General features: G+C 71.8%; 56 protein-coding genes and 1 riboswitch (1 of these 57 cut by a window edge). Of the genes, 37 read left to right on the plus strand and 19 right to left on the minus strand.

Annotated features, from left to right (window positions below; translation table 11 throughout):
• The first annotated feature begins 250 nt into the window (after positions 1-250).
• The 11 genes from ABH940_RS29760 (at position 251) to ABH940_RS29810 (ending at position 11,339) form a co-directional block, all read left to right on the plus strand.
• Entirely contained in the window at positions 251-859 is a 609-nt protein-coding gene (locus ABH940_RS29760) for a CDP-alcohol phosphatidyltransferase family protein (RefSeq protein WP_370071757.1), read from the plus strand.
• Positions 860-875: 16 nt separating this feature from the next.
• Complete coding sequence (locus tag ABH940_RS29765) at positions 876-3,374, plus strand: sugar phosphate nucleotidyltransferase (protein WP_370071758.1); 2,499 nt, start codon at positions 876-878, stop codon at positions 3,372-3,374.
• A gap of 117 nt (positions 3,375-3,491) precedes the next feature.
• Positions 3,492-4,433, plus strand: coding sequence for a DUF881 domain-containing protein (locus ABH940_RS29770; protein ID WP_370071759.1), 942 nt, complete (start codon positions 3,492-3,494; stop codon positions 4,431-4,433).
• Complete coding sequence (locus ABH940_RS29775) at positions 4,430-4,762, plus strand: small basic family protein (protein WP_370071760.1); 333 nt, start codon at positions 4,430-4,432, stop codon at positions 4,760-4,762. Before ABH940_RS29770 ends, ABH940_RS29775 begins: the two co-directional genes overlap by 4 nt.
• A 173-nt stretch (positions 4,763-4,935) precedes the next feature.
• Complete coding sequence (locus ABH940_RS29780) at positions 4,936-5,700, plus strand: DUF881 domain-containing protein (RefSeq protein ID WP_370071761.1); 765 nt, start codon at positions 4,936-4,938, stop codon at positions 5,698-5,700.
• Positions 5,701-6,154: 454 nt separating this feature from the next.
• Positions 6,155-6,682, plus strand: a complete 528-nt coding sequence (locus ABH940_RS29785) for an FHA domain-containing protein (RefSeq protein WP_370071762.1) — start codon at positions 6,155-6,157, stop codon at positions 6,680-6,682.
• Positions 6,683-6,803: 121 nt separating this feature from the next.
• Positions 6,804-7,580, plus strand: coding sequence for a MerR family transcriptional regulator (locus ABH940_RS29790; protein WP_370071839.1), 777 nt, complete (start codon positions 6,804-6,806; stop codon positions 7,578-7,580).
• Positions 7,581-7,676: 96 nt separating this feature from the next.
• Entirely contained in the window at positions 7,677-8,153 is a 477-nt protein-coding gene (locus ABH940_RS29795; protein WP_370071763.1) for a bifunctional nuclease family protein, read from the plus strand.
• 268 nt (positions 8,154-8,421) lie between these two features.
• Entirely contained in the window at positions 8,422-9,066 is a 645-nt protein-coding gene (locus ABH940_RS29800; protein ID WP_370071764.1) for a MerR family transcriptional regulator, read from the plus strand.
• Positions 9,067-9,087: 21 nt separating this feature from the next.
• Entirely contained in the window at positions 9,088-9,795 is a 708-nt protein-coding gene (locus ABH940_RS29805) for a vancomycin high temperature exclusion protein (RefSeq protein WP_370071765.1), read from the plus strand.
• A gap of 68 nt (positions 9,796-9,863) precedes the next feature.
• A complete protein-coding gene (locus ABH940_RS29810; RefSeq protein WP_370071766.1) occupies positions 9,864-11,339 on the plus strand; it encodes a DNA polymerase IV in 1,476 nt (491 codons plus the stop codon).
• An 84-nt stretch (positions 11,340-11,423) separates the two neighbouring features.
• On the opposite strand, the gene ABH940_RS29815 is transcribed toward ABH940_RS29810, so the two are convergent.
• A complete protein-coding gene (locus ABH940_RS29815; protein ID WP_370106679.1) occupies positions 11,424-12,863 on the minus strand; it encodes a PRC and DUF2382 domain-containing protein in 1,440 nt (479 codons plus the stop codon).
• A gap of 197 nt (positions 12,864-13,060) precedes the next feature.
• Positions 13,061-13,176: riboswitch (glycine riboswitch) on the plus strand.
• A 197-nt stretch (positions 13,177-13,373) separates the two neighbouring features.
• On the opposite strand from ABH940_RS29815, the gene gcvP reads away from it, so the two are divergent.
• Complete coding sequence (gene gcvP, locus ABH940_RS29820) at positions 13,374-16,259, plus strand: aminomethyl-transferring glycine dehydrogenase (protein ID WP_370106680.1); 2,886 nt, start codon at positions 13,374-13,376, stop codon at positions 16,257-16,259.
• 69 nt (positions 16,260-16,328) lie between these two features.
• On the opposite strand, the gene ABH940_RS29825 is transcribed toward gcvP, so the two are convergent.
• Both ABH940_RS29825 and ABH940_RS29830 read right to left on the minus strand, forming a co-directional pair.
• Entirely contained in the window at positions 16,329-16,520 is a 192-nt protein-coding gene (locus ABH940_RS29825) for a DUF5999 family protein (RefSeq protein ID WP_370071769.1), read from the minus strand.
• A gap of 270 nt (positions 16,521-16,790) precedes the next feature.
• Positions 16,791-17,420 carry a hypothetical protein gene (locus tag ABH940_RS29830; RefSeq protein WP_370106681.1) on the minus strand — a complete coding sequence of 210 codons (630 nt, stop codon included), beginning with the start codon at positions 17,418-17,420 and terminating at the stop codon, positions 16,791-16,793.
• A 400-nt stretch (positions 17,421-17,820) separates the two neighbouring features.
• Here ABH940_RS29830 and ABH940_RS29835 point away from each other — a divergent pair, with 400 nt between their 5' ends.
• Both ABH940_RS29835 and ABH940_RS29840 read left to right on the plus strand, forming a co-directional pair.
• Positions 17,821-19,320, plus strand: coding sequence for a glutamate--cysteine ligase (locus tag ABH940_RS29835; protein WP_370071771.1), 1,500 nt, complete (start codon positions 17,821-17,823; stop codon positions 19,318-19,320).
• A 163-nt stretch (positions 19,321-19,483) separates the two neighbouring features.
• Positions 19,484-20,284 carry a CPBP family intramembrane glutamic endopeptidase gene (locus ABH940_RS29840; RefSeq protein ID WP_370071772.1) on the plus strand — a complete coding sequence of 267 codons (801 nt, stop codon included), beginning with the start codon at positions 19,484-19,486 and terminating at the stop codon, positions 20,282-20,284.
• Here ABH940_RS29840 and ABH940_RS29845 read toward each other — a convergent pair.
• Positions 20,265-21,143 (minus strand): PhzF family phenazine biosynthesis protein, encoded by an 879-nt coding sequence (locus ABH940_RS29845; protein WP_370106682.1) that lies wholly within the window; start codon positions 21,141-21,143, stop codon positions 20,265-20,267. The two genes, ABH940_RS29840 and ABH940_RS29845, sit on opposite strands and share 20 nt — an antisense overlap.
• Positions 21,144-21,292: 149 nt before the next feature.
• Between ABH940_RS29845 and ABH940_RS29850 the strand changes: the two genes are divergently transcribed.
• On the plus strand, positions 21,293-21,937 hold the full coding sequence (locus ABH940_RS29850) for a PadR family transcriptional regulator (RefSeq protein WP_370071774.1): 645 nt from the start codon (positions 21,293-21,295) through the stop codon (positions 21,935-21,937).
• A gap of 25 nt (positions 21,938-21,962) precedes the next feature.
• Here the strand turns inward: ABH940_RS29850 and ABH940_RS29855 are convergent, their stop codons facing one another.
• Positions 21,963-22,478, minus strand: coding sequence for an HAD domain-containing protein (locus tag ABH940_RS29855; protein ID WP_370071840.1), 516 nt, complete (start codon positions 22,476-22,478; stop codon positions 21,963-21,965).
• A gap of 426 nt (positions 22,479-22,904) precedes the next feature.
• Here ABH940_RS29855 and ABH940_RS29860 point away from each other — a divergent pair, with 426 nt between their 5' ends.
• Positions 22,905-23,417, plus strand: coding sequence for a Clp protease N-terminal domain-containing protein (locus ABH940_RS29860; protein WP_370071775.1), 513 nt, complete (start codon positions 22,905-22,907; stop codon positions 23,415-23,417).
• 90 nt (positions 23,418-23,507) lie between these two features.
• On the opposite strand, the gene ABH940_RS29865 is transcribed toward ABH940_RS29860, so the two are convergent.
• On the minus strand, positions 23,508-23,717 hold the full coding sequence (locus tag ABH940_RS29865) for an antitoxin (RefSeq protein ID WP_370071776.1): 210 nt from the start codon (positions 23,715-23,717) through the stop codon (positions 23,508-23,510).
• A gap of 104 nt (positions 23,718-23,821) precedes the next feature.
• Between ABH940_RS29865 and ABH940_RS29870 the strand changes: the two genes are divergently transcribed.
• Positions 23,822-24,028: a hypothetical protein gene (locus tag ABH940_RS29870; protein WP_370071777.1), complete on the plus strand. Its 207-nt coding sequence runs from the start codon at positions 23,822-23,824 to the stop codon at positions 24,026-24,028.
• Positions 24,029-24,083: 55 nt separating this feature from the next.
• On the opposite strand, the gene ABH940_RS29875 is transcribed toward ABH940_RS29870, so the two are convergent.
• The gene (locus ABH940_RS29875; protein WP_370071778.1) at positions 24,084-25,937 is read right to left on the minus strand and encodes a ricin-type beta-trefoil lectin domain protein; all 1,854 of its coding nucleotides are present in this window, start codon (positions 25,935-25,937) and stop codon (positions 24,084-24,086) included.
• 368 nt (positions 25,938-26,305) lie between these two features.
• On the opposite strand from ABH940_RS29875, the gene ABH940_RS29880 reads away from it, so the two are divergent.
• Positions 26,306-27,718: a ricin-type beta-trefoil lectin domain protein gene (locus ABH940_RS29880; RefSeq protein ID WP_370071779.1), complete on the plus strand. Its 1,413-nt coding sequence runs from the start codon at positions 26,306-26,308 to the stop codon at positions 27,716-27,718.
• A 48-nt stretch (positions 27,719-27,766) separates the two neighbouring features.
• Here ABH940_RS29880 and ABH940_RS29885 read toward each other — a convergent pair whose 3' ends face one another.
• Complete coding sequence (locus ABH940_RS29885; RefSeq protein ID WP_370071780.1) at positions 27,767-28,990, minus strand: saccharopine dehydrogenase family protein; 1,224 nt, start codon at positions 28,988-28,990, stop codon at positions 27,767-27,769.
• A 143-nt stretch (positions 28,991-29,133) separates the two neighbouring features.
• Here ABH940_RS29885 and ABH940_RS29890 point away from each other — a divergent pair, with 143 nt between their 5' ends.
• The 3 genes from ABH940_RS29890 to ABH940_RS29900 all read left to right on the plus strand — a co-directional run bounded on the left by ABH940_RS29890 (position 29,134) and on the right by ABH940_RS29900 (position 30,715).
• Positions 29,134-29,838, plus strand: coding sequence for a TetR/AcrR family transcriptional regulator (locus ABH940_RS29890; protein WP_370106683.1), 705 nt, complete (start codon positions 29,134-29,136; stop codon positions 29,836-29,838).
• A gap of 97 nt (positions 29,839-29,935) precedes the next feature.
• Complete coding sequence (locus tag ABH940_RS29895; protein WP_370071782.1) at positions 29,936-30,364, plus strand: hypothetical protein; 429 nt, start codon at positions 29,936-29,938, stop codon at positions 30,362-30,364.
• Positions 30,365-30,487: 123 nt separating this feature from the next.
• On the plus strand, positions 30,488-30,715 hold the full coding sequence (locus tag ABH940_RS29900) for a hypothetical protein (protein WP_370071783.1): 228 nt from the start codon (positions 30,488-30,490) through the stop codon (positions 30,713-30,715).
• A 22-nt stretch (positions 30,716-30,737) separates the two neighbouring features.
• Here the strand turns inward: ABH940_RS29900 and ABH940_RS29905 are convergent, their stop codons facing one another.
• From ABH940_RS29905 to ABH940_RS29920, 4 genes are all read right to left on the minus strand, one after another.
• Positions 30,738-30,944 carry a hypothetical protein gene (locus tag ABH940_RS29905; protein ID WP_370071784.1) on the minus strand — a complete coding sequence of 69 codons (207 nt, stop codon included), beginning with the start codon at positions 30,942-30,944 and terminating at the stop codon, positions 30,738-30,740.
• Between the two features lie 90 nt (positions 30,945-31,034).
• Positions 31,035-31,772: a hypothetical protein gene (locus ABH940_RS29910; RefSeq protein ID WP_370071785.1), complete on the minus strand. Its 738-nt coding sequence runs from the start codon at positions 31,770-31,772 to the stop codon at positions 31,035-31,037.
• Between the two features lie 55 nt (positions 31,773-31,827).
• Positions 31,828-33,240: a sugar porter family MFS transporter gene (locus ABH940_RS29915; protein WP_370071841.1), complete on the minus strand. Its 1,413-nt coding sequence runs from the start codon at positions 33,238-33,240 to the stop codon at positions 31,828-31,830.
• 154 nt (positions 33,241-33,394) lie between these two features.
• Positions 33,395-34,030: an FMN-binding negative transcriptional regulator gene (locus ABH940_RS29920; protein WP_370071786.1), complete on the minus strand. Its 636-nt coding sequence runs from the start codon at positions 34,028-34,030 to the stop codon at positions 33,395-33,397.
• A 77-nt stretch (positions 34,031-34,107) separates the two neighbouring features.
• On the opposite strand from ABH940_RS29920, the gene ABH940_RS29925 reads away from it, so the two are divergent.
• Positions 34,108-35,517: an aminotransferase class I/II-fold pyridoxal phosphate-dependent enzyme gene (locus ABH940_RS29925; RefSeq protein WP_370106684.1), complete on the plus strand. Its 1,410-nt coding sequence runs from the start codon at positions 34,108-34,110 to the stop codon at positions 35,515-35,517.
• 13 nt (positions 35,518-35,530) lie between these two features.
• Here the strand turns inward: ABH940_RS29925 and ABH940_RS29930 are convergent, their stop codons facing one another.
• Complete coding sequence (locus ABH940_RS29930) at positions 35,531-37,711, minus strand: VWA domain-containing protein (RefSeq protein WP_370106685.1); 2,181 nt, start codon at positions 37,709-37,711, stop codon at positions 35,531-35,533.
• Between the two features lie 135 nt (positions 37,712-37,846).
• On the opposite strand from ABH940_RS29930, the gene paaA reads away from it, so the two are divergent.
• From paaA to paaE, 5 genes are all read left to right on the plus strand, one after another.
• Entirely contained in the window at positions 37,847-38,899 is a 1,053-nt protein-coding gene (gene paaA / locus ABH940_RS29935) for a 1,2-phenylacetyl-CoA epoxidase subunit PaaA (RefSeq protein ID WP_370071789.1), read from the plus strand.
• Positions 38,896-39,225: a 1,2-phenylacetyl-CoA epoxidase subunit PaaB gene (paaB, locus tag ABH940_RS29940; RefSeq protein WP_370071790.1), complete on the plus strand. Its 330-nt coding sequence runs from the start codon at positions 38,896-38,898 to the stop codon at positions 39,223-39,225. Before paaA ends, paaB begins: the two co-directional genes overlap by 4 nt.
• A 57-nt stretch (positions 39,226-39,282) precedes the next feature.
• Positions 39,283-40,119, plus strand: coding sequence for a 1,2-phenylacetyl-CoA epoxidase subunit PaaC (gene paaC, locus ABH940_RS29945; RefSeq protein ID WP_370106686.1), 837 nt, complete (start codon positions 39,283-39,285; stop codon positions 40,117-40,119).
• Between the two features lie 116 nt (positions 40,120-40,235).
• Positions 40,236-40,682: a 1,2-phenylacetyl-CoA epoxidase subunit PaaD gene (gene paaD / locus ABH940_RS29950; protein ID WP_370071842.1), complete on the plus strand. Its 447-nt coding sequence runs from the start codon at positions 40,236-40,238 to the stop codon at positions 40,680-40,682.
• On the plus strand, positions 40,646-41,743 hold the full coding sequence (gene paaE, locus ABH940_RS29955) for a 1,2-phenylacetyl-CoA epoxidase subunit PaaE (protein ID WP_370071843.1): 1,098 nt from the start codon (positions 40,646-40,648) through the stop codon (positions 41,741-41,743). Before paaD ends, paaE begins: the two co-directional genes overlap by 37 nt.
• Positions 41,744-41,843: 100 nt before the next feature.
• Here paaE and ABH940_RS29960 read toward each other — a convergent pair whose 3' ends face one another.
• Positions 41,844-42,035 carry a DUF5302 domain-containing protein gene (locus ABH940_RS29960; RefSeq protein WP_370071792.1) on the minus strand — a complete coding sequence of 64 codons (192 nt, stop codon included), beginning with the start codon at positions 42,033-42,035 and terminating at the stop codon, positions 41,844-41,846.
• Positions 42,036-42,277: 242 nt separating this feature from the next.
• Here ABH940_RS29960 and lgt point away from each other — a divergent pair, with 242 nt between their 5' ends.
• From lgt to ABH940_RS29995, 7 genes are all read left to right on the plus strand, one after another.
• Entirely contained in the window at positions 42,278-43,243 is a 966-nt protein-coding gene (lgt, locus tag ABH940_RS29965; protein ID WP_370071793.1) for a prolipoprotein diacylglyceryl transferase, read from the plus strand.
• Positions 43,244-43,401: 158 nt separating this feature from the next.
• Positions 43,402-44,427 (plus strand): DMT family transporter, encoded by a 1,026-nt coding sequence (locus ABH940_RS29970; protein WP_370071794.1) that lies wholly within the window; start codon positions 43,402-43,404, stop codon positions 44,425-44,427.
• A gap of 68 nt (positions 44,428-44,495) precedes the next feature.
• Positions 44,496-45,404 carry an ABC transporter ATP-binding protein gene (locus tag ABH940_RS29975; RefSeq protein ID WP_370071795.1) on the plus strand — a complete coding sequence of 303 codons (909 nt, stop codon included), beginning with the start codon at positions 44,496-44,498 and terminating at the stop codon, positions 45,402-45,404.
• A complete protein-coding gene (locus ABH940_RS29980; RefSeq protein ID WP_370071796.1) occupies positions 45,404-46,183 on the plus strand; it encodes an ABC transporter permease in 780 nt (259 codons plus the stop codon). The genes ABH940_RS29975 and ABH940_RS29980 overlap by 1 nt, the downstream gene beginning before the upstream one ends.
• Positions 46,184-46,200: 17 nt before the next feature.
• On the plus strand, positions 46,201-47,397 hold the full coding sequence (locus ABH940_RS29985) for a sensor histidine kinase (RefSeq protein ID WP_370071797.1): 1,197 nt from the start codon (positions 46,201-46,203) through the stop codon (positions 47,395-47,397).
• 3 nt (positions 47,398-47,400) lie between these two features.
• The gene (locus tag ABH940_RS29990) at positions 47,401-48,096 is read left to right on the plus strand and encodes a response regulator (RefSeq protein ID WP_370071798.1); all 696 of its coding nucleotides are present in this window, start codon (positions 47,401-47,403) and stop codon (positions 48,094-48,096) included.
• A 93-nt stretch (positions 48,097-48,189) separates the two neighbouring features.
• Positions 48,190-48,951: a class I SAM-dependent methyltransferase gene (locus ABH940_RS29995; protein ID WP_370106687.1), complete on the plus strand. Its 762-nt coding sequence runs from the start codon at positions 48,190-48,192 to the stop codon at positions 48,949-48,951.
• On the opposite strand, the gene ABH940_RS30000 is transcribed toward ABH940_RS29995, so the two are convergent.
• Positions 48,927-50,108: an FAD-dependent oxidoreductase gene (locus ABH940_RS30000; protein ID WP_370106688.1), complete on the minus strand. Its 1,182-nt coding sequence runs from the start codon at positions 50,106-50,108 to the stop codon at positions 48,927-48,929. The genes ABH940_RS29995 and ABH940_RS30000 overlap by 25 nt on opposite strands.
• Before the next feature lie 120 nt (positions 50,109-50,228).
• Here ABH940_RS30000 and ABH940_RS30005 point away from each other — a divergent pair, with 120 nt between their 5' ends.
• Positions 50,229-50,693, plus strand: a complete 465-nt coding sequence (locus tag ABH940_RS30005) for a universal stress protein (RefSeq protein ID WP_370071801.1) — start codon at positions 50,229-50,231, stop codon at positions 50,691-50,693.
• Between the two features lie 7 nt (positions 50,694-50,700).
• Here ABH940_RS30005 and ABH940_RS30010 read toward each other — a convergent pair whose 3' ends face one another.
• The 4 genes from ABH940_RS30010 to ABH940_RS30025 form a co-directional block, all read right to left on the minus strand.
• Positions 50,701-51,024, minus strand: a complete 324-nt coding sequence (locus ABH940_RS30010) for a nuclear transport factor 2 family protein (RefSeq protein WP_370071802.1) — start codon at positions 51,022-51,024, stop codon at positions 50,701-50,703.
• Between the two features lie 88 nt (positions 51,025-51,112).
• Entirely contained in the window at positions 51,113-51,238 is a 126-nt protein-coding gene (locus ABH940_RS30015) for a hypothetical protein (RefSeq protein ID WP_370106689.1), read from the minus strand.
• 119 nt (positions 51,239-51,357) lie between these two features.
• A complete protein-coding gene (locus tag ABH940_RS30020) occupies positions 51,358-52,161 on the minus strand; it encodes a Mut7-C RNAse domain-containing protein (protein WP_370071804.1) in 804 nt (267 codons plus the stop codon).
• A 45-nt stretch (positions 52,162-52,206) separates the two neighbouring features.
• Positions 52,207-54,489, minus strand: a complete 2,283-nt coding sequence (locus ABH940_RS30025; protein ID WP_370071805.1) for a SpoIIE family protein phosphatase — start codon at positions 54,487-54,489, stop codon at positions 52,207-52,209.
• A 173-nt stretch (positions 54,490-54,662) separates the two neighbouring features.
• On the opposite strand from ABH940_RS30025, the gene ABH940_RS30030 reads away from it, so the two are divergent.
• Together ABH940_RS30030 and ABH940_RS30035 are read left to right on the plus strand one after the other, a co-directional pair.
• Positions 54,663-55,289, plus strand: a complete 627-nt coding sequence (locus tag ABH940_RS30030) for a helix-turn-helix domain-containing protein (protein ID WP_370071806.1) — start codon at positions 54,663-54,665, stop codon at positions 55,287-55,289.
• On the plus strand, positions 55,282-55,312 hold the beginning of the coding sequence (locus ABH940_RS30035) for a DUF6126 family protein (RefSeq protein WP_370106690.1). 164 nt of this gene lie beyond the right edge of the window; 31 of the gene's 195 nt are visible here — the first part of the coding sequence; it begins with the start codon at positions 55,282-55,284; its stop codon lies off the right edge, out of view. The genes ABH940_RS30030 and ABH940_RS30035 overlap by 8 nt, the downstream gene beginning before the upstream one ends.

The raw sequence follows: 55,312 nt of genomic DNA on the forward strand, positions 1-55,312 counted from the left end.
TACTGCAGGGGGGACCCTGTGGGAGAGTAGGACGCCGCCGAACAATCTTTCCAGTGAAGCCCCCTGACCATGTGTCAGGGGGCTTCACTGCGTTGTCCGCACGCACGCTCTGACCTGCGGTGGATCGCTCACCTGCACGTCACCCGCACAGAGCTCGTACCCGCGTCGCACGAGCCCCACCCGGAAGGCGGCCTGGCGGCAGGTAAAGTCGGGGGCTGCAGCGTTCGAAGTGTTCTACAGGAGGCCCCGGGTGGAGGTTCAGGACACGCGCGTCCAGACCGACCGCGTGCTCACCATCCCCAATCTGCTGAGCATGGCCCGCCTGGTCGGCGTGCCGTTGTTCCTCTGGTTGGTCCTCTGGCCTGCCTTCGGTGGGCCCAAGAACGACGGCTGGGCGATCGCGATCCTCGGACTCAGCGGGATCAGCGACTACCTCGACGGCAAGTTGGCGCGTCGGTGGGGCCAGGTCAGCCGACTCGGACAGCTGCTTGATCCGCTTGCGGATCGTCTGTTCGTCCTGTCCACGATCGTCGGCCTCACGTGGCGCGAGATCATGCCGTGGTGGCTCACCGCGACCCTGCTGGCGCGTGAGCTCTTCATCGCCTCTCTTCTCCCTGTTCTCAGGCGTCACGGATATGGCCCTCCCGAGGTGAACTTCGTCGGGAAGGCGGCTACGTTCAATCTGATGTATGCGTTCCCTTTGCTTCTCCTCACCACCTATGACAACTGGCTGGGGACTGTGGCGAGCATCATCGGTTGGGCGTTCGTCTGGTGGGGTACGACGCTCTATTGGTGGGCAGGGATCCTGTACGCGGTGCAGACTCGCCGTCTCGTGAAGGCGAGCACCGTGGCCGATTAAGGAGGAACCAGCCGACATGAAGGCCGTTGTGATGGCCGGCGGCGAAGGTACCCGCCTTCGTCCGATGACTGCGAGCATGCCGAAGCCCCTGTTGCCGGTGGTGAACCGGCCGATCATGGAGCACGTGCTTCGGCTCCTCAAGAGACACGGTCTGACCGACACCGTCGTCACGGTCCAGTTCCTCGCCTCCCTGGTGCGCAATTACTTCGGTGACGGCGAAGAGCTCGGAATGAAGCTCACCTATGCGAACGAGGAGACTCCGCTAGGAACAGCCGGTTCCGTCAAGAATGCAGAGGACGCACTCAAGGACGATTCCTTCCTGGTGATCTCGGGTGACGCCCTGACCGACTTCGACCTGACCGACCTGATGGCATTCCACCGGTCCAAGGGCGCGATGGTCACTGTCTGTCTGACCCGGGTGCCGAATCCGTTGGAATTCGGGATCACCATCCTCGACGACGAGGGAAAGGTGGAGCGGTTCCTGGAGAAGCCGACCTGGGGTCAGGTCTTCTCCGACACCGTGAACACGGGTATCTACGTGATGGAGCCCGAGATCTTCGACTACGTCGCCGCGGACACGTCGGTCGACTGGTCGGGTGACGTCTTCCCGCAGTTGCTCAAGGAGGGCAAGCCGATCTACGGCTATGTCGCCGAGGGCTACTGGGAGGACGTCGGTACGCACGAGAGCTACGTCAAGGCCCAGGCCGACGTGCTGGAGGGCAAGGTCGACGTCGAGATCGACGGCTTCGAGCTGTCGCCCGGCGTCTGGGTCGCCGAGGGCGCGGAGGTCGACCGGGAGGCGGTGCTGCGCGGTCCCCTCTACATCGGCGACTACGCCAAGGTCGAGGGTGGCGTGGAGATCCGTGAGCACACGGTGCTCGGCAGCAACGTGGTCGTGAAGCGCGGCGCGTTCCTGCACAAGGCGGTCATCCACGACAACGTCTACATCGGGCCGCAGTCCAACCTGCGCGGTTGCGTCATCGGCAAGAACACCGACGTGATGCGAGCCGCGCGGATCGAGGACGGCGCGGTCATCGGAGACGAGTGCCTGGTCGAGGAGGAGTCGATCATCGCGGGCAACGTCCGCGTCTACCCCTTCAAGACCATCGAGGCCGGCGCCTTCGTCAACACCTCGGTGATCTGGGAGTCGCGCAGCCAGGAGCACCTCTTCGGTGCGCGCGGCGTCTCCGGGATCATCAACGTGGAGATCACGCCGGAGCTGGCCGTCCGCCTGGCGGGCGCGTACGCCACGACGTTGAAGAAGGGCGCCACGGTCACCATCGCGCGTGACCACTCGCGTGGTGCGCGTGCTCTCAAGCGCGCGATGATCTCGGCGTTGCAGGCCAGCGCGATCGAGGTGCGCGACCTGGAGAACGTGCCGATGCCGGTGGCCCGGCAGCAGACCGCGCGCGGCAGCGCGGGCGGGATCATGCTGCGGACGACGCCGGGGGTGCCGGACTCGCTCGACATCCTCTTCTTCGACGAGCGCGGCGCGGACCTCTCCCAGGCGGGCCAGCGCAAACTGGACCGCGTCTACGCCCGCCAGGAGTACCGGCGTGCGTTCCCCGGCGAGATCGGTGACCTGACCTTCCCGGCTACGGTCTTCGACTCCTACGCGGGCAGCCTGCTGCGGGCGATCGACACCCGTGGCGTCTCGGAGGCACGGCTCAAGGTGGTCGTGGACGTCGCGCACGGCAGTGCGTCGCTGTTGCTGCCCAGCATCATCGGGCGGCTCGGCATCGAGGCGCTGACGGTCAACCCCGGTATGGACGAGTCGCATCCGACCGAGACGATAGAGGAGCGCCGGGCCGGCCTGGTGCGGCTCGGTGAGCTGGTCGCGTCGTCGCGGGCCGCGTTCGGGGTGCGGTTCGACCCGGTGGGGGAGCGGGTCTCCTTCGTCGACGAGCGCGGGCGGATCATCGAGGACGACCGGTCGTTGCTGGTCATGCTCGACCTGGTCGCAGCGGAGGGCCGCAGCGGGAAGGTGGCCCTGCCGGTCACCACGACGCGGATCGCCGAGCAGGTGGCGGCCTACCACGGCACCCAGGTGCTGTGGACGACGACCTCGCCGGACGACCTGACCCGCGCCGCCTCGGCGGAGGGCACGATCTTTGCGGGCGACGGCATCGGCGGCTTCGTGGTGCCGGACTTCAGCGGCGTCTTCGACGGTACGGCTGCCTTCGTCCGGCTCCTCGGGCTGGTCGCGCGTACGCAGTTGACGCTGAGTCAGATCGATTCGCGGATCCCGCGCGCCCATGTCCACCGGCGTGATCTGCCCACACCGTGGGCGGCCAAGGGCATGGTGATGCGCAAGGTCGTGGAGGCGGCGGGCGACCGCCAGGTCGACACCACCGACGGCGTGCGGGTGGTCGAGCCCGACGGCCGCTGGACCATGGTGCTGCCTGACCCGGCCGAGGCGGTCACCCACCTCTGGGCCGAGGGCCCGGACGACACCTCGACGCAGGCCCTGCTCGACGAGTGGGGCGCGGTCGTGGAGTCCGCCGGACGCGACTGAGACAAGGCACCGGCGGGGTGCGGGCGGCGTTGTTCTGCGGCCCGCACCCCGCACAGTCGGACCCGCCACGCCGGTGCCCGTGCGGGCCGTCCGGCGCGACGTGGGACGATGTCCCCCATGTCGACGACCGATCCCCGTGCCGCCAAGCGCAGCGACCCGCGCTTCGCACGGCCCGACGCGTCGATGTCGCTGCTGCTCAACGTGGCCGAGCACAGTCTGGACGAGGGCTATGCCGAGGCGGCGGCCCGGCGCGGTGCGGTGGGCAGCAGCAGGCTGCCGACGACCACGCGCGGACGGTTGGTGTTCGGGGTCGGGCTGGCCCTGGTGGCCGCCCTGCTGGCGATGGGCGTCAGCCAGGTTCAGGCCAACGCGCCGGTCGCGGCCCAGGAGCGGCAGGCGCTGATCGACCGGATCAACACCGCGACCTCGGCGGCGGACGCCACGCAGCAGCAGATCGGGCAGCTGCAGACGCAGCTCTCCCAGGCGCAGGCCGCCGCGCTCGCCGGAAAGGGCGGGAGCGCACTGCTGGCGGAGCAGCAGCTGGTCACCGGGCAGACGCCCGTCACCGGCCCCGGGCTCCAGGTCACGGTCGACGACGCCGCGTCCGCCGGGACCGACCTCAACAACGCCAGTCCGCGGACCAACGCGGGTTTCGGCAACACCGGCCGGGTGCGCGACAGCGACCTGCAGCTGGTGGTCAACGCGCTGTGGCAGTCGGGGGCGGAGGCCGTCGCGATCAACGACCAGCGGCTGGGGAACCTCACCTCGATCCGGGCCGCGGGCGACGCGATACTGGTCAACAACAGTCCGTTGACCCTGCCGTACACGATCCAGGCGGTCGGCGGACCAGGCCTGCAACAGGCCTTCCGCAACAACGCCGACGGCGGTCTCTACCTTGCGTCGCTCAACCAGGGGTACCAGATCCGCTACAGCATCACGTCGGCAGGCGCACTCCAACTCCCGGCCGCGCCACCGGTCCGGCTGCTCGACGCCCGACCGGCCCCGGCCTCCACGGCCGCACCGACCTCGCACCCTTCGGAAGGAACGACGCACCCATGATCGCCGTGCTGGGCCTGGCCCTCGGAGTCGTGGTCGGGCTGTTCGTGCAGCCGGACGTCCCGACGTGGCTGGTGCCGTACCTGCCGATCGCCATCGTCGCCGCGCTCGACGCCGTGTTCGGCGGGATCCGCGCCATGCTGGACGGCATCTTCGACGACAAGGTGTTCGTGGTCTCCTTCTTGTCCAACGTGGTGGTCGCGGGCCTCATCGTCTTCCTGGGCGACCAGTTGGGCGTCGGTTCGCAGCTCTCCACCGGCGTGGTGGTCGTCCTCGGGATCCGCATCTTCTCCAACACCGCTGCGATCCGCCGTCACCTGTTCCGCGCGTGAGGTGTCCGCTGGTGAGGTGTTCCGTGCGTGACCGAACGGCATGGACAGATGACGTGACCGGCCCGTGCGAAGGGCGTGAACCGGTGCGGACGGCTCCGCCAGGGGTAGGACGGATGGCAGGATGAACGGCGCGGGCAGATTGAGCACGCAGTGAGCAGGCAGGGAGCGGAGCATTGACCGAGCAGCAACCCGGGGAGCAGTCCCGGGAGCCCGAGCGCACGGGCCGGCAGCGGCTCGCCGCCGCGCTCTGGCCGCCGCGGGTCAACCGCGCCCAGCTGATCGTCGCGGTGCTCCTCTTCGCCCTCGGCCTGGGCGTGGCCTTCCAGGTCCGCACCAACACTCCCGCCAACCAGCTGCGCGGGGCGCGCCAGGACGATCTGGTGCGCATTCTGGACGAGGTCGACGCGCGACAGCAGCGCCTGGACCAGGAACACCAGCAGCTGCAGTCGACGTTGAGCGAGCTGCAGACCAGTTCCAACCAGGCGAAGGCGGCGCAGGCGCAGACCCAGCAGAAGCAGCAGCAACTCGGCGTGCTCTCCGGCACGGTCGCCGCGACCGGCCCGGGCGTGACGCTGACCGTCAAGGACCCGGGCGGGAACGTCCAGGCGGCTATGCTGCTCAACACCTTGGAGGAGCTGCGCGCAGCAGGGGCGGAGGCGGTACAGATCAACAACGTCCGTGTCGTCGCGGGCACCTGGTTCAACGACGTGGCCAGGGGTTCGGTGAGCATCAGTGGAACCACGGTGTCCCAGCCGTACGTGTTCACAGCCGTCGGCAACCCGCAGGACCTGGACACCGCGCTCAACATTCCGGGCGGCGTCGTGCAGTCGGTCGACCGCGACCAGGGCACGGCGACGGTGGTCAAGCGACAGTCGTTGGTCGTTACCGCCTTGATCCCTTTGAGTACTCCTGACTACGCTCACACGACGCACCCATGATGTATCCACATCTCCTCCTTCGTTCCGCCGCTCCGCACGCTGATCCGACTGCCGTTCCGACACCTGTCCCGACCACTGTTCTGTCCACGATGGCTCCACCTCGCCCCACGGGCGGGTCCGTTTCTTGCAAGGGGAATCGCCCGTGAGTCTGTTCTCGAAGCTGTTCGGCCGTAAGTCCCAAAAGGGAGCGGTCGAGGCGCCCACCGCCCGGCACCGCCGTGGTGACGAGGAGTTCGGCCAGGGCGTCCCCGGTATGCGGGGGGCTCCGGAGTCCGACAGCTACGCCGCCGCCGATCGGCCGCTCTTCCGTGACGAGGCCGCCGGCCGACACGCGGGTGCGCAGGGTGGGGGGCGTATAGCCCCGCAGCCGGTACCTTCAAGTTCAGGTGGAGGGTTTGCGGCCGATCCGTTTGCCCAAGACCAGTCAGGCGATCCGCGACAGGAGGCCGCAGGCGTGACGGTGTGCACCCGATGCGGATTCAACAACCCGGACTCCGCCCGCTTCTGCTCGAACTGCGGTGCCCCGCTGCGGGCCCGCGTCGGTGGTGGCGAGCGTCCCAGTGAGACGACGTCCACGATCTCGATCTCGGGACTGGAGGCGTACGAGCCGGACGCCCCGGCCGCGATGAGCCCCGGGCTCTCCCAGGAGGCCCAGGCCGCGGTCGACGCGCTTCCGCCGGGCTCGGCGCTTCTGGTGGTGCGCCGCGGCCCCAACTCGGGCAGCCGGTTCCTGCTGGACACCGACCTCACCACGGCCGGTCGCGACGCGCAGAGCGACATCTTCCTGGACGACGTCACCGTCTCGCGGCGGCACGTGGAGTTCCGGCGGCGGCAGGGCGGCTTCACGGTCGCCGACGTCGGCAGCCTGAACGGCACCTACGTCAACCGCGAGCGGATCGACGAGGTGCCGCTGAACAGCGGTGACGAGGTGCAGATCGGGAAGTACCGGCTGGTCTTCTTCGCCGCCCGCCCGGGGTACTGAGACGCGGTGCCCCGCCCCTGGGAGGAGTGAGTCAACCGTCGTGCAAGCTGACAGCGGTACCCCGGGGGCGGTGGCGCCCTTCGTTCCCTCCGGTCGACCCTCGCCCGGAGGCGGGCGCGACCTGGCCCACAGCATCGTCTCGGGACGGCAGCAACTCCTCAGCATCGGCGCGGTGCTGACCGAGCTTCAGGCCGAGTTCCCCGAAGTCACCATCTCCAAGATCCGCTTCCTGGAGGCGGAACGCCTGGTCGAGCCGCAGCGCACGCCCTCGGGCTACCGCAAGTTCAGCGCGGTCGACGTGGAGCGGCTCGCCTACGTGCTGCGGATGCAGCGCGACCACTACCTCCCGCTGCGGGTGATCCGCGAGCACCTGGCCGCCCTGGACCGGGGCGAGAACCCGCCCGCGCTGCCCGGCAACGGCTCGGGCGGGTCGGCCGGCCAGGCGGACTCCGCGGGTGGGGCCGGCGCGGAAGAGGCCTTCGACCCTGTCCGTGACGGCGCGATCGCCCCCGGTCCGGTCGCGGGCGGAACCCGGCTCGGCCGGGCCGAACTGCTGGCCGCCGCGGGCATCACCGAGCAGCAGCTGTCCGAGTGGGAGTCCTACGGCCTGGTGGCCGCCGACCGGGACGGCGGCTTCGACGGCGAGATGCTCCAAGTGGCGCGTCTGGTCGCTGAGTTGGGCCGCTTCGGGCTGGAGCCCAGGCATCTGCGAGCGGTCAAGGCCGCCGCCGACCGCGAGGTCGGTCTGGTGGAGCAGATCGTCGCCCCGCTGCGCCGTCACCGCAATCCGCAGACCCGTGCCCACGCCGCCGCCCTGGCCCATGAGCTGGCAACCCTTTCGGTGCGGCTGCACGCCTCACTGGTCCAGGCGGGCCTGCGGGCCCGGCCGGGCACCTGAGCAAGCGGGCGCGGGGCAGGTGTTGGGCAGGTGGTGGCCGGTGGACGTGATCAGGACGACTGGAGTATCCGCCCCGCGCGCCCTAGGGTTGCAGGTGTGAACGAGCTAGATGTCGTGGGTGTCCGGGTGGAGATGCCGTCGAACCAGCCGATCGTGCTGCTGCGCGAGGTCGGTGGGGACCGCTATCTCCCGATCTGGATCGGCCCCGGTGAGGCCACCGCCATCGCGTTCGCGCAGCAGGGCATGACGCCGGTGCGTCCGCTGACGCACGACCTCTTCCGCAACGTGCTGGAGGCCGTCGGCCAGCAGCTCACCGCGGTGCGGATCACCGACCTGCGTGAGGGCGTCTTCTACGCCGAGCTGGTCTTCGCCAGCGGCGTCGAGGTGAGCGCCCGCCCGTCCGACGCCATAGCCCTGGCACTGCGCACCGGCACGCCGATCTACGGCGCCGATGGTGTGCTGGACGAGGCAGGCATCGCGATCCCCGACGAGCAGGAGGACGAGGTCGAGCGGTTCCGGGAGTTCCTGGACCAGATCTCACCCGAGGACTTCGGCAGCAGCGGTCAGCAGTAGCGGTCGGCAGGAGCAGTGGCCGTGCGCGTGCATACGACCGGTTGTCCGACCGGTGTACTGACGGGTTTGCCGAACCACATTCGCGCGGAAATACCCCCGCTCGGGACACGCAAAACCACTCGTGAGGCTGACGTCACCCGCCATGCCGAGCGTGGCGATCGTTGACGCGCTCCTGGCTACTGCCTACCTTCGACTGTGAACGTCCCCGGGTGTGCCTCCCCGCACCCCCGCTGAGGCGGTTCCCGAGTCGAGCGGATGGAGGGTCGTGTTGAGCAGCACGGGTGACAGAACAGCCACGGGCGGCTCCTGCCCCGTCCACTCCCAGGTCCGGACGCTGCCGCGGTCGGCGCGCTCCGGTTGGGAGGGGATGCCGATGGTGCCGCTCCCGGCTGGCCCGCAGGACGACGTGCTGCCCAGCTCGGAGTTGATCGGCTACCGCGGGCCCACGGCCTGCGCCGCGGCCGGGATCACCTACCGCCAGCTCGACTACTGGGCCCGCACGGGCCTGGTCGAGCCGAGTGTCCGCGCGGCCCAGGGGTCCGGCACGCAGCGCCTCTACGCGTTCCGCGACATCCTGGTGCTCAAGGTGGTCAAGCGCCTGCTCGACGCGGGCGTTTCGCTCCAGAGCATCCGCACCGCCGTCGACCACCTGAGCCAGCGGCCGCAGGAGGCACTGCCCGACATCACGCTGATGAGCGACGGGGCGACGGTCTACGAGTGCGTCTCCGGGCACCAGGTGGTCGAGCTGCTGCAGGGCGGTCAGGGCATCTTCGGCATCGCCGTCGGCGCGGTCTGGCGTGAGGTCGAGGCGACGCTCACCCGCCTCCACGGCGAGCGCACCGACACCGGCGAGAACCTGCCCGGCTTCGACCCGTCCGACGAACTGGCCCGCCGCCGCAACCGCGCGGTCTGATCCGCGCGTCCGCTCCTCAGGATGACCCTGGGGGAGGAGAGTGCGGTGCGGGTGTTGCGCGGGCTTCGCGTGCTGGTCCGGCTCGGCCGACAGCGGCGGGTTCAGAGGTGGGGCTTCCAGGCGCTCTGCGCGCTGACGGTGCTGGTGCTCGCACCGGTGGCGGTGATCAGGCTGCAGAGCGACCCGCGGGTGCGGACCGTCGCCGACGTGCCCGCCGAGCCCGTGGTGGTGGTCTTCGGCGCGGGCCTGGACGGCGGCAGGCCCTCGCCCTACCTCGCGCACCGGCTCGACGCCGCGCTCGCGCTCTACCGGGCCGGTCGGGTCCGCGCTGTCCTGGTCACCGGCGACAACAGCCGCCCCGACTACGACGAGCCGGACGCGATGCGCACCTACCTGGTCCAGCACGGCGTCCCGACGGCCCGGATCGCGGCCGACTACGCGGGGTTCGACACCTGGGACTCCTGCGCCCGCGCCCACCGGATCTTCGGCGTCACCCGGGCCGTCCTGGTCAACACCGAGTACGCGATCCGCCGGTCGGTGTCCCTCTGCGAGACCGCGGGGATCGACGCGTACGGGATCGGGGTTCCCGAGCCGCACGATCGGACCTGGGACTACGGCGCGGTGCGGGAGATCGCCTCGGCGGACAAGGCGGTCTTCCTCGACGAGCTCTTCGATCCGGACCCGCATCTGCTCGGGCCCAAGGTCACCACGCCGGCCGCGTTCGGTTAGGGCCTGGCCCCAGTTGCGCCCGTGGTGGTGTACCAGCCGTTGTCATACCCGTGCGCGATGATCGGTTCATGCGGTCCGTGCCGTCGATCCTGCATCTCGACATGGACGCCTTCTTCGCGTCGGTGGAGCAGGCGTCCAAGCCGAGCCTGCGCGGAAAGCCGGTGATCGTCGGCGGGCTGGGCGGGCGGGGTGTGGTCGCGACCGCTTCGTACGAGGCGCGCACGTTCGGCGTGCACTCCGCCATGGCGATGGCGCACGCGCGCCGCCTCGCGCCGAACGCCGCGTTCCTGATCCCACGGTTCGAGCTGTACCGGCAGATCAGCGAGGAGGTGATGGCGCTGCTGCGCAAGCTCTCGCCGCTGGTCGAGCCGCTCAGCCTGGACGAGGCCTTCGTCGACCTCGCCGCCGGCCCCTACGGCGAGCTGCTGGAGGCGGAGGGCGCGGAGCTGGCCCGCGCGCTGGGGGAGGACCTGCGGGCCGACATCCGGGACAAGGTCGGGCTCACCGCCTCCGTCGGGCTGTCGACGACCAAGTTCCTGGCCAAGATCGCCTCGGAGGAGGCCAAGCCCGACGGCCTGGTGCTGATCGAAGCGGGCCGCGAGCGCGAGGTGCTCGAACCGCTGCCGGTGCGGGCGCTGCCGGGAGTCGGGCCCGCCACGGCCGAGACGCTGCGTCGGGCGGGGCTGACCCGGGTCGCGGAGCTGGCGGCGTTGCCGCAGGAGGAGCTGATCCACCTGCTGGGCCGGGCGCACGGCGCGGGCGTGCACGCGCTGGCCCGCGGGCAGGACGAGCGGCCGGTGGTGCCCGACCGGGACGCCAAGTCGGTCTCGGTGGAGGACACCTTCGAGGTCGACCTCGGCGACCGCGACAGCATCATGCAGGAGCTCGACCGCCTCGCCGACCGCTGCGTCCGCAGGCTGCGCGCCGCAGGGCGGTCGGGGCGGACGGTGGTGGTCAAGATCCGCCGCTTCGACTTCACCACGCTCACCCGCTCCGAGACGCTGCCCTCGCCCACCGACGACCCGCTGGTCATCGCCCAGATGGCGCGGCGGTTGGCCGAATCCGTCGGACTGCTCGGCGGTATCCGGCTGCTGGGCGTCGGCGTCAGCGGCCTGGCCGACTGGACCCAGGAGGACCTCTTCGCCCAGGCCCAGCGCGAGGCCTTCGAGGAGTACGAGGTGCTGGAGGCCTTGGCCGAGGAGGCGGAGGAAGACTCAGGCGCGGCGGGGGCCGAGGACGCGGAGGCCGGGTCCGCGGCAGGCGGGTCCACAGCGGGCGGGTCTGCGGACGACTCCGCCTACGGCGGGCCGGACGCGCCGCGTGCGTTCCACCCCGGCGCGGCGCCGCGCGGACGTCGCTGGGTGCCGGGGCAGGACGTGGAGCATGCGGAGCTCGGCCACGGCTGGGTCCAGGGCAGCGGCGTCGGGCGGGTGACGGTGCGCTTCGAGACGCCCGGTTCGGGCGTCGGCCGGGTCCGCACCTTCCTGGTCGACGATCCGGCCCTCGCCCCGGCCCCGGCGCTCCCGCTTGTGCCCATACGCTGACGGGCCGCCCAGCGGGGTGCCGGGCGGCCCGTGGTCAGCGGGGACGAGCGGGAGTGAGCGCGGATGAGCGGGGGTGACGGTGGGTCAGGCGCCCATCGCGTGGCCCGGCAGGTCCGGGTTCTGGCCCATCGGACCGTTCGGGCTGGTCGGGCCGTTCGGACGGAGCGGGGTCGCGGCCGGGGTGCCCGCGATCGGCGCGCCTCCGATCGGTGCACCGGCCGCCGGGGGAGTGGTGGCTGGGGCGACCGGCGTGCCCTGGGGGCGGCTGCCGTCCTGGACCTGGATGTGCTCGCGGTGGAGCTGCTCGCGTACCACCTCCTCCTCGGTGATCCGCTCGGTCACCAGGCGGATCCGCTCCACCGGGACGACGGTCTTCTTGACGACGAGGCGCTCCTCATGGAGGGTCACCTCCTCGACGCTCTCCGCGATCTCGGCCTCGGTCAGCTGCTCGCGCTCCTCCGCGCTGACCGGGACCCGCTCGACGCGGATGCGCTCGCGGACCACCGGCACCCGTCGCTCGACCTGCTCCGCCGTCACGTACTTGCGCAGCCGGGCCCGGCCGAGGACGTGCCACTCGGTCGAGATGTCCAGGCGCTCCTCGCGGCAGACGAACTCGACCGGCTCGGGGACCGGCTCCTTGGCGACGGTGCCGGTCGCGGCGCCCGTCGTGCCGGGGGTCGCCGTGCCCGCTGTCGCGGTGCCACTGGTGGCCGGAGCGCCGAAACCGGGCAGCGGGTCGGTCAGCGGGTCCGGACGACGCTGCGGTTCGGTCGCCGTCCCGCCCATCGCGCCCGCACCTGCGCCCGCTCCTGCCATGCCGCTGCTGGGGAAGGGTGCAGCGGGCGGCGTCTGGACGGTCGGTTGCTGCATCGTCGAGTCCTGCGCCGCGTCCTGGCCGACCCGTGGCATTTGCGCGGTCTGCGCCGTCTGTCCGGCCTGCGCGCCAGCCGTCGTGCCGCCCGTCATGAACGCCGAGGTGCGCCCGCCGTTCGACTGGGACTCCACGACGGGCGTCGCCACCGTCTTCTCCACGGGCTGCTCCTCCTTGGTCAGGTTCTCTTTCCGCTCCCCGCGCGTTGCGGCACCCGCCGCAACGCCTGCGGCACCGGCCGCAGCCGCCGCCTCCCCGGCCTTCGGCGCGGAGGTGGGTCCGTGGCCGTTGCCCTCCGCCGCCTTGGCGCCCGAGTCGGCCGCATGCTGGCCGGTGCCGGTCGGGACCTCCAGGCCGTAGTAGCGGTAGAGCTGCAACTCCTGGGCGGGGGAGAGGTGCTGGCCGACGCCGAAGTCGGGCGAGTCCTTCACCTGCGACTTCTCATAGGGGACCCGCAGTTCCTCGGAGACGAACTCGCTCGTCGTCAGCGGCACGAAGGCGTCGCGGCCGAACAGTCCGGTGCGAACCGCGGCCCACTCGGGTTCACCGGTCGCATCGTCGAGGTAGACCTCGTCCACGGTGCCGATCTTCTCGCCGTTCTTGTCCACGGCCTTGTGGCCGATCAGATCCCTCGGGTCGATCTCGGTCTGCACGCTTCTCACTCCTCCATCGGCCCGCGCCGGTCTGTTCAGCTGACGAACGTGCTCAACTCATACGAAAAGGCACAATGATCGCTTTGTCGAACGCACGCAGCTCCGCCGGGTGTGTCGCTGCTCCGTCCGGTGGACGAGAACGGTGCTCGGGCCCCGTCCGGCGGCCGATCCGCGCTGGTACCCTCGGGGTTGACCGTCGAGCACGTGCGGGAGAGTCCGAGCGCCTGATCTGGGCAACCTGATCGGGGCGACCCGGCGCCGAAGGAGCAACTCCTCCCCGGAATCTCTCAGGCCGAAGTACCGCGCTGGCGAGGTCGACTCTGGAAAGCAGGGCCGCGCCCGAGCCTCATGGCTGCGGGACGGTCCTCACCGACGGTGAAAGCCGGTCCGGCCGCAGCGTTACAGCAGCGGCAACAGGGCCGGTGAAGCTCTCAGGTTCCATGACAGAGGGGGAGGTCGTCCGGGCGCCCCACCGCGTCCACCCGGTCCGACCAGGAGGCCAGTCTCCCCATGACGTCGTCGCTTTCCGAGCTGGAGCAGTCCAGCCCGTTCGAGAACCGCCACATCGGCCCGGACGCCGGGGCGCAGGCCAAGATGCTGGCGCAGGTGGGCTACGGCTCCCTGGACGAGCTCACCGCCGCCGCCGTCCCCGCCGCGATCCGCAGCCTGACCGCGCTGGACCTCCCGGCCGCCCGCTCCGAGGCCGAGGTCCTCGCCGAGCTGCGCGAGCTGGCCGGCCGCAACCAGGTGCTGCGCTCGATGATCGGCCTCGGGTACTACGGCACCTTCACCCCGCCGGTGATCCTCCGCAACGTGCTGGAGAACCCGTCCTGGTATACGGCCTACACGCCCTACCAGCCGGAGATCTCGCAGGGGCGCCTGGAGGCGCTGCTCAACTTCCAGACCGTGGTCACCGAGCTGACCGGTCTGCCCACCGCCGGCGCCTCGCTGCTCGACGAGGGCACCGCCGCCGCCGAGGCCGTCGCGCTGGCCCGCCGGATGGGCAAGGTCAAGGGCGGCGTCTTCGTCATCGACGCCGACACCATGCCGCAGACCGTCGCCGTCATCGAGACCCGTACCGTCCCGACCGGCGTCGAGACCGTCGTGGCCGACCTCAGCCAGGGCATCCCGGCCGAGATCGCCGAGCGCGGCGTCTTCGGCGTGCTGCTGCAGTACCCGGGCGCCTCCGGCGCGGTGCGCGACCTGGCCCCGGTCATCGCGCAGGCCAAGGAGCTCGGCGCGGTCGTCGCGGTCGCCGCCGACCTGCTGGCGCTGACGCTGCTGAAGTCCCCGGGTGAGCTCGGCGCGGACATCGCGGTCGGCACCACCCAGCGCTTCGGCGTCCCGATGGGCTTCGGCGGCCCGCACGCCGGGTACATGTCCGTCCGTGCCGACTACGCCCGCAGCCTGCCGGGCCGCCTGGTCGGCGTCTCCGTCGACGCCGACGGCAACCGCGCCTACCGCCTGGCGCTGCAGACCCGCGAGCAGCACATCCGCCGCGAGAAGGCCACCTCCAACATCTGCACCGCGCAGGTGCTGCTGGCTGTGATGGCCTCGATGTACGCGGTCTACCACGGCCCGGACGGCCTGGCGAAGATCGCCTCGCGCACCCACCGCTACGCCTCCGTGCTGGCCGAGGGCCTGCGTCGGGGCGGCGTCGAGGTCGCGAGCGACGCGTTCTTCGACACCGTCACCGCCCGCGTCCCCGGCCATGCCGCCGAGGTCGTCGCGACCGCTGCCGCCGCCGGGGTCAACCTGCGCCAGGACGGCGCCGACCTGGTCGGCATCGCCTGCGACGAGACCACCACCCGCGCCGACCTGGCCGCCGTCTGGGGCGCCTTCGGCGTGGACGCCGCGGGTCCGGACGTGGACGCGCTCGACGCCGCCGCCGGCTCCGCGCTGCCCGAGGGCCTGCTGCGCACCGACGAGTACCTGACCCACCCGACCTTCCACGCGCACCGCTCCGAGACGGCCATGCTGCGCTACCTGCGCTCGCTGGCCGACAAGGACTACGCGCTGGACCGCGGCATGATCCCGCTCGGCTCCTGCACCATGAAGCTGAACGCCACCGCCGAGATGGAGGCGATCACCTGGCCGGAGTTCGCCGACGTGCACCCGTTCGCCCCGGTCGAGCAGGCCGACGGCTACCTGCAGCTGATCGGCGAGCTGGAGGCGCGCCTGGCCGAGGTCACCGGATACGACAAGGTCTCCATCCAGCCCAACGCCGGTTCCCAGGGCGAGCTGGCCGGTCTGCTGGCGGTGCGTGCCTACCACCACGCCAATGGCGACACCCAGCGCGACGTCTGCCTGATCCCCTCCTCCGCGCACGGCACCAACGCCGCCTCCGCCGTCATGGCGGGCATGCGGGTCGTGGTCGTCAAGACGCTGCCGGACGGTGACGTGGACGTCGACGACCTGCGCGCCAAGATCGAACAGCACCGCGACCAGCTGGCGGTGCTGATGGTCACCTACCCGTCCACGCACGGCGTGTACGAGGAGAACATCGGCGACATCTGCGCCGCCGTGCACGAGGCGGGCGGCCAGGTCTACGTCGACGGCGCCAACCTCAACGCGCTGGTCGGTCTGGCCAAGCCGGGCAAGTTCGGCGCGGACGTCTCGCACCTGAACCTGCACAAGACCTTCTGCATCCCGCACGGCGGCGGTGGCCCGGGCGTCGGCCCGGTCGGCGTCCGCGCGCACCTGGCGCCGTACCTGCCGAACCACCCGCTGCAGCCGACGGCCGGTCCGGCCACCGGTGTGGGTCCGATCTCGGCCGCGCCGTGGGGCTCGGCGGCGATCCTGCCGATCTCCTGGTCGTACGTCCGGCTGATGGGCGGCGAGGGCCTCAAGCGCGCCACCCAGGTCGCGGTGCTGAACGCCAACTACATCGCCAAGCGCCTGGCGCCGTACTACCCGGTCCTGTTCACCGGCCCCGGCGGCCTGGTCGCGCACGAGTGCATCATCGACCTGCGGCCGCTGGCCAAGTCGGCGGGCGTCTCCGTGGACGACGTGGCCAAGCGCCTGATCGACTACGGCTTCCACGCCCCGACCATGTCGTTCCCGGTGGCCGGCACGCTGATGATCGAGCCGACCGAGAGCGAGGACTTGACCGAAATCGATCGCTTCTGCGCGGCGATGATCGCGATCCGTTCGGAGATTGACAAGGTCGGTTCCGGTGAATGGCCGGCGGAGGACAACCCGCTGCACAACGCCCCGCACACCGCGGCCGCGCTGGCGGGCGAGTGGGAGCACGCCTACACCCGGGCCGAGGCCGTGTTCCCGGCCGGTGTGAACCCCACCGAGAAGTACTGGCCGCCGGTCCGCCGCATCGACGGCGCCTTCGGCGACCGCAACCTGGTCTGCTCCTGCCCGCCGCTGGACGAGTACGAGGACTGATCGGCCGCGAGCGCTGAAAAGGGGCGCGGGAACTGCTCACGCAGTCCCCGCGCCCCTTCGTGCGTGTTGCTACGCAGCGCCTGCCAGCACGCGCCTCGGGGCGACCGCGCGGCCGTCCGGGAGGATCTCGCCGGTGTCCTCGAAGATCAGGACACCGTTGCACAGCAGGCTCCACCCCTGTTCCGGGTGGCTCGCGACGACGGCTGCGGCCTCGCGGTCCGGCGAGTCGGCGGACGGACACTCAGGACGGTGCTGGCACATAGCTCGTACCCTCGTTTCGGCGTGCTTCGAGAATATTCCAAAGCCGGTCTGCGGCGCGTGTGTGAAGTGCCTTTTCGCCGGGTAAGACGTTGGGCTTCTCGCACTGGTTCACAGTGTCCGCGTATCGCGACCCGCCCGCAGCCATTTGGTGACATGCGTCACGCCGAAACCTGTCCGACCAGCAGAAACCACCCGTTGTGACCAGGCGCGCCATGGTCACAACGGGTGGTACGGGTGGTTCTTCAGGGGGAGTGCGCTTCGGCGCGCGGGTCAGGCGGGGCTGGTGAGCAGCGCGCCGTTGGCGAGCGCGAGCAGGGCGAGCAGTTCCTCCGCGTGGTGCGGGACGTGGGCGGTGACGCCGAGCGGCGCCGGGACGAGCGGGATCAGCAGGTCCGGCGACGGGGCGGCGGAGAGCACGGGGTGCAGCCAGAGGGCCGTCATGTAGTGGCCGGGCACCGAGAGCAGCCGCGGCAGGTAGGTGGTCGGGGTGCCGGCCGCGTGCAGCCGTGCCTGCTGCAGCGCGCGCAGCGTGGACGCCGGATACGGGCCCTCGGCGAAGTGGGCGAAGGCGTGCACCTCCATGGTCTCGCCCGGGCTCGAGCCCGTCTCGTCCGGCGCCACCTCCAGGGTGTCGGCGGCGCCGACGACGGTCTCGCCCTCCTTGATCAGGAAGCGCCAGCCGGTTCGCAGCGCGGCGGCGAGCGGCGTCGCGCCCGCGCCGGTGACCGCCGGGTCCAGCAGGTGCACGGGAAGCGGATGCGCGGGGGTGAGCGGCCCGGTGCACCGTCGCATGGCCGAGGTCCGGACGGGGCCGACGTCGGCGGGGACGTCGCGGTCGTCCAGCGCGCGGAGAACGGCGCGCAGGGCGGCGGCGGGGGGCTGGGGCAGCTGCAGGGTCATGTCGGTTCGCCTCTCGTGGCAGCAGAGACAGGCGGGGCGGGAGTTACGGCGTTGCCGGGCGTTGCGGTGCTGCGCGGCTGTGCGGGGGACGAGCGACCGCGCAGGCGTCGACGGCTGCGCGGTGCAGGGCTGGCTCAGAGCGCGGGGCAGGGCACGTCCGAGGGGGCCGGGGCACTCCGGCGGCGTCGGACGGTGCGTACCTGTTCTCGCGAGTCTATACGAACGGATGCACGGCGTGACTCTTCTACTACTGTCCGTGCAGGGCCGCAAGGGAGAAATCGGGCACACCGTGTGCCGGGCACCGTATTGGCACATGCCGTTTTCGCGCGTTCTGTCGGGTAGTCGATCACCCCTTCGGGGCATGCTCCCTCTACGCCCGACCGAGGGAGGGATGGCGCCCATGGGGGAGAAGGTGGCCGCCAGTAACGCAGATCTGGCGGACCGTCAACTCTACCGTCGGAAGCTGCGCCAGTGCGTCGACGCGCTTCGACTGCTGCTGGAGGAGGACCGCTTCGACAGACCACGGGCCATGATGGGCCTGGAGATCGAGATCAACCTGGCGGACGAGGACGGCCTGCCGACCATGCGGAACGAGTCGGTGCTGGAGTCGATCGCCAGCGGGGACTTCCAGACCGAGCTGGGGCAGTTCAACATCGAACTCAACAGCGCCCCGCACCGCCTGGGTGGCCGGGTCCTCGAGGAACTGCGGGAGGAACTGGTCGTCGGCCTCGCCTACGCCGACCGGCGTGCGGCCCGGGAGGGGGCCCGGATCGTCACCGTGGGCATCCTGCCGACGTTGACCACCGACCACGCCGTGCTCGACAACATCTCCGCGGGCGACCGCTTCCGGCTGCTCAACGACCGCATCCTCGCAGCTCGCGGCGAGGACATCACGCTGGACATCCAGGGTGTGGAGCGGCTGCGGGTCGACGCGGTCTCCATTGTCGCCGAGGCCGCCGCCACCTCGATGCAGCTGCATCTGCAGGTGACACCGCGCCGCTTCGCGGGGGTGTGGAACGCCGCCCAGGCGATCACCGGCGCACAGCTGGCGATGGGGGCGAACGCGCCGTTCCTGTTCGGCAGGGAGCTGTGGCGGGAGACGCGGCCGATTTTGTTCGAGCAAGCGTGCGACACCCGTCCGGCGGAACTGAAGTCGCAGGGCGTCCGGCCGATCACCTGGTTCGGCGAGCGCTGGATCGACTCGGTGGTCGACCTGTTCGAGGAGAACCTGCGCTACTTCCCGTCGCTGCTGCCGATCTGCGACGAGGAGGAACCTCTGAAGACCCTCGCCTCGGGCGGCATCCCCCGCCTGCGCGAACTGAGGTTGCACAACGGCACCGTCTACCGGTGGAACCGTCCCGTGTACGACGTCGCCGACGGTGTGCCGCACCTGCGGGTCGAGAACCGGGCCCTGCCCGCCGGGCCGACCGTCGTCGACACCCTGGCCAATGCCGCGTTCTACTACGGCCTGGTCCGGGCGCTCGCCGACCAGTCGCGACCCGTCTGGCAACGGCTCCCGTTCGAGCTCGCGACGGAGAACTTCCATACCGGCGCCCGCCTTGGCATCGACGCGGAGCTGTGGTGGCCGCGCGGCGGCCGACGCGGCGGCGGGCTCGTCCGGACGCCCGCCAGGGAGCTGGTGCGCAGCGAACTGCTGCCGCTGGCCGCCAAGGGCCTGGACGCCTGGGGCGTCGATCCGGTGGACCGCGACCGCTACCTCGGCATCATCGAGGGCCGCTGCCGCACCGGGATCAACGGCGCGGCCTGGCAGAGCTCGGTCTTCCACGACGGTCTCGAGCGCCAGGGGCTGGAGCGGGGACCGGCGCTGGCGGCGATGACCCGCCGCTACATGGAGCTGTCCCGGGGAGGTGAGCCGGTCCACACCTGGCCGCTGCGCTGAAGGCGCGGTGCGAACCCGTGGTGCGAACCTGCGCGAACCCGCAGTGCGAACCCGTGGCGCGGAAGGCGGTGCGAACCTGCGGTGCGGAAGGCCCGGAACACAAATCGCGCTGTGGGATGATCGGGCCGACCGCACTGTCGGACGCACGCCCGGAGCCGCACACGTGAGCACGACCGACACCGACACGCTGGACGCCCTGCCCTCGCCGGCGCCGTTCACTCGCCGCCTGCTGGGGCAGGAGCTGATCCTGGTCCTCGCGCTCTCGCTGGGCGCGAGTGGTGTCAGCGCGGTGATCAGCTTCCTCGGTTCGGTCACCGCGCCGGTCTCGCTCAAGTCGCAGCAGGCGACCCTGAACGGCACCATCACGCCCGGACGGCCCTGGCTGGACCTGAGTTGGCACCTTTTCGACATCGTCACCGCACTCGTTCCGGTGGCACTGGTGGCCTACCTGCTGCTCCGCGAGCGGTCCTCGATCCGGGCGCTGGGCTTCGACCTCACCCGCAAGTGGAGCGACCTCGGCAAGGGCGCGGTCGTCGCCGCCTGCATCGGCGGCTCCGGCCTGCTCCTCTACCTGGGCGCGCGGGCCTCCGGGGCGAACCTGACGGTGGTGCCGAGCACGCTGCCGGACGTGTGGTGGCGGATCCCGGTGCTGATCCTCTCCGCCGCGCAGAACGCCGTCGTCGAGGAGGTCATCGTCGTCGGCTACCTGCTGCGCCGCCTCGGCCAGCTCGGCTGGAGCTGGCCGGCGGCGGTCGCGGCGAGCGCGCTGCTGCGCGGGTCGTACCACCTCTACCAGGGCGTCGGCGGGTTCTTCGGCAACGTGGTGATGGGCGTGATCTTCTGTTACCTGTACCGCCGTTGGCGCCGGGTCACGCCGCTGGCGATCGCCCACACGCTGATCGACTCGGTCGCCTTCGTCGGCTACGTGCTCCTGGCCGGGCACGTCAGCTGGCTGCCGACCTGACCTCTCCTGCCCTCGCAGCCAGGGTTCCGTCCAGGACGGTGACCGCGCGGCCGGTCAGGAGCACCCGGTCGCCGTCGACGCGCACCCGCACGGTGCCGCCGCGCGGCGAGACCTGCCGGGCGGCGAACTCCGCGCGCCCCAGCCGCTCCGCAGCCGCCCAGAACGGGCCGAGCGCGGTGTGCGCGCTGCCCGTCACCGGGTCCTCGCCCACGTCGACACTCACCCCGAACCAGCGCGAGACCACCGCGTAGCCCGACGCCTCCGGGGCCTCGGCGGGCGCGGTGACGATCACGCCGCGCGGCACGTCCAGCGTCTCCAGTCGGGTGTGGTGCGGGTGCAGGTCCCGTACCTCGGCCTCGGTCGCCAGCTCGACCAGGAGGTCGCCGAGGGCGCCCGTGGTGTGCACGCCGAGCCATGACGCTCCGCCGAGCGCCTCCGTCAGCCCCTCCGGGGCGGTGCCCGGGGTGGTCGGGTTGGCAGGGAAGTCGAGCGTGATCGCGCCGTCGGCCGCCGTCTCGGCACGCAGCACCCCGCTCCGCATCGAGGCGAACGCGACCCGGCCACCCTCCGACAGCCGCCCGTCCTGGGCCAGCGCGTGCACGGTGGCGAGCGTGGCGTGCCCGCACAGGCCCACCTCCACGGCGGGCGTGAACCAGCGCAGCGCCCAGTCCGCGGCGCTCGCGTCCCTTTCGGCGCCCTCCAGCGGGCGGGCGAAGGCCGTCTCGGAGAGGTTCAACTCGGTGGCCACGCGCCGCATCCAGCGCTCGTCCGGCCACGGTCCCGGCGGCAGCAGGCAGACGGCGGCGGGGTTCCCCGCGAAGGGTTCGTCGGTGAAGGCGTCGATGATCCGGATCCTCATGATCGCAGGCTATGCCCCGCTGACGAGCGAGCGCGTGCCCGCTCCGCTCTCGTTCGAAAGGGATTGCCGAACGACAGTTACCGATATATCGTTGATGCATCGAGACAGTCGTAAGACTGTCGATCCACATCCATGCAAGGAGAACGATCATGCGATCCCGACACCCCTTTGATCCCCGTGCCCGTTCCGGCCGCCCCGCCTTCGGTGAGTTCGGCCCGCCCGGCTTCGGCGGCGGTCCCGGCCCGTTCGGTCCCGGTGGCCCCGGCGGCGGCCGTGGGCGCGGACGGCACGGCGGGCGTGCGCGTCGTGGCGACGTGCGCGCGTCGATCCTGGCGCTGCTCAAGGAGCGCCCCATGTACGGCTACGAGATGATCCGCGAGATCGCCGAGCGCTCCGGCGGGTCGTGGCGGCCGAGTCCCGGCTCGGTCTACCCGACGCTGCAGTTGCTCGACGAGGAAGGCCTGATCGCCACCGACGAGGAGGGCGGCAAGAAGCTGTTCCGCCTCACCGAGACGGGTCGCGGTGAGGCCGACCAGGGCCCCGAGGCGCCCTGGGAGGAGGCCGGTCGCGGCGAACACTGGGAGATCGTCCGCGAGTTCGCCAGCGCCGGCGGTGCGCTCAAGGACGCGCTGCGGCAGGTCGCCCTCACTGGCACCCCCGCCCAGCGCGCCAAGGCGCTCGCCGTGCTGGCCGACGCCCGCAAGCGGCTCTACCTGATCCTCGCGGACGCCGACAACGAACCCACCCCCGCGCCGTCGGACGGCGGCGGCACCGGTCCGGAGCGGCAAGGCTGACCAGCCGTGCCGAACTGTCGTCCCGTCAGACCGCGGTCGGCGGGCGGGAGAGCAGCCGGTCCACGTGTCCGCGACGCAGCCCCTGACCGGGCTCGACCGGCAGCAACAGAACGTCCGAGCGGTGCGCGTAGCGCCGGAGCAGGCGCGGCGGGATCAGGTCGTCCACCCAGGCGAACGGCCGTCCCGCCGCGTGCCGGACGATGGGCGCGAAGTCCCCGTCCGGGCTCCCCGCGCTCGATCCGCAGGCCACCCACGGCAGTTCGGGCAGGCCGAGCAGCGGCGCGATGCAGTGGTTGGCCCACGCCTCCCAGGTGCTCGCCCAGGCCAGGTCGTAGACCTCGGCCAACTCCCGCAGCCACACCGCGTGTGCGGGACTGAGCAGCACCTCGACCTCGCTGCGGAGCAGCAGATGGCGGCGGTACCCGCTGTCCGGGTGCGGACAGACCGGGTTGAGCACGCCGTCGATGTCAAGGTACAGCAGCGGCTTGGGAGTTGACGTAGCGCTCGCGCGAGGGCGGCGCTCCGCGTGGTCGGCGATCAGGACTCCGGCTCCAGGGGACAGATGGACGCGGGACAGGACCCGCTCAGTGTTCGACGGTTGCGGACACCCGGTGGTTGCAGCCCGATGGGGGCGTCCGTCAGGCGCACGCGCCGGGGTCAGCATGCACGCGCCGGTGGCGCACTACCCTCGCCCCGGGCGCATCGCCGCAGCTCGTACGGCGAACACGGACCCGAACGCAGGCGCTGACCTGCGCGCGACCATGGGAAGATCGTATCTGTGGGTTGACGAATGGTCACCCTGCGCAGCAGACTGCCGGGGTACCGCAGGACCGACCGGCGTGCACCTCTGCCGCCGCGCGGCCCCACCGGTCCGCGCGCCCGCGACCGTGTCCCTGTCCGGCTCTGCCTCTGTCCGGCTTTCCCTGTTCGTGTCCGGCTCTCCCCGTTCGACCGTGGGTGGATCCCTGTGCCAGTAGACCCTCGGCGGAGTGCGCCTTCCGCCGCGCACCGTGAGCAGCCGCAGCCGGTCGGGCCGCTCGCGGCGGTCGCTGCGCGGGCGCGCCGACGGGCGCTGCGCGCCGGGGACCCGGAGGTGGACACCGGCCACCTGCTGCACGCGCTGCTGGAGTCGGACGACTCGGTGCTCGGCGTGGCCGCGCCGATGCCGGTCCAGGCCACCCGGCTGATGGGTTACCTGGTCCAGCGCAGCATCGGCTTCGGGCGCCTCTGGCGCCTGGGTGAGGGCGCGGCCGACCGCGAGTCCGAGCGCTCGGCCGGACTCGCCTGGAGCGTGCCCGCCGCGGAGGCGCTGGATCGCGCGGTACGTCGCGCCTCCGGCACGGTGCTCGACCTCCTCGCCGAGGTGGCGGCACTCCCGGACTCACGCGCCGCCGAGATCCTGCGGGGCGCCGCGATCGACCCCGCCGCGGTGGTCCAGCGCTGCCGCACCCAGGCGGCCGCGGAGCGTACCGCCTGGTGACGACGCCGGCGCCGGAACCCGTGCGCAACCGGGGCGCAAGCCGCGCACAGCCCGCGCGCCGGACTCCGGCGCGCGGGCTGTGCGCGGCAATCAGGCCGACTGGCCGCCGTCGACGGGAGGCTCCGGTGCCTGGCCGTCGGCGCCCATCTGCTTCTTGGCCTGGTTCTGTGCCGTGTCGACCTGGCTCTGGTACTTGCCGCCGGTCTTCTGGTCGATCATGTCGCCGGCCTTGTCCACGCCCTTGGAGGCCTGGCTCTCGTGACCGTGCAGCAGGCCCTTGACCTTGTCGATAACGCTCATGGCGGATTTCTCCTCCCGGTGTGCGGTACGCACCACGTTCCTCCCGTGCCTCCGATGCCGCCACTCGGGTAGCGGCGCGCCCGACCGCGTCGCACGCTGGGGCCATGAGCGAAACCGAGCCTCCGGTGCAGGTCGGCCTCTTCGGGGACGACCACCAGTTCCGGTTGGTCTCCTTCCGTGGCGCGCACCACGTCCCGATGACGCGCCGCGAGTTCGAGGAGCGCATGGGGGAGGACTACCCCGGCGAGGACCCGTACTCCGCGGACCTCGTCGTCTGGCTGGACCACCCCGGGGAGTGGCCTGGCGAGTGACCGGTCGGAACAGCCGAGGCCGGAGGGCCGGCAGAGGTCAGCCGAGGCCGAGAGGTTATGAGGGCAGCGTCCACTGCTGGTTGGCCGCGCCGGTGCAGTCCCAGATCTGCAGCCGGGTGCCGTTGGCGGAGCTCGGGCCGGTGGCGTCCAGGCAGCGGCCGGACTGCGGGTTGAGCAGCGAGCCGTTCGCCTGGGGCTGCCACTGCTGTGAGCCGCTTCCGTTGCAGTCGTAGAGCTGGATCTGGGTACCGTTGGCCGTACCGCCGGAGGTGACGTCCATGCACTTGCCGAGCGCCTGGAGCGAGCCGTCGGCTGCCACCGTCCACTGCTGTGAGCCGGTTCCGTTGCAGTCGTAGAGCTGGACCGCGGTGCCGTTGGCGGTGTTGGCGCCGGCGACGTCGACGCACTTGCCGCCGTAGCCCGTGATCTGTCCGGTCGGGGTTGCCGGGGCGGTGCCGGACCAGGTGAACGTCGCGCTGGTCTGCGCGGGCAGGGTGTAGGTGAAGTGCTGGCCGCCCCAGTTGACCGTGAACGGCTCGGAGCCGCCGGTGGCGTTGTACGCGACCACCGCCTTGGAACCGTCGGGGTTGAGCCAGGCCACGTTCGGCACGGCGGTGCTGGCGGTCGAGTCGATCCGGTAGGCGCCCGGCTTGACGAACTTGGTCAGCTGGCCGAGGTCGTAGTACTCGATGTTGTAGTCCACCTGCCCGCTGCGCGCGTCCCCGTTGTGCACGGTGATCAGTCCGGTGCAGGTGCCGCAGCCGCCGTTGTGCGGGCCCATGTTCTGGTCCACCGCGAGCGACCACTTCACCACCGACTTACCCCAGTTGCGGGTGTAGTCGACGATGTTCTCCATGTCCTCCTGCTGCTGGTTCGCGATCCAGGTGCCGCCGGAGTGCTCGGTGTCGAAGGCGTCCACGTTCGGGTACTCGTTGTGGACGGTGGTCTGCTCGGTGGGATCCCCGCTGTAGCCGTGCCAGGCGATCCCGCCGAAGAGCGGGTCGTTGCGCACGGCGGCGTCGTTGACGGTCTGTGCGGCGTAGTTGTCGTAGTCGTCCCAGTTCCAGTCCAGCGCCAGGACCTTGGTGGTCAGCCCGGCGGCGTGGAAGGCCGGGAGCAGGTCGGTGCCGGTGAAGTAGTCCAGCCCGCTGGCGTTCCACTGCATCGAGGGGTAGCCGCTGCAGCACGTGGGCTCGTTCTGCGGGGAGACGTAGTCGATGTGCACGCCCTGGGCCTTGTAGGCCTGGATGTACTTGACGAAGTACTGCGCGTAGGCGGCGTAGTACTGGGACTGGAGCCAGCCCTGGCTGTAGGCGCCGCTGTCCTTCATCCACGGCGGCGCGGTCCACGGGGTGGCCATCACCTTCAGGTCCGGATTGAGCTGCTGAGCCTGCTTGGTGAGGGGCAGCACGTCCACCAGGTCGTGCGCGACGGAGAAGTTCGCGAGCGTCGGGTCGGTCTGGCCGCTCGGCATGTCGTCGTAGGTGTAGTTGTAGCGGGCCAGGTCCGAGGCGCCCATGGGGTTGCGCAGGAAGTCCAGGCCGATGCCGTTGACGGGATCGAAGAGGTTGGTCATCACCGCGTTGCGGGTGGCGGTGCTGAGTGCGCCGCTGCTGTTCATCAGCCAGGCGGCGGTGTCGGTGAACGAGGCCCCGGCACCGGTGAACTGCTGGTAGCGGGTGTTCTCGTCGACGTCGACCGTCGCTGCGGAACTTCCGGTGCCGGACGAGAACGTGATCGGGCTCTGCTGCTGCAGGCCCTGGGTGACGGTCCGTCCGGCGGAGTCGGAGGTGGTGGTCAGCCAGATGTTCACCGTCGGCCCGGCCGCGTGGGCGCTGGGGGTGCCGAGCAGGAGTCCGGAGGCCACGAGCACTCCGGCAACGAGGGCAGGCAGCCTTTTCGACCGCATGGGCGTAGTCCTTCGCGTGGGGGCGGATGGGACTGGGGCGTGCCGTGATTGAACTCTTGAAGTCATGGCATCGTCAAGAGTGGTGACCGGTCGCTGTGGAACTGATGACGACCTGCGCCGCCAGCTTGGGATGACGCCCAAGGCGAGGCGATGATTCCGATTGTGCAGATCTCGGCGGATGCCCTCTTGGGGTCATTTGTTGAATGCTCAGGTCAGATATGACGGACCTGCATATTTCGAACCTGGCGTGATCCTCCGCCGGCGACGCTCGCTCTCCGACTCTCTTGACGCCCCAACGCCGCTCTAGTTGACTCCGACCGCTCGGCCGCGCTGCCCCCACATCCCGGCCACACCCCCACGGAGTCGTCATGCGCCTTCGCCATGCCTGCACACCGGCCGCCGCCCTACTGACCGCCGCCTCTGCCCTGCTGTTCGCCGCGCCGGCGGCCCACGCAGCAGCCAATCCGGGCCCCGGTTTCCCGGCCCAGTACGCCGCGCCCTACGTCGAGACCTGGAACTCGCCCGGCGCGATCGCGTCGGCGGAGTCCGCGACCGGCCTGAAGTACTACACCCTTGCGTTCGTCATCAGTGACGGCACCTGCAACGCCACCTTCAACGGGTCCACCGCGATCGACGACGCCGGGTGGACCGGCGCGATCAACACGCTGCGCGCCTCGGGCGGGGACGTCATCGTCTCCTTCGGCGGCGCCTCCGGCACCGAACTCGCCCAGGCCTGCGGCACGGTGGCGGATCTGCAGGCGCAGTACCAGCGGGTCATAGACACGCTCAACCTCACCCGGATCGACCTGGACGTCGAGGGGTCGGCTCTGGACGACACCGCCGCCAACGACCGCCGCAACCAGGCGTTGGCCAACCTGCAGACCTACTACGCCTCCCAGGGGCGCACGCTCTCGGTCGACTACACCCTGCCCGTCGACCCGACCGGCCTCGAGGCCAACTCCCTCAGCCTGCTCGACAACGCGGCAAGCCATGGACTGAACGTCAACCTGGTCAACATCATGACCATGGACTACGGGCCCAACGAGGAGATGGGACAGGCCGCCGTCAGCGCCGCACAGGGCCTGTACAGCCAGCTCGGCCAGATCTGGCCGAGCAAGACGTCGGCGCAACTGTGGGCCATGGAGGGCAACACGCCGATGATCGGCGTCAACGACTCCACCAACGAGGTCTTCACCACCGGCGACGCCGCAACGCTCGAGAGCTTCGCGCAGACCAACGGCGTCCAGGAGCTCTCCTACTGGGCCCTCGGTCGGGACCAGGCGTGCGCCAGCGACGGCACCCTCTCCGACACCTGCAGCGGCACAAGTCAGAACCCCTACCAGTTCGCCTCCACCTTCAACGCCCTCACCGGCAGCACCTCCGGCGGCGGTGGCGGGTCCACCGGACAGATCACGGGCTACGGCGGCCTGTGTCTGGACGACCGGTCGGCGTCGACGGCGAACTTCAACCCGGTCCAGGTCTACACGTGCAACGGCAGCGCCGCGCAGCAGTGGACGGTCGGCTCGGGCAACACCCTTCAGGTGCTGGGCAAGTGCCTGGACGTCAACAGCGGCGGAACCGCCAACGGCACCACGGTTGACCTCTACGACTGCAACGGCACCGGCGCCCAGGTCTGGGTCCCGCAGACCAACGGCTCCCTGCTGAACCCGCAGTCAGGCAGGTGCCTGGACGACACCAACTGGTCCACCACGCCCGGCACCCAGGCGCAGATCTGGGACTGCGGCGGCACCGCCAACCAGCAGTGGACGCTGCCGAGTTGACGATGCCGTGACTGACGTGTCACCCCGGCTCGGGCGTGGCGCGTCCGCCTACTGCTCGCGGATGCCCCACGGTGAGCCGTAGACGTTCAGCAGCTCGAGGAAGGGCTTGGGCGGGAAGGCCTCCGGGCCGAGTACGCCCTGGCCCTTCCACGCGCCGGTGGCCAGCAGCTCCAGCGCGACGACCGGGTTGATCGCCGTCTGCCAGACCACGGCCTGGGAGCCGTACTCGCGCATCGACCACTGGTTGTCGACGACGTGGTACAAGTAGACCTCGCGGGGCTGCCCGTCCTTGACGCCCTTGACCCAGGTGCCCGCGCAGGTCTTGCCGTGCATCCGCTCGCCCAGCGTCGCCGGGTCGGGCAGCGCGGCTGCGACCACGTCGCGCGGCGAGACCTGGACCGGGCCCAGCGAGGAGGGCACGGTGAGCGGCTCGGTGCTGTCCAGGCCGAGGGCGTGCAGGGTCTTGAGCTTGCCGATGAAGTCGTCGCCCAGGCCGTACTTGAAGGTGACCCGCTTGGCGTCGACCCAGCGCGGGACCAGCAGCACCTCCTCGTGCTCGACGTTGACGCACTCGACCGGGCCGATGCCCTCGGGGAAGTCGAAGACCTCCGGCTCGCTGAACGGGGCGGTGGTGAACCAGCCGCGGTCCGCCTCGTAGACGACGGGCGGGTTGAGGCACTCCTCGATCGTGGTCCAGATGCTGAACGACGGCGCGAAGTCGTAGCCCTCGACGGTCAGGTTGGCGCCGTCGCGGATGCCGATCTCCTCGATCTCGTCGAAGAGTTCGTCCGCCGCGTAGCGGGCGAAGACGTCCGACAGGCCCGGCTCGACGCCGATGCCGACGAGGGCCAGCAGGCCCGCCCTCTCGTACGCCTCGGCGCGGGCGAACTGGTCGTCGCCCAGCTTGACCCCGCACAGCTCGTGCGGGCGCTCGGGGTGCGGGTGGGACAGCGACATCGCCATGTCCAGGTAGTGCACGCCCGACGCCAGCGCCGCCTCGAAGAGCGGCAGCACGAAGCGCGGGTCGGTGGCGTTGAGCAGCACGTCGCAGCGCTCGGCGCGGAGCAGCGCCTCGACCGAGGGCCGGTCGGTCGCGTCCAGCCGGGCCGCGCTGAAGCGGACCGCCCGGTCCGCGCCGAGCGCGGCCACGGCCGCCTGGGCGCGGTCGAGGTCGTAGTCGGCGACGACCATGTGGGACAGAAAGGGGCGACGGGCAGCGATCTTGGTGATCGCCGAGCCGACACCGCCGGCGCCGACCAGCAGAACACGCATGGGGGACTCCTCGGAAGAGCGGGTTACGCGGCAGTTCAGGGTGGTTTGCAGTGATTGATCACGGTTGAGCGGCCGTGTCTCGATCCAACGCCGGTACGCACTGAACGTCAACCACGTTGGCATAAGGGGTTAGCCTTGCCGACATGGCAAAACCAGTGGTCCCGGACGAGGCGCGACGGCGGCGTCGTCCGACCAAGCAGGGCACGGTCCTCACCCACGAGCTGATCGTGGAGACCGCGTTGCGGATGCTGCGCGAGCACGGCGTGCAGGGGCTGACCGCGCGCCGTCTCGGCCTGGCCCTCGGCGCCGACGCCAGCACGGTCTACCGGTACTTCCGCGGCATGGACGAGCTGACCCGGGCCATCGCCGACGAGCTGATGCACCGGGCGATGGCCGGCTGGGCCCCCACCGGCGACTGGCGGACCGACCTGCGCGCCCTGGGCCTGCGCATCCACGCCGCCTACCTGGCCCACCCGCAGGCCGCAGTGCTGGCCGCCAGCCGGGTCAGCGGGCGTGAGCACGAGATCGCGGCCGACGAGGCCGTCCTCGGCCTGCTGCGCGGCGCGGGTTTCGCCGATCCGGCGGCGGTGCGGATCTATCACGTGTTCATCGACCAGAGCCTGGCCTTCGCCGCACTCGACGCCGCGTCCCTGGCCCTGCCCGAGGAGGCGCGCCGCGCCGACGAGGCGGTCTGGCAGGCCACCTACGCCCGCCTGCCGCAGGACACCCACCCGCACATTGCCGCGACCGCGCGCCTGTTGGCGCAGCGGATGAACGCCAGCGCCTACCCGGCGGCGCAGGACCTGCTCTTGGCCGCAGCCGCGGCAGAGCTGGAGACGCCCCGGTAGTCGGGACCGTCGAACGGCGCAGCCCGAGGTGCGGGGGATCCGGCGCGGAGTGATCATGGGCGCACGGAGCGCGACTGCAGCCGGAAGGGAAGCCACCATGGCGACGCACGAAGCGACCGCGCCGAAGACCCCACGCCTCCCGGTACGCCTCCCCGGGCGTGGCCCCGCCCTGCTGCCCGCCTCCGGCGCGGAGCGGGAGCAGCGGATCGCGTCGGGGGTGCTGGTCGGCGTGCTGCTCCTCGCCGCCCTCGCGACCACGGTCGCCGGACTGCACGTCTCCCGCGCCCACGGGATCGGCCTGCTGCCACATGTCCTGGCCGGGGCCGTCGGGCTGGCACTGCCGCTGTTCGCGGTGCACCTCACGGGCGGCTCGGAGCTGCTGCCCGCGGTGTCGGCCCTGCCGGAACGTCTGCGCGACCGGCTCGCCGTCGCGGCGGGGCTGATGGCCGTCGGCATCGCGCTCGTGGACGCAGGGATGCTGCTCTGGTTCGCGCTGGACCGGTTCAACTCGGCGGCGGGAGCCTGAGCGGCGAGCTGAGGTGCAGCGGAGCGGAGCCGAAGCGGAGCGCGAGAAGGTAGAGGTGAGCGGCGAGCTGAGGTGCAGCGGAGCGGAGCCGAAGCGGAGCGCGAGAAGGTCGAGGTGAGCGGCATGAGTGGCCCGCCGGGAGTCGACGTGATGGTCTGTGAGGGGTGCGGCGAGGTGACCCCGTGGACCCCGTACGGGCGCTGCTCCTGGGAGTGCTACAACCTGCCGCGGGCGACGCCCGAGGAGCAGCAGGCCGCGCTGGAGGCGGCCCCTCGCGCGCAGGCCTACTTCCAGGCCCTCCAGGCGGCGGCGGAGGCCCGTGCCCGTAACGAGCGGCCTGACCAGCCGTGAGTCCTCACGTCCGGGACAGGCCCTAGTTCGGCGACCAGCGGACCTCGAGGACGCTGTGAGCGGGGAAGGACCGCATCTCGCCCGCGTTCTCGGTCGACTCGACGTGGACCCACGGCCCGTCGAACCGGATCTGGCCCGTGACGTACTCGCGTTCCTCGGTGACGCCGCGGCGCTTCAGGGCGGCTTCCGCCCGAACGGTCACGCGTCCACGACCGGTGAGGTTGTTCATGGATCCAGGCTGCGGTGCGGCCCGGCCGCCCGCGACCGGAGCGCGTCCGGGCGATGCCGCGCGGACGCGCTCACGGCGCGCGTACTCAACTCACGCGGTGGGCGTGACCGGCGTGGCCGGGGTGGTCAGCTTGGCCACGGCCGCCGACAGTGCCGCGACCTGCTTGGTCAGCTCCGACACCTGGGTCGTCAGCCCCGACAGCTGCCCGGAGAGCTCGTCGTAGTGGTGGTCACCGAAGGTGAAGAACGCGTTGACCGGCGTGTTCACCGGGTGGCCCGCGGCGTCCTTGCGGAACTGGTTCGGGATGGTGGTCGACAGCAGCGTCTTGGCGACCAGCTGCGCGTCGGCTTCGGAGAGGGGCACGTCGGGCTCCTGAGGGTCGATACCGGGCCAGTAGTCGGCCACGGATGAGATGTCGTATCCGCCGAGGTCGTTGTACTGCTTGGCCACCGCCCCGCCCGGGATCGCCGGGTCTCCGTCGTACTGGGCGATCCAATAGTGCGGTTCGGCCACGCCCTGGCCCTGGAACGCGGAGCGGACCGAGGGCCAGGTGGACGAGTTGCAGTACACGGACGGATCCACGCCCGCCGCCCGGCGGCGCTGCACCCAGCCGGGCGCCTCCTGCGGGGCGGCGTCGTACTGCTCCACGTCCAGGACGTGGCCGCCGTCGTTCTGCGAGGAGACCACGATCTCCACGATCACGGCGTGCGGGAAGCGGGCCCGCAGCTGGGGCACGTTGGCGTAGCTGCCGTCCAGGTAACCCGCATACAGCGGTGCCCCGGCCGGAAGTGACGCCACGTCGACACTGTCGTACATCGTCCTGGTCACCGGAACAGTCTCCCGGCGAACCGTCAGGTCACAAAGCCGGGCAGGTCAGGGCAGGTCAGCCCATCTCCTCCAGCGCCTTGCCCTTGGTCTCGCGGATGAAGAAGTAGACGAAGGGGATGGAAAGCACCGCGAAGCAGGCGTAGATGACGTACGTCGCCGAGAGGTTCCAGTCCGCCATGGTCGGGAAGCTCACGGTGATGGCCCAGTTGGCGAGCCACTGCGCCGAGGCGGCGACCGAGAGGGCCAGCGCGCGGATCTTGTTCGGGAACATCTCGCCGAGCAGGACCCAGACCACCACGCCCCAGGAGAAGGCGAAGCAGAACACGTAGAGGTGCGCCGCGACCAGGGCCACCGTCGCCTGGGTGTTGGCGAGATGGGCGCTGGTGCCGGTGCCGACGCGGTAGGAGAAGGCCCAGGCGGCCATGCCCAGGGTGACCGCCATGCCGGCCGAACCGGCCAGGGCCAGCGGGCGGCGGCCGATGCGGTCGACAAGGACCACGGCGACGACCGTGCCGACGATGTTGACCAGCGAGGTCGAGACGCTGATCAGCAGCGAGTTGCTGGCGTTGATGCCCACCGACTGCCACAGCAGCGACGAGTAGTAGAAGATCACGTTGATGCCGACGAACTGCTGGAACACCGACGCGCCGATGCCGATCCAGACGATGGCCTGCAGCCCGAAGCGTCCGCCCAGCAGATCTTTCAGGCGCGGTTTGTGCTCGGTCGCCATGACGTGCTGGATCTCGGCGATCCGGGCGTCGACGTCGGTGCCGGGCGCCTCGACGTCGGCCAGGACGCTGCGGGCACGGTCGAGGTCGTTGTTGGAGATCAGGTAGCGCGGCGACTCCGGGATGGCCAGCGACATCAGGCCGTAGATCAGCGCGGGGATGGTCTCCGCGCCCAGCATCCACTGCCACGCCTGGATGCCCCCGAGGTGGTCGTTCGGGTTGCCGCCCGCCGCCTGGTTGAGCGCGTAGTTGATCAGCTGGGAGATGAAGATGCCCAGCACGATCGCGGCCTGCTGGAACGAGGCCAGCCGCCCGCGGACCGCCGGCGGCGCGACCTCCGCGATGTAGGCGGGGGCGACCACCGAGGCGATGCCGATGGCGATACCGCCGATCACGCGCCAGACGCCCAGCATCACGATGTTGGGCGGGAACATGGTCCCCAGACCGCTGGCTGCGAAGAGCAGCGCAGCCAGCTGCATGACCTTGATCCGGCCGTAGTGGTCCGCCAGCCAGCCGGCACTCACCGCGCCCACGGCCGAGCCGAGCAGCGCGGCGGAGACCACCAGCGAGGTCTCGCCGTTGCCCACGTGGAAGTGGTGTTGGATGCCGGTGACCGCGCCGTTGATCACGGCGCTGTCGTAGCCGAACAGGAAGCCGCCCATCGCCGCCGCGGCGGCGATGAAGACGACGTGCCCGAGGTGGCCTTCGGCGGAGGTGGTGGACGATCGGCTGCTGGACAGTGTGGCTCCCGGAGCTGCTCGGATGTGACGGTCCGTCGGGGCAGCCTAGGAACCGGCATCTACCGGGCCGTGCAGGCGCGGCCGGTGCACGGGCCGTCCGACGCCCGGGATCATCCGGATGGAGCAACGTTTCTGCTTGCCCGGCGGTGTGCGCCTACCCGCGTCGCAGGCGCTCCGCGACGACGCCGTCGAGCGGGCGGGCGCGCCGGGTCAGCCCGGTGCGGACGCGGGCGGCGAGGGCGTCGTCCTTGTGGTCGTCGTACTTGGCCTTGGCCCGCACCTCGTCGACGCGCAGACGCAGGAACCTGATCGCCGAGAGCATCTTCCCGAACGGGGCCTGGCCGGGGACGATCGGCTCGTGCGCGACGTCCGGCTGGAAGCGTGCGTACTGACGGTCCATCAGCGCCGCCTTCGCGGCCGGATCGTCGACGACACTCGCCGTGCAGATCAGGTGGACCGAGGCGTAGTAGCTGGTCGGGACGCCGTGCTCGGGCGCGGTGTCCTCCGCGGCGCGCCAGGTGCCGGGGATGAACGCGTAGTCGTCGGTGACGGCGAGGGTGACCCGGGGGCTCGCCTCGACCGCGGCCCAGAAGGAGTTCGGGCGGGCCAGGTGGAGCACGACTTCGTCGCTGCCGTCCGGACCGGCCCCTTCGTCGAAGAGGAAGTGGGTCGGGACCAGGATCGGCGGCTCGCCGTCCGGTCCGTTGGCCGCCAGCGTGCCGAAGTCGCGCCCAGCGAGCCAGGGGCGCCAGGTCTTCTCGTCGGCGAGGTCCCAGGGATGGATGAGCATGACGGTGACCCCCAGAGGTCGTGCTGTGCCGGCGTGCCGGGTTGCGGGCGCTATTGAACTAGTGCATAGTCTTCTTTGTGCTAGGAGATTATCGGATCGTCGGGCGTCGTGCCACTGAGATCGCCGCTGAGATCGAGTCGCTGGTGTCCGCAGGGGCGCTGGAGCCGGGCGCCGCGCTGCCGCCGCTGCGTGATCTCGCCGGCGAACTGGGCGTCAACCCCAACACGGTCGCCGCCGCCTACCGGTTGCTGCGCGACCGGGGCGTGATCGAGACGGCGGGGCGGCGTGGTAGTCGCGTCCTGCCGCGTCCCGTGCTGGCCCCGCGCGACTACGGGACGCTGGAGGTCCCGGCGGGCGTCCGGGACCTCGCCGACGGCAACCCCGACGCCCGGCTGCTGCCCGACCCCGCCGCGGCGCTCGCCGCCGCCGGTCACGGCACGGACCCGGCGGCCGGACGGTACGGCGGCCCCGAGTTCGACCCGCTGCTGCTGGAGCTGACCCGCCGTTCCTTCGCGGACGACGGCCTTCCGGTGGACGCGCTCGGCGTCTTCTCCGGCTCGCTCGACGCGCAGGAGCGGCTCTTCCAGGCGTGGCTGCGGCCTGGCGACGCGGTCGCGGTCGAGGACCCGGGGTGGGGGAGCCTCTTCGACCTGCTGCCCGCGCTCGGTCTGCGTCCGGTCCCGATGCCCGTCGACGACGACGGACCGACCGTCGCAGGCCTGCGCGCGGCGCTCGACGCGGGCGTCCGCGCCGTCGTCCTCACCGCGCGCGCCCAGAACCCGACCGGCGCCGCCCTCGGCGCTCACCGCGCCGCCGAGCTGCGTCCGCTGCTGGCCGGGCACCCTGACGTGCTGCTGGTCGAGGACGACCACGGCCACGGCATCGTCGACGGCGACTACCGCACGCTGGCGATCGGTGCGCGGGGGCTGGACGACGTCGGGGCGGCGGACGGCGGGACGGCGGACAACGTCGGGACGGCGGAGAGCGGGACACCCACGGTCCGGCACTGGGCCGTGGTCCGCTCGGCGGCCAAGTCCCTGGGCCCCGACCTGCGCGTCGCCGTGCTCACCGGCGACCCGGACACGGTCGCCCGGATCCGCGGGCGGCAGCGACTCGGCGCGGGCTGGGTCAGCCACCTGCTCCAGCGCACCGCCGCCGCGCTCTGGCAGTCCTACGACCCGGCCTCCGGCGTCGCGTCCTACCGGCGTCGGCGCGACGCGCTGCTCGCCGCGCTGGCCGAGCGCGGCGTCACGGCACACGGACGCAGCGGGCTGTGCGTCTGGGTGCCGGTCCCCGACGAGACCGCGGCCGTCGCCGGGCTGCTGCAGCGCGGCTGGGCGGTGGCCCCGGGCGCGCGCTTCCGCCTCGACACCCCGCCCGGGGTCCGGATCACCGTCTCCACGCTCGACGTCGCCGACTGCTCGCGCCTCGCCGACGACGTCGCCCACGTCCTGCACCGCCGCCCCCACCTGACGCGCGGGGTGTAGCTGTCGAGGTGGATCAGGCGGGCGGCAGCATGCCGCGGCTGCGGGCCTGCTGGAGCCAGCCGGGGTACTCGCTCATCATCAGCTCGAACAGCTGCTCGTCGCCGACGTTCTGCGGGTCCTCGACGGCGAAGAAGTTGGCGTTGTCGAGGAAGCGGTCGGGCAGGTCGTCCAGCTCCTCCAGGAACCGGAAGGTGCCGGTGCCCCAGTTGTCGACCCGTGGCTGGCGCGAGCGCTTGCCGAAGAGCCCGTGCGAGGGCTGCGGCGCGATCTGGTGCTGCGTGGGCGCGTCCACCGAGCGGGAGGACCGGCCGATGCCCATGAACTGCCAGAACAGCGGCTCGTAGCTGGACGCGGTCACCTGGGCACGGGTCTGCTGCTCGCTGGTGGTGTGACCATCCGTCAGGAACATCACGTAGACCGGCTGTTGGTCGGCGAGCGGCGCGTTGCGCAGGTCCGAGCTGCCGAAGTACTGCTCGCGGATCAGCCGGATCGCGCCCGCGTAGTCCGTGCCGCCCTCCAGCGGGTACTGGTTCAGCATCCGCTGGACCCATCCCTGGTAGGACCCGACGCTGACGGTGCCCGCCACATGGCCGCGCGAGCCGAAGAGGAAGACGTCGATCTCGCTGTTGTCGTCGAAGCGCATCCCCAGCGCGAGCACGCGCTCGACCAGCGCCTGCACCTTGCCGGTGCGGTAGAGCTTGTGCATCGAACCGGAGATGTCCAGGCAGAGCGCGACGCGGGCGGTGTGCTCGCCCAGACCGCGCTTCTCCAGGCTGACGGCAGCCTTCTTGGTGAGGTCGAGCAGTTGGTGGTCGCCCTGGTCGGCCAGGGACTTCTCCAGGGAGATGAGCTTCTGCTTCTTCAGGCTGACGGCGCTGCTGCCCGGCCCGCCACCCGGATCACCCGGACCGGCCGCGGCACCCGGTCCGCTCTGGCCGCCCTGTGCGCCCTGTCCGCCCGACCCGCCGAAGCCGGGCTGGTACGGCTGCTGCTGGTACTGCGGTTGTTGGAACTGCTGTTGCTGGTAAGGGTCCTGAGGGTAGGGCTGGGGGAAGCCCTGCGGGGGCTGCTGCTGCGGGCCCGGGTCGGCCGGGCCGTAGCCGGCCTGCACGGGTGCGCCGCCGAAGGCGGCAGGCCCGTTGGGGTCGGCGGGAGTCGGGTACACGGCGAAGCCGGGCATGTTGCCCTGCATCGGTCCCTGTCCCGACACCGGTCCTTGCCCTTGCGGGGGGAGGGGTGCGTTCGGAGCCCCGGCGCCGAAGACCGACGGTGCGGGCGGAGCCTGTTCGAGCGGCGGCAGGTTCTGCAGTCCTGGCTCGACGTGTCCGCCTCCGCCGAAGATCGCGGGCGCGGGCGGAGCGGTGCCGGGCGTGCCCAGGTTCGGGTCGGACGGCGCGGGCGGCGAGGGCGGAGCGGCGGGCGCGGGGTACGGCTGGGGCGGCGGCGAAGCGACCGGCGGCGGGCCGAAGCCCTCCGGGGCGGCGGGCGCGTGCTGCGCGGCTGCCGGAGCAACTGCCGGAGCGGGGGCGGGCGCTGGGGCCGGGGCCGGCGGCGTGGGGGCGGGAGCCGCTGCGGCAGCCGGAGCCGCCGCAGCGGGCAGGCGCGGGTCCACCCCGTGCGGGTGCGCGGCGGCAGCGGGGGTCGGGGGCGAGGCGGGTGGCGACGCCGGTGCCGGTGCCGGTGCAGCCGCCGCGTCCTCGTCGACCGAGATGCCGTAGTCCGTCGCCAGCCCGGCCAGGCCGGTGTCGTAACCCTGGCCCACCGCCCGGAACTTCCAAGCGCCGGCGCGCCGGTAGAACTCGCCGAAGACGAACGCGGTCTCCGTCGTCGCGGAGGCGATGTCGAAGCGCAGGGCCTCGCTCCCGTCCGGGCCGAGGACGCGCAGCGTCAGGCCCGGGACCCGCCCGAAGGTGCCGCCGTCGGCGGAGGCGGCGACCACGATCCGGTCGATGCCCGGCTCGACCGAGCCGAGGGCGACGCGAACCCCGTCGCCCGCGTGCCGGACCGCGCCCGAGGGGTGGTTCGGCTGGTTGTAGAAGACGAAGTCCTCGTCCGAGCGGACCTTGCCGGACGAGTCCAGCAGCAGAGCGGAGACGTCGACGTCCGGGACGCCCGCGCCCTTGCTCCAGCTGACCTCCGCCGATAGCTCTGTGGTGGGGATCGGGGCGTTCGCGCCCTTGCTCATCGCCGTCATGCGCTCATCCTGCCCGTTGTGGTGTGGACAGCAAGGGCTTTGCCGAAGTGCCGTCGCGGGCCGAAGCGGTCTTGTGACCCGACCGACCGTTCGGTAGTCTGGTGGTAGTACCTGATCCCGGAGGGGCATGCAGACATGAGCAGCACCCACGTGGCACCGGCGACCGGCGGCGAGGGCGCCACCGAGCCGGCCGACCTCGCCGAGCTCTCCGCGCACTTCGACGCGACCATCGCGCACGACCACCGCATCGAACCGCGCGACTGGATGCCGGACGGCTACCGCGCGACGCTGGTGCGGCAGATCGCCCAGCACGCCCACTCCGAGATCATCGGCATGCAGCCGGAGGGGGAGTGGATCACCAAGGCCCCCTCGCTGCGGCGCAAGGCGATCCTCTTCGCCAAGGTCCAGGACGAGGCCGGACACGGGCTCTACCTCTACTCCGCCGCCGAGACGCTCGGCATCGACCGCGCCGAGCTGACCGAGCGGCTGCTCAACGGGCGGCAGAAGTACTCCTCGATCTTCAACTACCCGACGCTGAGCTTCGCCGACGTCGGCGTGATCGGCTGGTTCGTCGACGGCGCGGCCATCTGCAACCAGGTGCCGCTCTGCCGCTCCAGCTACGGTCCCTACGCCCGCTCGATGGTCCGGATCTGCAAGGAGGAGTCCTTCCACCAGCGCCAGGGCTACGAGTTGCTGCTGACCATGATGTCCGGCAGTGCCGCCCAGCGCGCCCAGGTGCAGGACGCCGTGGACCGCTGGTGGTGGCCCTCGCTGATGATGTTCGGCCCGCCGGACACCGACTCGCCCAACAGCGCCCAGTCCATGGCCTGGCGGATCAAGCGCCACAGCAACGACGAACTGCGGGAGCGCTTCGTCGACATGACGGTGCCTCAGGCGGAGAAGCTCGGCGTCACGCTCCCCGACCCGGAGCTGCGCTGGAACGCGGAGCGCGGCTCGCACGACTTCGGCACGCCCGACTTCGACGAGCTGATGCGGGTGATCAAGGGTGACGGCCCCTGCAACGAGCAGCGGATCACCCGGCGCCGTCAGGCCCACGAGGACGGCGCCTGGGTACGCGAGGCCGCCCTCGCCCACGCAGCCAAGCAGCAGGCCCGCGCGGCCGAAGCACGCGGTGCCGAGGCACGCGCCGCCGACACGCAGCAGAACCAGGAAGGAACGGCCGCATGAGCAGCCCCGAGTCTCCGCAGGCCCCGCAGACTCCCCAGGCCCCGCAGGGGAGTTGGCCCCTGTACGAGGTCTTCGTGCGCGGCAAGCGCGGCCTCAACCACGTCCATGTCGGCTCGCTCCACGCCGCCGACGAGCGGATGGCGCTGACCAACGCCCGCGACCTCTACACCCGCCGCAACGAGGGCGTCTCGATCTGGGTGGTCCGCTCCGAGGCCATCACCGCCTCCACCCCGGACGAGAAGGACCCGTTCTTCTCGCCCAGCGGCGACAAGGTCTACCGTCACCCGACCTTCTACGCCATCCCCGACGACGTCCCGCACATCTGATCCCCCACATCCGGTCCGACACAACTGGTCCACCCGCACCCACGTAGGAGCCCTCGCGTGACCGACGACCACGTCTACCTCTCGCTCGCCGAGGAGCACGGGGACGACACCCGCTGGGCCTTCGGCACCGGGTTCGAGGACCCGCTGCACGGCGTCGACACCACGCTGCCCGCCGGCGTGGACGCCGACGAGCTGGCCGCGCTCTGCCTGGCCCTCGCCGACGACGCGCTGGTGGCCGCGCAGCGACTGGCGGAGTGGGTCACCCTGGCACCGGAGTTGGAGGAGGAGGTCGCGCTCGCCAACATCGGCCTGGACCTGCTCGGCCAGGCCCGGCTGCTCTACGCCCGCGCCGGACAGGCCGAGGGGAAGGGCCGCGACGAGGACGCGCTCGCCTACCTGCGCGACCCTGGCGAGTTCCGCAACGTGCTGCTGGCCGAGGTCCCGAACGGCGACTTCGCGCACTGCGTGGTCAAGCTGCTGCTGCTCTCCAGCTGGCGGCTGGCCCAGCTGCAGCAGCTCATCGGCCACGCGGACCCGGTGCTCGCCGCCGTCGCCCACAAGGGTGTCAGCGAGCTGACGTACCACCGCGACCACGCCGCCCAGTGGGTGGTCCGGCTCGGCGACGGCACCGACGAGTCCGCGCGCCGTACCGGCGCCGCGCTGGCCGAACTCTGGCCCTACCGCGCCGAGCTCCATGCCGCCGCGCCGGAGACGCGCAACGAGGTCGAGGCGGTGCTGGCGGAGGTCCTCGCAGCCGCGCGGCTCGACGCGCCGGGTGAGGACGCCACGGTCCCGGCGGTGTCCGGCCGTTCCGGTGAGCACACCGAGCACCTCACCGAACTCCTCGCCGAACTCCAGGGCGTGGCGCGGTCCGACCCGGAGGCGATCTGGTGAACACAGTGACACCTCTGACGCCCGCGACGCCCCCGACACCTCTGTCGCCCCCGGCGCGGGCAACCCCCGACGCCGCCCGCGCCGCCGCCGAGGCGGTGCGCGACCCCGAGCTGCCCATGCTCACTCTCGCCGACCTCGGCGTGCTGCGTGACGTCCGGCTTGAGGACGACGGTTCGGTGACCGCCGTGCTCACCCCCACCTACAGCGGCTGCCCGGCGCTCGCCGAGATGCGGGCCGACCTGGACGCGGCACTGCGCTCGGTCGGCTTCGCAACCGTCCACGTGCGCACGGAACTCAGCCCGCCGTGGAGCACCGACGACATCACCGCCGAGGGCCGACGCAAGCTCGCCGAGGCGGGCATCGCCCCGCCCGGCCGCGCGCCGCGCCGGAGCACCGGCCCGATCCCGGTGACGCTCACCGTCCGTCCTGACTCCGCCGTCCGCTGCCCGCAGTGCGGGTCGCCGGACACCGAGGAGACCAGTCGTTTCGGCGCCACCGCCTGCAAGGCGCTGCGCCGCTGCCGCGCCTGCCGCGAGCCCTTCGAGCAGGTCAAGGAGATCTAGTGCGCACCAGTTTCCACCCGCTGCGGGTCGCCGCCGTCGAGCCGCTCTGCGAGGACGCCGCGGCCGTCACCTTCGACGTCCCGGACGACCTGGCCGAGCGGTTCGCCTTCCGCGCCGGGCAGTCGCTGACGCTGCGTCGGGTCGTCGACGGGCACGACGAGCGCCGCTCGTACTCGCTGTGCGCGCCGGAGGGCGGTCCGCTGCGGATCGGCGTCCGCGAGGTGCCCGGCGGCCTCTTCTCCTCCTGGCTGGTGCGCGACCTGCGGCCGGGCGACGTGGTCGAGGCGCTGCCGCCGCTCGGCAGCTTCGTGCCGGACCTCACCGTGCCCGCGCACCACGCGCTGATCGGCGCGGGCTCCGGCATCACGCCGCTGCTGGCCATCGCGGCCTCGGCGCTGGCCGACCCCAAGGCCCGGGTCACCCTGCTCTACGGCAACCGCCGCAGCGACTCGGTGATGTTCGCGGACGAGCTGGCTGACCTCAAGGACCGCTACCCGGAGCGGTTCCATCTGGTCCATGTGCTGTCACGGGAGCCACGGGAGAGCGAGCTGCTCAGCTGCCGCCTGGACGCCGAGCATCTGGACGCGGTGCTCCGCGCGCTGGTGGACGTCCCCGACGTCGACCACTGGTGGCTCTGCGGCCCACTCGGCATGACCGAGGACGCCCGCGCGGTCCTGTCCGGCCGTGGTGTTGCCGCCGAACGAATCCACCGCGAGCTCTTCTACGCCGAGGACGAGGAGCCGCCGCCCGCAGTCAGCCACGAGGACCGTGGACCTGACGGCCCCTCGGCCGAGCTGGAGCTGACGCTCGACGGCCGGGTCTCCACCCTGCGGATGCCTGTGGGCGAGACCGTGCTCGACGCCGCCCAGCGGGCCCGGCCGGACCTGCCGTTCGCCTGCAAGGGCGGCGTCTGCGGCACCTGCCGCGCGCTCGTCGTCTCCGGTGAGGTGCGGATGCGCCGCAACTTCGCTCTGGAGGACGCCGAGCTGACGGCGGGTTATGTGTTGACCTGCCAGGCCGAGCCGGTCAGCGAGCGGGTCGTGCTGGACTACGACTCGTAGCCGTAGCCGTAGCCGTAGCCGTAGCCGTAGCCGTAGCCGTAGCCGTAGCCGTAGCCGTAGCCGTAGCCGTAGCCGTAGCCGGGACGGTCGGTGTTCCCTCTCAGCCGCTCTTGCGGCGGAACGAACGCTGGCCGCCCGACTTGCCGTGGGTGCCGTGGATCTTCGACGGGTCCTGACCGCGTCCGGAGCCCTGCTCCGCCTGGGGGTCGCGACGGCGGGCCAGGGCCTCGCGGAACTTCCGCTTGACGTCGTCCTCGGAGTCGGCTGGGCCGGAATGTTCGTCGTCCGCCATGGGATGCCTCCAGGTGCGCGTGCGGTGAAAGTGCTGTGGTGTCTGTGCACGCTCAGTCTTTCACGCGGCGACCACCGGATGTGACCGGTTTATGAGCGGTTCACCCGGTCCACGCGACCGCGCCCGCAACCCGCGCGTATCACGGATCGGGACGGGCCTCGGATGTAGGGTGAGCCCGCAGCACGCGGGCCCCTCGCTGCAGGTTTCCGGGCCCGCCCGGTTCTCCGAGGGAAACGGCCCTGATGGATCTCGCGTACATCCCCAGCCCGTCGCAGGGCGTCTGGCACCTCGGCCCCGTGCCGATCCGCGCGTACGCGCTGTGCATCCTGGCCGGGATCGCGGCCGCGATCTGGCTGACCCGCAAGCGCTGGATCAAGCTCGGCGGCAACCCCGAGGACATCTTCGACGTCGCGCTGTGGGCCGTACCGTTCGGCATCCTCGGCGGTCGGCTCTACCACGTGATCACCGACCCCGAGCTCTACTTCAAGGCGGGCGAGCAGCCGATCCGCGCCCTCTACATCTGGGACGGCGGGCTCGGCATCTGGGGCGCGGTCGCGCTCGGCGCGGTCGGGGCCTGGATCGGCTGCCGCCGCAAGGGCATTCCCCTCTCCGGCTTCGCTGACGCGCTCGCGCCCGGCCTGATCCTGGCGCAGGCGATCGGACGCTGGGGCAACTGGTTCAACCAGGAGCTCTACGGTGACCCGACCAAGCTGCCCTGGGGCCTGGAGATCAACAAGGTCAACCCCGACGGCAGCGTGGTCCACGGTGTCTTCCAGCCGACCTTCCTCTACGAGTCGCTCTGGGACCTGGCCATCGTCTTCGTGCTGCTCTACGCGGACCGGCGCTGGAGCCTCCAGGGAGGCCGCCTCTTCGCGCTCTACGTCGCCTGCTACACGGCGGGTCGCGGCTGGATCGAGGCGCTCCGCAGCGACCACGCCAACCGGATCCTCGGCCTGCGCGTCAACGACTGGACCTCGCTGCTGCTCTTCCTGGCGGCCGTCGGCTTCCTGGTCGCGACCCGCAACCGTTCCGTGCCGGAGAACCCGATCGGCGCCTCCCGCCTGCCGGTCGAGCCGGTCGGTCCGGTCGAGCCGCTGGACGAAGCAGTGGACGAAGCCGGTGCGCCCGAGGACGCCCTGACGACGCCCGAACCCGCCGGAGCGACGCGCGTGTCCGGCGACGCGGGCGACCCCAAGCAGCCGGCCTGAGCCCGTCCGAGTCCGGGTCTGAATCCTGCTGATCTTCCCGCCCTGTCCACCGGGCCGTCGGGCCGCCTGCGTGGGTAGCATGCGCACAGGACCGACACAGCGATCGGGACTGCGGACTGCGCTGGGTGGTTCCGGGGTTCCGCGAGGGGGCTTGGAACGTGAGTACGAGCACGGTGCTGTCGGTGGTGTTCGCGGTGTGTGCCGCCGTGAGCAACGCCCTGGGTACCGTGCTGCAACGTCGCGCCGCGCTTGTCGTGCCCGCCTCCAAGGGCTTCCGGCTCGGGCTGATGTGGGACCTGCTGCGCACTCCCGTGTGGCTCTTCGGCATCCTCGGCGTGATCTTCGCCGCGATCTTCCAGGGCGTGGCCCTGGCGACCGGACCGCTCGCCGTGGTCCAGCCGATCTTCGTCCTCGAACTGCCCGCCGCGCTGCTGATCGCCAGCCTGGTCTTCCACCGGAGGATGCCCACGCTCGGCTGGATCTGGGTGGCCTGCATGGTCGTCGGCCTCGGCACCGCGCTGGCCGCGGCCGCGCCCAGCGGCGGCAGCCCACAGGCGGGCGTCGGGCTCTGGGTCTTCGCGCTCGCGTCCTGCGGCGGCATGATGATCATGCTCTGCGTGATCGCGCTGCGTCACTCCTTCGGTGGTGTCCGGGCGGTCTGCCTGGGCCTGGCCGCCGCGATCGGCTACGCGCTCACCGCCGCGCTGATGAAGTCCGCCACCGACACCCTGGACCACCAGGGCGTCGCGGCGTTCTTCAGCGCCTGGCAGACCTACGGCTTCGCGGCCGTCGGCGTCTGCTCTCTCTTCGTCCTGGAGAACGCGATGCAGGCCGGCCCGCTGGTCGCCTCGCAGCCCGCGCTGACCCTCGGTGACGCGCTGATCAGCCTCTCGCTCGGCGTCACGCTCTACGACGAGTCGGTCAACACCGGCTGGTGGCTGATCCCCGCCATCTTCGGCGTCGGCCTGGTGGCACTCGGGGCGATCGGGCTCTCCCGTCTGCAGATGATGCCGGAGGGGGAACGCCCCGGCGCGAAGCCGACCGGGCCGTTGACCGATCCCGTGGCCGATCCGGGGCCGAAACCCGACCCCGACCCCGACGCCGATCCGGAGCCCGATCGCGCGCCCGACCCGGAGCCCGATCGCGCGCCTGCGGGCGGTGGCGACGTACATCCCCGGGAGTAGCTGACGCGTCCGGGAACGCATCCGCCGGCCGAGGCGGCGGCGTGGCCACGGCGAGCAGGATCGGGGGCATGGAGACAGCCATCGCCCTGGACCGGGCGACCAAGCGCTTCGGCGAGCGGACCGCCGTCGACGCCCTCACCCTGGAGATTCCGCGCGGCGCGACCGTCGCGCTGCTCGGCGCGAACGGGGCAGGCAAGAGCACCACCGTCGGCCTGCTGATGGGCCTGCACACGCCCGACGCCGGACGGGTGACCGTCGCCGGACTCGCGCCCCGCACCGCCGTGGTCCAGGGCCGGATTGCCGCCATGCTCCAGGACTGCGGCCTGATGCCGGGCGTCACCGCCGCCGAGGTGGTCGGCCTGTGCCGCCGGATGTACCCCGCGCCGCTGCGCGTCGAGGAGGCGCTGGAGCTGGCCGGACTGCGCGAGCTGGCGCACCGTCGGGTCGACCGGATGTCCGGCGGCCAGGCGCAGCGGCTCAAGTTCGCGCTGGTGGCTGTCGCCGGTGCGGACACCATGCTGCTGGACGAGCCCACCCGCGCCCTCGACGTCCAGGGCCGCCGCGAGTTCTGGGCCGCGATGCGCAACTGCGCCGCGTCGGGCCGGACCATCCTCTTCGCCACCCACTACCTGGACGAGGTCGAGGAGAACGCCGACCGCGTGGTGGTCGTGGCCCGCGGCCGGATCGTCGCCGACGGCACGCCCGCGCAGATCCGGGAGGCGGGCGGAAAGTCGGTCGTCCGGTTCCGGCTCCCGGCCCCGAGTATGTCTCAACTGCCTGAGCTGCCCGGCCGGTTGACCGTCGAGCACGGCTGGGCCACGGTCCGCACCGCCGACCCGGACACCGTGGTGCGGCTGCTGGCCCGCAGCGACGCCGCGTGGAGCGACCTGCGCGTCGCCCCGCCCAGCCTGGACGACTCGTTCCTGGCACTCACCGGACCGACAAGCCCAGCCCCGTTCGAGGAGGCACGAGTCTGATGACGCTGCACCTGTTCCGGCTCGAATGCCTGCGGATGCTCCGCGACCCGCGCTACCTCGCGCTGGCCGTCGTCGCGCCGATCGGCTTCTACCTGCTCTTCGCCTCTCTCTTCGGCGGCAAGCCCACCCAGCCCGGCGAACTACCGGGCACCGTCGAGATCATGGTGGCCATGGCCGCTTACGGCGCGATCTGGGGCGCCCTGTCGTCGACCGGCCCGCGGATCGCGCACGAGCGCAGCAGCGGCTGGTTGGAGCAGTTGCGCGCCATGCCGGTCACCGGACGCCAGTTGCTCACCGCGAAGATCGCCGCCGGACTGGCCGTGGCGCTGCCCGCGCTGGTGCTGGTCTGCGTCACCGCCGTCGCTGTCAAGGGCGTGCGGCTGGACGCGTGGCAGTGGTGCGTGCTGATCCCGGCGATGTGGCTGGGCAGCCTGCCGTTCGCGCTGATGGGCGTGGCGCTCGGTTTCGCGGTCGGACCGGAGGCGGCGTTCCCGCTCAGCTACGCCCTCTACATGGCCGGTTCCGCGCTCGGCGGCCTCTGGGTCCCGCCCGCGCAGCTCTCCGCCGGACTGCGCAGCGTCGCCCACGCGCTGCCCACCAACCGCCTCGCCGACGTGGGATGGCAGATCGTCGGCGGCCACGCCCCGACCGTCGCCGACGTCGCCGTCCTCGCTGCCTGGTCGGTCGGCTTCGCCGGGCTGGCCGTCCTCGCCTACCGGCCAGGGAAGGCCGGTCGCCGCGCCCGGGCTGACGAGGCCTCGCCCGTCGCGGCCGGATGAACGCCTACGCTGCCACCGTGGTGCAGCCCCGGAACCGAGCCGTCCCGGCCCTCGACCTGGCAGTCGTCGGCTCGGTGACCGTCTTCGCCTGCTTCGGTGTCTGGGCCGAGCAGCACTACGGCCCGCACCCGCAACCGTGGCCGCCCGGCGCCTACTTGCTGACCGTGGCGGCGGCGCTGCCGCTGCTGCTGCGCCGCACCCGCCCGGTCCTGGCGTCCGCCCTCTGCCTGGCCTGCATCGCCGCGTACCACTTCGCGGGCTATCCGGGCCTGGCCCCCGCCGTGTTGGTCTTCCTGGTCTGCGCCGGGCTGCCGATGTACGCCGCCCGCAACGGGCTCGCCCTCGGCCTGCTCGCGGCGCTGCTGGTCTGGCTGATCCCGACGCTGCCGCCGAACCGGGTGCCCTGGTACGGCCTGGACGTCTCCATGCCCGCGGTCGCCTATGCGGCGAGTGCCGTCGTCGGCCACTTCGCCCGGCGACGGCAGTTGGAGCACGAGGCGATGGTGCGTCAGGAGGCCGCCGCCGCAGAGGAACGGACCGGTCGCCGCCTCGCCGAGGAGCGCCTGCGCATCGCCCGTGAGCTGCACGATGTCCTCGCCCACACCATCTCCGTGGTCGCCGTCCAGAGCAGCGTCGCCCTCGACGCCCTGGACGCGGACGAGTCCCCGGCCGCTCGCGAGGCGATGCTCCAGGTCCGCGGTGCGGCCCGGCAGGCGATGCCGGAGCTGCGCGCCGCGCTGGACATGTTGCGCGGAGAGTCCGGTGAGACCGGCGAGTCCGGCGCGCTCCCCGACGCCCGCCCGCAGCCGGGTCTCGCCGACCTGCCGGACCTGGCCCGGCAGTTGCGCGAGAGCGGACTGGAGGTCGCATTGGACACCGGCGGCGCGAGCTCTGCCGCGGACCTGCCGCCGCTGGTGCAGCTGACGGCTTATCGGATCGTCCAGGAGGCGCTGACCAACACCCTCCGCCACGCCCACGCCAGCCGCGCCTCTGTCGTCCACGCCACGGTCGTCCTGCGCCGCCAGGACGGTCGGCTGCTCGTCGAGGTTGCTGACGACGGCGAGGGGTTCGTCGAGGCAACACCGGCCTCCGGCTTCGGCCTGCTGGGCATGCGCGAGCGCGCCGAGGCGCTCGGCGGCCGGGTCGAGACGGGACCGCGCCCGGACCGGTCCGGGTTTCTGGTCCGCGCCGAACTACCGTGGGAGACGGGGTAATCCATGCAGGCAGAGGGTTCTGACCGGGGTCCTGTCCCGGGTCCGGTCCGGGTGCTGATCGCGGACGACCAGGCCCTGGTCCGGGCGGGCTTCCACGCGCTGCTCGCCCGCGCCGAGGACATCGAGGTGGTCGGTGAGGCAGCCGACGGCCTCGACGCCGTGGCACAGACGGCCCGGCTGCGCCCGGACGTGGTGCTGATGGACGTGCGGATGCCGCGCCTGGACGGCATCGCCGCCACCGCGCGGATCGTCGCCGACCCCGGGCTGGCCGACACGAAGGTGGTCGTGGTGACCACCTTCGAGCTCGACGAGTACATCCACCGCGCGCTGCGCGCCGGGGCCAGCGGCTTCCTGCTCAAGGACCTCGACGGCGACGAGCTGCGCCGCGCGGTCCGGGTGGTCGCGGCGGGCGAGGCGCTGCTTGCGCCCAGCGTCACCCGTCGTCTGATCGGCGCGTTCACCCGACGGGGCGGCGGCGCGCTGCCACCCGAACTGGCCCAGGGTTCGGCCGTGCTGACGGACCGTGAGCGCGAGGTCGTCGCCCTGGTCGGCCGTGGACTGAGCAACGAGGAGATCGCCGCCGAACTGGTCATCTCCCCGGCCACCGCCAAGACCCATGTCTCCCACGCGATGACCAAGCTCGCCGCCCGCGACCGGGCCCAGCTCGTCGTCTTCGCCTACGAGACGGGCCTGGTCTGAGCGCCACGGAAATGGGGAGGTGTCCGTGGCGGGCGCGGCACTAGGGTTCCGGGGACCTGTGTCCCCGGAACCCTTCAGGACTCGAGGAGCCGTATGCACGACCGCACCGCCCAGGCCAACTCCTTCGGCGCGGCTGCCGCCGCCTACGAGCGCGGCCGTCCCGACTACCCTGCCGCTGCCCTGGACTGGCTGCTGCAGGCCAGGACGGGAGCCGCTCCGCGTGACGTCGTCGACCTCGGAGCCGGGACCGGCAAGCTGACCCGGTCGCTGTGCGCCCGCGGTCTCGCCGTCACCGCCGTCGAGCCGTCCGAGGGTATGCGCGAGCAACTGGCGTCGGCCGTGCCCGAGGCCACGGTGCTGGCGGGTGCGGGGGAGTCGATGCCGCTCCCGGACGACGCCGCCGATGTCGTGCTCGCCGCACAGTCGTGGCACTGGGTGGACACTGTCCTCGCCGTCCCCGAGGTGGCGCGGGTGCTGCGGCCGGGCGGAACGCTCGGTCTGGTCTGGAACGTCAGGGACGAGCGTGCGGACTGGGTCGCCGCCCTCGGCCGCCTGCTCCACCCGGAGGGCACGCCCGTCACCGGCGGTGTCGGCGTGGAGGGCCTGGCCGATCACCCCGACCTGTTCGAGCCGGTCGAGCGGTTCGACGTCCCCTGGACCCACACCCTGACCGGCGACCAGCTCGTCGACCTGGTCGCCTCGCGCAGCTACGTGATCACCCTGCCCGACGCCGACCGCGAGACGCTGCTCGCCGAGGTGCGCGCCCTGACGCGCCGTCACCCCGCCCTGGCGGGCCGGACGCGGGTGCAGCTCCCGTACGTGACGGAGTGCTACCGGGCCCGCGCGAGGACCTGACCGGCGAAGGAGCTCTCCCGGGGGTGTTCGTGGAGGTAGCGGTCGATCGCGACCGCCGCCTCGCGGCCCGCCCGGTTGGCGCCGATCGTCGACGCGGACGGCCCGTAGCCGACGAGGTGCACCCGGGGATCGGCGGCGGCCTGCGTCCCCGCCATCCGGATGCCGCCGCCCGGCTCGCGCAGCCCCAACGGCGTCAGATGCCCGACGGCGGCGCGAAAGCCCGTGGCCCAGACGATCGCGTCCACCGGCTCCTCGTGCCCGTCCGACCCGGAGGGCCTGTCCGACCCGGCGTCCGCCCAGACCACGCCGTGCTCGGTGATCCGGTCGAACATGGGGAGCCGGTTCAGCGCGCCCAGCTCGCGTGCCCGCAGCAGTGCGGGGGAGGGCGGCAGGCCCGTCACCGAGACCACGCTGGTCGGCGGCAGTCCGGCGCGCACCCGCTGCTCCACCATGGACACGGCCGCCCGTCCCAGCTCGGGCGCGAACCGCTCCTCGCGGAAGACCGGCGGCCTGCGGGTCACCCAGAGCGTCTCGGCCACGGCCGCGGTCTCCGCCAGGATCTGGATCGCCGACGCGCCGCCGCCCACCACGACGACCCGCTTGCCTGCGAACTCCTCCGGCCCCCCGTAGGCGGAGCTGTGCAGCATCCGGCCCCGGAACCGCTCGGCGCCCGGGTAGCGCGGTACGAACGGCCGCGTCCACGTCCCGGTCGCGTTGACGAGCGTCCGAGTGAGCCAGCCGCGCGTGCCGCCCTCGGTGCCGCCCTCGGTGGCGCTCTCGGTGGCGATCAGCAGGCGTCCCGAGCCGTCGTCCGCCTCGCCGACTGACGAGACCCGGACCGGGCGCAGCACCGGAACCTCGTTGTCCCGCTCGTACGCCGCGAAGTAGCCCGGCAGCACGTCGCGCGCGGCCTGCTCCGGCGTGAAGTCGGGCAGCGGCGCGTACGGCAGCTGGTGGAAGCCGTGCACCATCGCCATGGTGAGCGTCGGCGGCCGGTGCTGCCACGCGCCGCCCGGCCCGGCGTCCGCGTCCAGCACCACGAAGTCCCGGTACGGGACGAGCCCGCGCCGACGCAGGTGGTAGGCGGTCGACAGGCCCGCCTGTCCCGCGCCGATCACAACCGCTTCGACCGTTTCAAGTTCAACACTCACGCCCATGAAACATCTGGCGGGGCGCGAGGCTTCCCGCGTGGCAGTCGGCGTCGCTGACCTGCGGACACTCTCCAGCATGAGAGCGTGGCAAACGGACTGAACAATCCGAAAGCGGGAGGAAACGGAATGAGCCAGACCAGCGTCGAGCCGGTGCCGGACTACATCGTCGTCGGGGTCGACGGCTCGGCCCACTCCGGCGAGGCGCTGCGCGTGGCGATCCGGCAGGCGGAGCTGACCGGCAGCCTCGTCCACGCCGTGCTCGCCTGGGAGTGGCCGAGCATCTTCTCGGTGCCCGAGCCGCCTCCCGGCCAGGCGGGGCTCACCTTCGAGGAGCAGGCGGTGCACCGTCTGGCCGAGGGCGTCGAAGAGGTGGCCGGCCCCGGCCCGCATCCGATCATCCGGCAACGGGTGATGCAGGGCTCGCCGACCCAGGTGCTGCTCGACGCGGCCGAGGGCGCCGCGCTGCTCGTCGTCGGCAGCCGTGGCTTCGGCGGCTTCAAGGGCATCATGCTGGGCTCGGTCAGTCAGCACCTGGCCCAGTACGCGCGCTGCTCGGTGCTCATCGTCCGGGAGCGGGACGGCGCGCGCTGACGGACTGTCAGGCCTGTCCGGTCTCGAAACGCTTGACCTTGCCGTCGACGACCTCGAACCGCCAGACGGTGTTCATCTCGCCCCAGGTGTCGTTGCGGAAGCGGGCCACCAGCCTGCGCCCGCCGTCCGACTCCTTCTGCACGTCCATCCGCCCGCCTGAGGAGAAGATCTCCCGGTCGATCCAGTCGTGCAGGTCGCGGTCCGAACCGTCGTCCGCCATCGTCGCGTCGGCGGTCAGCAGCTCGACGAAGGCGTCGCGGTCGTGCCCGTTGACGGCGGCCACGAGTCGGCGGACGACGGGGTCGGAGAGCTTGTCGGTGGCGATGGTCATGTCGGCCTCTCTGCTGGTTCGCGGTTCGGTACGCGGGTGGTTCCAGCGAACACCCGCGCCCGAGCAGGCGCGCGCAGAGACCCGCCGTTCAGGCGGTGCGCTGGGTGACCCGCCACAGGCGGCGCGGCAGCTCGCCCTCCTCGAACGCGTCAACCTCGACCGAGTCCCACCCCTGGGCCAGCTCGTCCAGCAACTGCTCGGAGAAGAAGTGCACGGCGAACCCGCCGTGCTCCCAGATGTCGTCGCCGCGCCCCGTCCCCGCGCCGAAGTGCGCGTCGCCGACGTGCCGGAGGTCTGCTCCCGTGTGCGGTTCCGGCTGCGCTGCCGGCGCTGTCAGCGCTGGGACGATCCTCGCACGGCGTCGTCGTCGGCCCCGGACACGCCTGCGTCGCCGACCTGGGAGGCGACCTGCACGTCGCCGACCTGGCGGAGTGCCTCCGCGACGATGTCGTTCAGCCCGTCCTGGTGCGCGCCGCGCCAGTACGCGCGCCCGCACGCGGTGCACCGGGCGAAGGTGTCGTAGCTGCGCTCGGTCCCCTCCCGCAGCTGTGGCCGGACCTCCTCCAGCGTCGCCGGGCGGAGCTCGCCGTTGCAGGCCGTGCAGCGGGTCCACGGCGCTAGCGGCGGCCGGAACCGCTCCAGCACGTCGGTCAGTTGCTCCTCCGGCCGGTGGCTGTACACGTACGCGCCTGCCCACAGCTCGCGCCGGTGCAGCAACCCCCGGTCCCGGGACAGCATCACCCGCTGCTCCCGCGCGGACTGCGCGGCCAGCGCGGCGTCCCCGATGTCGAGCCGTTCGTACGCCGCGTCCACGCCCAGCAGCCGCAACCGGCGCGCCAGCGTCCCCAGATGCACGTCGAGCAGGAAGCGCGCCGGTCCCGGCAGCGTCTGCGGGCGCATCACGGCGTCGACCTGGATCCGGTCCCCGGCGACGGGCACGTACGCGGTCGTGGTCTCCCGCCCGTCCAGCAGCAGCCGCCCCACCTCGGTCAGCGGCACGCCGAGCGACTCGACCACATGCCCGAGCGTGGACGAGCCGTCGGTGCGCACCTGCGCCCCGTCGGCCGCGCGCCGCGGGGCGGAGACGAAGAGGTGCAGCTCGGGCGCGAAAGTGATGACGATCTCCGGTCCGTCCACGCGGCCAGCATCGCACCGCGACGACGGGCGCGGCCAGCGCTTTTGTCAGCTGCGCTGGTCGTCCGCCTGCTTGTCGGCCTTCTCCTGCATCTCAAACCAGATGAACTTGCCCTCGCCGCGCGGGCGCACACCCCAGCCTTCCGCCAGCAGGTCCAGCAGCACCAGGCCGCGTCCCGAGGAGGCCATCTCGCCCGGGGAGCGCCGGTGCGGCAGTTCGTCGCTGCCGTCCGACACCTCGACGCGCAACAGCCGCTCACCCGCGGGTCCGGTCAACTCGGCTGTCAGCGCCGCTTCCTGATCGGTGTGCAGCAGCACGTTGGCGAGCAGCTCCGAGACCAGCAGCACGGCCGCGTCCACGCCGTCCGGCTCGTGCCAGTCGCGGAGGATGCCGCGCAGCTCCCGGCGCGCGCCCGCGAGCCGCTCGGGCTGGCCCTGGGCGACGGTCAGCATCAGCCGGCGGCCGGTCGGCTTCGGCGCGCCGACGCGTTCGTCGCGGCGGAGCAGCAGCAGCGCGATGTCGTCCTCGCGCCGGTCGGCGAGCCGGCCCGCGCCGCGGTGCGAGGCGGGCCCGTGGACCGCCTGTATCAGCGCGTCGGCGATCGCCTCCAGGTCCTCCACCGGACCCGGCTCCACCACGTCCCTGACCCGGATCCACCCGGTGTACCAGTCGTGTCCGCCGGTCTCGATGAGGCCGTCGGTGCAGGCCATGAACACCTCGCCGACCTGCAGCTCCAGCTCGGTGACCGGATAGCTCTCGTCGTCCGGCATCAGCCCGAGCGGCAGCCCGCCGTCGACGTGCCGGATCATCGCGCTGCCGTCGGGCATGCGCAGCACCGGGTGCGGGTGCCCCGCGCGGGCGATGGCCAGCTTGCCGGTCGCCGGATCGGCCTCGATGTAGATGCAGGTGGCGAACCGGTCTTCGTCCAGGCTGGCCAGGAACCGCGACGCGCGCGACAGCACCGCGTCCGGCCGGTGCCCCTCGACCGCGTACGCGTGCACCGCCGTGCGCAGCCGCGACATCACCCCGGCGGCGTGCACGTCGTGCCCCTGCACGTCACCCACGACCAGCGCGACCCGCCCGCCCGGCAGGTCGATCACGTCGTACCAGTCGCCGCCGACCAGCAGCCCGCCGCCGGTGGGCACGTAACGCGCGGCGACCGTCAGTCCGTCGAGCTGGCGCGCCGAGTCGCCCATCGAGCGCCGCAGCCCACGGGAGAGCGCGCGCTCCGCCTCGTTGGTGTGCGCCCGTTCCAGCGCCTGCGACAGCATCCGCGCCACCGTCGACAGCACGGCCCGCTCGTCCGGCGTGAACGCGACGGGCGTGGCGAACGCCGCCAGCCACGCGCCGGTCGTCCGACCCGCCGTCACCAGCGGCAGGAACGCCCACGACCTGCGGTGGAACCCCTGCGCCAGTGGCCAGGTCGCCGGGAACCGGCGCTGGTACTCCTCCGGCGAGGAGAGGTAGATCGGCCGCCCGGTCCGCACCACCTGCGCCGCCGGGTACTCGGTGTCCAGCGGCATCTGGAACGGCGAGGCCTGTTCGGAGGTGTGTCCGTGTTGTCCCACCACGGTCAGCAGCGTGCCGCGCACGCCGAACACCGCCTGCCCGTCCGGGGAGAAGCCCGGCATCGCGAGTGTTGCGGCGACCCGGAGCACCTCGCTGGTCGTGCTCGCCTCGGCGAGCGCGCGGCCCGCGTCGAGCAGGAACGCCTCCCGCGAGCGCCGCAGGTCGGTCTCCGGCAGCCGCGCGCGGACGCCGGTGGCGGAGCGGGCGGAACGTTCGGGGTGGGAGGGCTGGACGAGGGCTTGCGCCGCGGACGCTGCCGGGGGCTGCGTCGATGCCCGCGACGGTGCGTCGTCCGTCCGGGGGAGCGCGTTGAGCGCCTGGATCTGGGCGCGTCCGGCCTCGTCCGTGCGGAGGGGCTCCGGCGGCTCGGGCAGCGGGGGACGCGGCTGGGCGTCGATCGCTGTCCCCTGCAGCGAGAAGCGGCTTCCCGGCGGTCCGGGGGATATCTGCACCATCACCGTGCGCAGCAGGTGCCCGTCCGGCGTCACCACACGGACCCGCGCGTCGTTGGGCCGCTGCTCCGTGAGCACCAGCCGCGAGGTCGCACTCAGCTGGGCCATGTCCTCGCCGTGCAGCTGCGAGCGGACGGACGCCGCCCCCAACTCCCCACCGTCGTCGGCGAGCCCGAGCAGTTCCCGGGTGCGGGCGTCTGCTTCGAGGACACCGTCGGTCGTGCTCCAACGCCAGACACCGATCCCGACGGCGTCGAGCACCGCCGAGGCCTGAAGCGCGACCGATCCCCCGACGGAATCGCTGACCATCGACTGGCCCCTTCGGCTGCGGATCTGTGCGTCTATCCGATCACCTTACGACCCGGTAGCCCCGGCAGGCGCGGCGGGCGCGGCGGGAAACGTCCTGGCTCGTGGCCGCCATGCGAGTTTGCCTCAGAGGCAAGAAACTTGCCCAGGAGGTGAAGGAGGTGTCCACTGAGTGCATGGACGCAGGAGCCACGCAGAAACCGGAAGAGCCAGGAACGCCCCGTGAGCGCAAGCTCGACGAGGAACTTCCCGGCCTCGGCGCGCGGCTGCGCGAGCGCCGACTGAGCAGCGGCCTCACGCTGGAGGCGGCCGCCGCCCGGATCGGCCTCTCACCCGCGCACCTGTCGCGGCTGGAGACCGCCAAGCGTCAGCCGTCGCTCCCCGTACTGCTGGGCCTCTCCCGAGCTTACGCCGTCCCGCTGGACGTCCTGCTCGGGGAGAAGCCGACGGTCCCCGCGACCGTCGTGCGCGGCGCAACCGCCGAGCCCTCGAAGGCCGGTGGATGGACCTACCGCCCCGCCGGAGCGCCCGGCCGCGCCATGCAGGCCCTGCGCGTGCACGTCCCGCAGGGCACGCAGGAGGCGGTCGTCCGGGTTCATCCGGGAGAGGAGTGGGTCTTCGTGCTCAGCGGACGCCTGGTGCTGCACCTGGACCGCGAGGAACACCTGCTCGACCCCGGTGACTCCGCCCACTTCGACTCGATGCGCCCACACCGTCTGTCCGCCGACTCGGCGGCCGGAGTCGACCTGCTCTTCCTGCACACGCTGCTGCAGAGCCCTACTTCGGAGTTGTGCCTTGGCTGACCACACTTCCCACCCCGTCCCCG

This window comes from Streptacidiphilus sp. BW17 (assembly GCF_041262485.1).
Taxonomy (GTDB): Bacteria; Actinomycetota; Actinomycetes; order Streptomycetales; family Streptomycetaceae; genus Streptacidiphilus.

Bases quoted from the DNA above. Each gene is read 5' to 3' on its own strand.
- ABH940_RS30000 (WP_370106688.1), bottom strand. From the start codon at position 50,108: ATGGGCGTGAGTGTTGAACTTGAAACGGTCGAAGCGGTTGTGATCGGC.
- ABH940_RS29770 (WP_370071759.1), top strand. From the start codon at position 3,492: ATGTCGACGACCGATCCCCGTGCCGCCAAGCGCAGCGACCCGCGCTTC.
- ABH940_RS29990 (WP_370071798.1), top strand. From the start codon at position 47,401: ATGCAGGCAGAGGGTTCTGACCGGGGTCCTGTCCCGGGTCCGGTCCGG.
- ABH940_RS29805 (WP_370071765.1), top strand. From the start codon at position 9,088: ATGACCCTGGGGGAGGAGAGTGCGGTGCGGGTGTTGCGCGGGCTTCGC.
- ABH940_RS29765 (WP_370071758.1), top strand. From the start codon at position 876: ATGAAGGCCGTTGTGATGGCCGGCGGCGAAGGTACCCGCCTTCGTCCG.
- ABH940_RS29850 (WP_370071774.1), top strand. From the start codon at position 21,293: ATGCGATCCCGACACCCCTTTGATCCCCGTGCCCGTTCCGGCCGCCCC.
- gcvP (WP_370106680.1), top strand. From the start codon at position 13,374: ATGACGTCGTCGCTTTCCGAGCTGGAGCAGTCCAGCCCGTTCGAGAAC.
- ABH940_RS30005 (WP_370071801.1), top strand. From the start codon at position 50,229: ATGAGCCAGACCAGCGTCGAGCCGGTGCCGGACTACATCGTCGTCGGG.
- ABH940_RS29825 (WP_370071769.1), bottom strand. From the start codon at position 16,520: ATGTGCCAGCACCGTCCTGAGTGTCCGTCCGCCGACTCGCCGGACCGC.
- ABH940_RS29870 (WP_370071777.1), top strand. From the start codon at position 23,822: ATGAGCGAAACCGAGCCTCCGGTGCAGGTCGGCCTCTTCGGGGACGAC.
- ABH940_RS29930 (WP_370106685.1), bottom strand. From the start codon at position 37,711: ATGACGGCGATGAGCAAGGGCGCGAACGCCCCGATCCCCACCACAGAG.
- ABH940_RS30030 (WP_370071806.1), top strand. From the start codon at position 54,663: ATGGACGCAGGAGCCACGCAGAAACCGGAAGAGCCAGGAACGCCCCGT.
- ABH940_RS29905 (WP_370071784.1), bottom strand. From the start codon at position 30,944: ATGAACAACCTCACCGGTCGTGGACGCGTGACCGTTCGGGCGGAAGCC.
- paaA (WP_370071789.1), top strand. From the start codon at position 37,847: ATGAGCAGCACCCACGTGGCACCGGCGACCGGCGGCGAGGGCGCCACC.
- ABH940_RS29890 (WP_370106683.1), top strand. From the start codon at position 29,134: ATGGCAAAACCAGTGGTCCCGGACGAGGCGCGACGGCGGCGTCGTCCG.
- ABH940_RS29810 (WP_370071766.1), top strand. From the start codon at position 9,864: ATGCGGTCCGTGCCGTCGATCCTGCATCTCGACATGGACGCCTTCTTC.
- ABH940_RS29995 (WP_370106687.1), top strand. From the start codon at position 48,190: ATGCACGACCGCACCGCCCAGGCCAACTCCTTCGGCGCGGCTGCCGCC.
- ABH940_RS29880 (WP_370071779.1), top strand. From the start codon at position 26,306: ATGCGCCTTCGCCATGCCTGCACACCGGCCGCCGCCCTACTGACCGCC.
- ABH940_RS29900 (WP_370071783.1), top strand. From the start codon at position 30,488: ATGAGTGGCCCGCCGGGAGTCGACGTGATGGTCTGTGAGGGGTGCGGC.
- ABH940_RS29960 (WP_370071792.1), bottom strand. From the start codon at position 42,035: ATGGCGGACGACGAACATTCCGGCCCAGCCGACTCCGAGGACGACGTC.
- ABH940_RS29875 (WP_370071778.1), bottom strand. From the start codon at position 25,937: ATGCGGTCGAAAAGGCTGCCTGCCCTCGTTGCCGGAGTGCTCGTGGCC.
- paaD (WP_370071842.1), top strand. From the start codon at position 40,236: ATGCTCACTCTCGCCGACCTCGGCGTGCTGCGTGACGTCCGGCTTGAG.
- paaB (WP_370071790.1), top strand. From the start codon at position 38,896: ATGAGCAGCCCCGAGTCTCCGCAGGCCCCGCAGACTCCCCAGGCCCCG.
- ABH940_RS29885 (WP_370071780.1), bottom strand. From the start codon at position 28,990: ATGCGTGTTCTGCTGGTCGGCGCCGGCGGTGTCGGCTCGGCGATCACC.
- ABH940_RS30010 (WP_370071802.1), bottom strand. From the start codon at position 51,024: ATGACCATCGCCACCGACAAGCTCTCCGACCCCGTCGTCCGCCGACTC.
- lgt (WP_370071793.1), top strand. From the start codon at position 42,278: ATGGATCTCGCGTACATCCCCAGCCCGTCGCAGGGCGTCTGGCACCTC.
- ABH940_RS29775 (WP_370071760.1), top strand. From the start codon at position 4,430: ATGATCGCCGTGCTGGGCCTGGCCCTCGGAGTCGTGGTCGGGCTGTTC.
- ABH940_RS29980 (WP_370071796.1), top strand. From the start codon at position 45,404: ATGACGCTGCACCTGTTCCGGCTCGAATGCCTGCGGATGCTCCGCGAC.
- ABH940_RS29975 (WP_370071795.1), top strand. From the start codon at position 44,496: ATGGAGACAGCCATCGCCCTGGACCGGGCGACCAAGCGCTTCGGCGAG.
- ABH940_RS29865 (WP_370071776.1), bottom strand. From the start codon at position 23,717: ATGAGCGTTATCGACAAGGTCAAGGGCCTGCTGCACGGTCACGAGAGC.
- ABH940_RS29830 (WP_370106681.1), bottom strand. From the start codon at position 17,420: ATGACCCTGCAGCTGCCCCAGCCCCCCGCCGCCGCCCTGCGCGCCGTT.
- ABH940_RS29845 (WP_370106682.1), bottom strand. From the start codon at position 21,143: ATGAGGATCCGGATCATCGACGCCTTCACCGACGAACCCTTCGCGGGG.
- ABH940_RS30025 (WP_370071805.1), bottom strand. From the start codon at position 54,489: ATGGTCAGCGATTCCGTCGGGGGATCGGTCGCGCTTCAGGCCTCGGCG.
- ABH940_RS29895 (WP_370071782.1), top strand. From the start codon at position 29,936: ATGGCGACGCACGAAGCGACCGCGCCGAAGACCCCACGCCTCCCGGTA.
- ABH940_RS29920 (WP_370071786.1), bottom strand. From the start codon at position 34,030: ATGCTCATCCATCCCTGGGACCTCGCCGACGAGAAGACCTGGCGCCCC.
- ABH940_RS29835 (WP_370071771.1), top strand. From the start codon at position 17,821: ATGGGGGAGAAGGTGGCCGCCAGTAACGCAGATCTGGCGGACCGTCAA.